55 protein-coding genes and 3 pseudogenes (2 of these 58 cut by a window edge) are annotated in these 55,529 nt (G+C 73.5%); 26 read left to right on the top strand and 32 right to left on the bottom strand.

Annotated features, from left to right (window positions below):
* On the bottom strand, positions 1-945 hold the 5' portion of the coding sequence (locus GEV43_RS34785) for a histidine kinase (RefSeq protein WP_309240093.1). Its footprint begins 291 nt before the window's first position; 945 of the gene's 1,236 nt are visible here — the first part of the coding sequence; it begins with the start codon at positions 943-945; its stop codon lies beyond the left edge, outside the window.
* A 258-nt stretch (positions 946-1,203) separates the two neighbouring features.
* Complete coding sequence (locus GEV43_RS34780; RefSeq protein WP_160825046.1) at positions 1,204-1,920, bottom strand: DedA family protein; 717 nt, start codon at positions 1,918-1,920, stop codon at positions 1,204-1,206.
* A gap of 199 nt (positions 1,921-2,119) precedes the next feature.
* Here GEV43_RS34780 and GEV43_RS34775 point away from each other — a divergent pair, with 199 nt between their 5' ends.
* Complete coding sequence (locus tag GEV43_RS34775; protein WP_160825045.1) at positions 2,120-2,935, top strand: SAM-dependent methyltransferase; 816 nt, start codon at positions 2,120-2,122, stop codon at positions 2,933-2,935.
* Positions 2,936-2,999: 64 nt separating this feature from the next.
* Here the strand turns inward: GEV43_RS34775 and GEV43_RS34770 are convergent, their stop codons facing one another.
* Positions 3,000-3,281 carry a hypothetical protein gene (locus tag GEV43_RS34770; protein WP_160825044.1) on the bottom strand — a complete coding sequence of 94 codons (282 nt, stop codon included), beginning with the start codon at positions 3,279-3,281 and terminating at the stop codon, positions 3,000-3,002.
* 370 nt (positions 3,282-3,651) lie between these two features.
* Here GEV43_RS34770 and GEV43_RS47060 point away from each other — a divergent pair, with 370 nt between their 5' ends.
* Both GEV43_RS47060 and GEV43_RS34765 read left to right on the top strand, forming a co-directional pair.
* Positions 3,652-4,224 (top strand): hypothetical protein, encoded by a 573-nt coding sequence (locus tag GEV43_RS47060; protein WP_164717250.1) that lies wholly within the window; start codon positions 3,652-3,654, stop codon positions 4,222-4,224.
* 127 nt (positions 4,225-4,351) lie between these two features.
* On the top strand, positions 4,352-4,558 hold the full coding sequence (locus tag GEV43_RS34765; protein WP_160825043.1) for a DUF5999 family protein: 207 nt from the start codon (positions 4,352-4,354) through the stop codon (positions 4,556-4,558).
* Between the two features lie 542 nt (positions 4,559-5,100).
* On the opposite strand, the gene GEV43_RS34760 is transcribed toward GEV43_RS34765, so the two are convergent.
* The 3 genes from GEV43_RS34760 to GEV43_RS34755 form a co-directional block, all read right to left on the bottom strand.
* On the bottom strand, positions 5,101-6,066 hold the full coding sequence (locus GEV43_RS34760) for a hypothetical protein (protein WP_160825042.1): 966 nt from the start codon (positions 6,064-6,066) through the stop codon (positions 5,101-5,103).
* 153 nt (positions 6,067-6,219) lie between these two features.
* The gene (locus GEV43_RS51930) at positions 6,220-6,696 is read right to left on the bottom strand and encodes a molybdopterin dinucleotide binding domain-containing protein (protein WP_309240092.1); all 477 of its coding nucleotides are present in this window, start codon (positions 6,694-6,696) and stop codon (positions 6,220-6,222) included.
* The gene (locus GEV43_RS34755) at positions 6,609-8,387 is read right to left on the bottom strand and encodes a molybdopterin-dependent oxidoreductase (protein ID WP_241684142.1); all 1,779 of its coding nucleotides are present in this window, start codon (positions 8,385-8,387) and stop codon (positions 6,609-6,611) included. Before GEV43_RS34755 ends, GEV43_RS51930 begins: the two co-directional genes overlap by 88 nt.
* Positions 8,388-8,505: 118 nt before the next feature.
* Here GEV43_RS34755 and GEV43_RS34750 point away from each other — a divergent pair, with 118 nt between their 5' ends.
* Complete coding sequence (locus GEV43_RS34750) at positions 8,506-8,703, top strand: hypothetical protein (RefSeq protein ID WP_160825041.1); 198 nt, start codon at positions 8,506-8,508, stop codon at positions 8,701-8,703.
* A 171-nt stretch (positions 8,704-8,874) separates the two neighbouring features.
* On the opposite strand, the gene GEV43_RS34745 is transcribed toward GEV43_RS34750, so the two are convergent.
* Complete coding sequence (locus GEV43_RS34745) at positions 8,875-9,321, bottom strand: hypothetical protein (RefSeq protein ID WP_160825040.1); 447 nt, start codon at positions 9,319-9,321, stop codon at positions 8,875-8,877.
* 31 nt (positions 9,322-9,352) lie between these two features.
* Entirely contained in the window at positions 9,353-10,024 is a 672-nt protein-coding gene (locus tag GEV43_RS34740; RefSeq protein ID WP_160825039.1) for a YdcF family protein, read from the bottom strand.
* Between the two features lie 166 nt (positions 10,025-10,190).
* Between GEV43_RS34740 and GEV43_RS34735 the strand changes: the two genes are divergently transcribed.
* Positions 10,191-10,481, top strand: a complete 291-nt coding sequence (locus GEV43_RS34735; RefSeq protein WP_160825038.1) for a hypothetical protein — start codon at positions 10,191-10,193, stop codon at positions 10,479-10,481.
* Positions 10,482-11,119: 638 nt separating this feature from the next.
* Here GEV43_RS34735 and GEV43_RS34730 read toward each other — a convergent pair.
* Both GEV43_RS34730 and GEV43_RS34725 read right to left on the bottom strand, forming a co-directional pair.
* Positions 11,120-11,839, bottom strand: coding sequence for an SGNH/GDSL hydrolase family protein (locus tag GEV43_RS34730; RefSeq protein ID WP_309240091.1), 720 nt, complete (start codon positions 11,837-11,839; stop codon positions 11,120-11,122).
* Between the two features lie 909 nt (positions 11,840-12,748).
* Complete coding sequence (locus GEV43_RS34725) at positions 12,749-13,666, bottom strand: PRC and DUF2382 domain-containing protein (protein WP_309240090.1); 918 nt, start codon at positions 13,664-13,666, stop codon at positions 12,749-12,751.
* A 583-nt stretch (positions 13,667-14,249) separates the two neighbouring features.
* Between GEV43_RS34725 and GEV43_RS34720 the strand changes: the two genes are divergently transcribed.
* From GEV43_RS34720 to GEV43_RS34710, 3 genes are read left to right on the top strand one after another with little or no spacing between them, the layout of a single operon-like run.
* Positions 14,250-14,519 (top strand): hypothetical protein, encoded by a 270-nt coding sequence (locus GEV43_RS34720; protein WP_160825036.1) that lies wholly within the window; start codon positions 14,250-14,252, stop codon positions 14,517-14,519.
* Entirely contained in the window at positions 14,512-15,117 is a 606-nt protein-coding gene (locus GEV43_RS34715) for a DUF6879 family protein (protein ID WP_160825035.1), read from the top strand. Before GEV43_RS34720 ends, GEV43_RS34715 begins: the two co-directional genes overlap by 8 nt.
* 14 nt (positions 15,118-15,131) lie before the next feature.
* Entirely contained in the window at positions 15,132-15,779 is a 648-nt protein-coding gene (locus tag GEV43_RS34710) for a DUF6082 family protein (protein ID WP_160825034.1), read from the top strand.
* 51 nt (positions 15,780-15,830) lie between these two features.
* Here the strand turns inward: GEV43_RS34710 and GEV43_RS34705 are convergent, their stop codons facing one another.
* Positions 15,831-16,385: a nuclease-related domain-containing protein gene (locus GEV43_RS34705; protein ID WP_160826000.1), complete on the bottom strand. Its 555-nt coding sequence runs from the start codon at positions 16,383-16,385 to the stop codon at positions 15,831-15,833.
* A 535-nt stretch (positions 16,386-16,920) separates the two neighbouring features.
* Here GEV43_RS34705 and GEV43_RS34700 point away from each other — a divergent pair.
* From GEV43_RS34700 to GEV43_RS34680, 6 genes and pseudogenes are all read left to right on the top strand, one after another.
* Positions 16,921-19,290 (top strand): AAA family ATPase, encoded by a 2,370-nt coding sequence (locus GEV43_RS34700; RefSeq protein ID WP_160825033.1) that lies wholly within the window; start codon positions 16,921-16,923, stop codon positions 19,288-19,290.
* A complete protein-coding gene (locus tag GEV43_RS34695; RefSeq protein ID WP_160825032.1) occupies positions 19,280-19,663 on the top strand; it encodes a hypothetical protein in 384 nt (127 codons plus the stop codon). The genes GEV43_RS34700 and GEV43_RS34695 overlap by 11 nt, the downstream gene beginning before the upstream one ends.
* 218 nt (positions 19,664-19,881) lie before the next feature.
* Positions 19,882-20,046, top strand: a pseudogene (locus GEV43_RS55425) (hypothetical protein); the annotation flags it as partial.
* A 97-nt stretch (positions 20,047-20,143) separates the two neighbouring features.
* A complete protein-coding gene (locus GEV43_RS34690) occupies positions 20,144-20,353 on the top strand; it encodes a DUF397 domain-containing protein (RefSeq protein ID WP_160825031.1) in 210 nt (69 codons plus the stop codon).
* Positions 20,346-20,702 (top strand): nucleotide pyrophosphohydrolase, encoded by a 357-nt coding sequence (locus tag GEV43_RS34685; protein WP_160825030.1) that lies wholly within the window; start codon positions 20,346-20,348, stop codon positions 20,700-20,702. Before GEV43_RS34690 ends, GEV43_RS34685 begins: the two co-directional genes overlap by 8 nt.
* A 171-nt stretch (positions 20,703-20,873) precedes the next feature.
* Entirely contained in the window at positions 20,874-22,700 is a 1,827-nt protein-coding gene (locus tag GEV43_RS34680) for a DUF2075 domain-containing protein (protein WP_160825029.1), read from the top strand.
* A gap of 111 nt (positions 22,701-22,811) precedes the next feature.
* On the opposite strand, the gene GEV43_RS55420 is transcribed toward GEV43_RS34680, so the two are convergent.
* The 7 genes from GEV43_RS55420 to GEV43_RS34645 form a co-directional block, all read right to left on the bottom strand.
* Positions 22,812-23,999: a cytochrome P450 gene (locus GEV43_RS55420; protein WP_160825028.1), complete on the bottom strand. Its 1,188-nt coding sequence runs from the start codon at positions 23,997-23,999 to the stop codon at positions 22,812-22,814.
* A gap of 10 nt (positions 24,000-24,009) precedes the next feature.
* Complete coding sequence (locus GEV43_RS34670) at positions 24,010-25,215, bottom strand: cytochrome P450 (RefSeq protein ID WP_206681546.1); 1,206 nt, start codon at positions 25,213-25,215, stop codon at positions 24,010-24,012.
* A gap of 46 nt (positions 25,216-25,261) precedes the next feature.
* Complete coding sequence (locus GEV43_RS34665) at positions 25,262-25,969, bottom strand: ATP/GTP-binding protein (RefSeq protein WP_160825027.1); 708 nt, start codon at positions 25,967-25,969, stop codon at positions 25,262-25,264.
* Positions 25,950-26,312 (bottom strand): DUF742 domain-containing protein, encoded by a 363-nt coding sequence (locus GEV43_RS34660; protein WP_160825026.1) that lies wholly within the window; start codon positions 26,310-26,312, stop codon positions 25,950-25,952. The genes GEV43_RS34665 and GEV43_RS34660 overlap by 20 nt, the downstream gene beginning before the upstream one ends.
* Positions 26,313-26,351: 39 nt before the next feature.
* A complete protein-coding gene (locus GEV43_RS34655; protein ID WP_160825025.1) occupies positions 26,352-26,750 on the bottom strand; it encodes a roadblock/LC7 domain-containing protein in 399 nt (132 codons plus the stop codon).
* A gap of 20 nt (positions 26,751-26,770) precedes the next feature.
* The gene (locus GEV43_RS34650; protein WP_160825024.1) at positions 26,771-28,573 is read right to left on the bottom strand and encodes a sensor histidine kinase KdpD; all 1,803 of its coding nucleotides are present in this window, start codon (positions 28,571-28,573) and stop codon (positions 26,771-26,773) included.
* Positions 28,574-28,804: 231 nt separating this feature from the next.
* Complete coding sequence (locus tag GEV43_RS34645) at positions 28,805-29,245, bottom strand: limonene-1,2-epoxide hydrolase family protein (RefSeq protein WP_160825023.1); 441 nt, start codon at positions 29,243-29,245, stop codon at positions 28,805-28,807.
* A 102-nt stretch (positions 29,246-29,347) separates the two neighbouring features.
* On the opposite strand from GEV43_RS34645, the gene GEV43_RS34640 reads away from it, so the two are divergent.
* The 7 genes from GEV43_RS34640 (at position 29,348) to GEV43_RS34615 (ending at position 36,738) form a co-directional block, all read left to right on the top strand.
* Complete coding sequence (locus GEV43_RS34640; RefSeq protein WP_241684140.1) at positions 29,348-31,447, top strand: BTAD domain-containing putative transcriptional regulator; 2,100 nt, start codon at positions 29,348-29,350, stop codon at positions 31,445-31,447.
* 206 nt (positions 31,448-31,653) lie between these two features.
* Positions 31,654-32,481 carry a tetratricopeptide repeat protein gene (locus tag GEV43_RS51915; RefSeq protein ID WP_241684262.1) on the top strand — a complete coding sequence of 276 codons (828 nt, stop codon included), beginning with the start codon at positions 31,654-31,656 and terminating at the stop codon, positions 32,479-32,481.
* A gap of 88 nt (positions 32,482-32,569) precedes the next feature.
* Positions 32,570-34,129: an MFS transporter gene (locus GEV43_RS34635; protein ID WP_160825022.1), complete on the top strand. Its 1,560-nt coding sequence runs from the start codon at positions 32,570-32,572 to the stop codon at positions 34,127-34,129.
* 122 nt (positions 34,130-34,251) lie between these two features.
* A complete protein-coding gene (locus tag GEV43_RS34630; RefSeq protein ID WP_160825021.1) occupies positions 34,252-35,160 on the top strand; it encodes an SPFH domain-containing protein in 909 nt (302 codons plus the stop codon).
* A gap of 4 nt (positions 35,161-35,164) precedes the next feature.
* Entirely contained in the window at positions 35,165-35,398 is a 234-nt protein-coding gene (locus GEV43_RS34625; protein ID WP_160825020.1) for a hypothetical protein, read from the top strand.
* A 3-nt stretch (positions 35,399-35,401) separates the two neighbouring features.
* Entirely contained in the window at positions 35,402-36,025 is a 624-nt protein-coding gene (locus GEV43_RS34620) for a GPP34 family phosphoprotein (RefSeq protein ID WP_160825019.1), read from the top strand.
* Positions 36,026-36,189: 164 nt separating this feature from the next.
* Positions 36,190-36,738, top strand: a complete 549-nt coding sequence (locus GEV43_RS34615; RefSeq protein WP_160825018.1) for an ATP-binding protein — start codon at positions 36,190-36,192, stop codon at positions 36,736-36,738.
* Positions 36,739-36,779: 41 nt separating this feature from the next.
* On the opposite strand, the gene GEV43_RS34610 is transcribed toward GEV43_RS34615, so the two are convergent.
* On the bottom strand, positions 36,780-37,838 hold the full coding sequence (locus GEV43_RS34610; protein ID WP_160825017.1) for a mechanosensitive ion channel family protein: 1,059 nt from the start codon (positions 37,836-37,838) through the stop codon (positions 36,780-36,782).
* A gap of 223 nt (positions 37,839-38,061) precedes the next feature.
* Here GEV43_RS34610 and GEV43_RS34605 point away from each other — a divergent pair.
* Positions 38,062-39,672 (top strand): annotated as a pseudogene (locus tag GEV43_RS34605) (CocE/NonD family hydrolase); the annotation flags it as partial.
* Between the two features lie 92 nt (positions 39,673-39,764).
* Here GEV43_RS34605 and GEV43_RS34600 read toward each other — a convergent pair.
* The 3 genes from GEV43_RS34600 to GEV43_RS34590 form a co-directional block, all read right to left on the bottom strand.
* Positions 39,765-40,223, bottom strand: a complete 459-nt coding sequence (locus GEV43_RS34600; RefSeq protein ID WP_160825998.1) for a peroxiredoxin — start codon at positions 40,221-40,223, stop codon at positions 39,765-39,767.
* Positions 40,224-40,286: 63 nt separating this feature from the next.
* Complete coding sequence (locus GEV43_RS34595; RefSeq protein ID WP_309240089.1) at positions 40,287-40,955, bottom strand: histone deacetylase; 669 nt, start codon at positions 40,953-40,955, stop codon at positions 40,287-40,289.
* Between the two features lie 22 nt (positions 40,956-40,977).
* On the bottom strand, positions 40,978-42,300 hold the full coding sequence (locus tag GEV43_RS34590; RefSeq protein WP_309240088.1) for a serpin family protein: 1,323 nt from the start codon (positions 42,298-42,300) through the stop codon (positions 40,978-40,980).
* Positions 42,301-42,551: 251 nt separating this feature from the next.
* On the opposite strand from GEV43_RS34590, the pseudogene GEV43_RS53425 reads away from it, so the two are divergent.
* From GEV43_RS53425 to GEV43_RS54235, 3 genes and pseudogenes are all read left to right on the top strand, one after another.
* A pseudogene (locus GEV43_RS53425) lies at positions 42,552-43,391 on the top strand (glycosyltransferase); the annotation flags it as partial.
* 95 nt (positions 43,392-43,486) lie between these two features.
* Positions 43,487-43,888, top strand: a complete 402-nt coding sequence (locus GEV43_RS53420; protein ID WP_254715906.1) for a glycosyltransferase — start codon at positions 43,487-43,489, stop codon at positions 43,886-43,888.
* 157 nt (positions 43,889-44,045) lie between these two features.
* Positions 44,046-47,039: a helix-turn-helix transcriptional regulator gene (locus tag GEV43_RS54235; RefSeq protein ID WP_160825015.1), complete on the top strand. Its 2,994-nt coding sequence runs from the start codon at positions 44,046-44,048 to the stop codon at positions 47,037-47,039.
* Positions 47,040-47,067: 28 nt separating this feature from the next.
* Here GEV43_RS54235 and GEV43_RS34575 read toward each other — a convergent pair whose 3' ends face one another.
* The 6 genes from GEV43_RS34575 to GEV43_RS56565 form a co-directional block, all read right to left on the bottom strand.
* Positions 47,068-48,141 (bottom strand): diacylglycerol kinase, encoded by a 1,074-nt coding sequence (locus GEV43_RS34575; RefSeq protein WP_160825014.1) that lies wholly within the window; start codon positions 48,139-48,141, stop codon positions 47,068-47,070.
* The gene (locus tag GEV43_RS34570) at positions 48,138-48,923 is read right to left on the bottom strand and encodes an SDR family oxidoreductase (RefSeq protein ID WP_160825013.1); all 786 of its coding nucleotides are present in this window, start codon (positions 48,921-48,923) and stop codon (positions 48,138-48,140) included. The genes GEV43_RS34575 and GEV43_RS34570 overlap by 4 nt, the downstream gene beginning before the upstream one ends.
* A 102-nt stretch (positions 48,924-49,025) precedes the next feature.
* Positions 49,026-49,979, bottom strand: a complete 954-nt coding sequence (locus GEV43_RS34565) for an ornithine cyclodeaminase family protein (RefSeq protein ID WP_160825012.1) — start codon at positions 49,977-49,979, stop codon at positions 49,026-49,028.
* Between the two features lie 47 nt (positions 49,980-50,026).
* Positions 50,027-51,211, bottom strand: a complete 1,185-nt coding sequence (gene chrA, locus GEV43_RS34560) for a chromate efflux transporter (RefSeq protein WP_160825011.1) — start codon at positions 51,209-51,211, stop codon at positions 50,027-50,029.
* A 9-nt stretch (positions 51,212-51,220) separates the two neighbouring features.
* The gene (locus GEV43_RS56570) at positions 51,221-51,781 is read right to left on the bottom strand and encodes a hypothetical protein (protein WP_375539117.1); all 561 of its coding nucleotides are present in this window, start codon (positions 51,779-51,781) and stop codon (positions 51,221-51,223) included.
* On the bottom strand, positions 51,778-52,212 hold the full coding sequence (locus GEV43_RS56565; protein WP_375539116.1) for an ABC transporter ATP-binding protein: 435 nt from the start codon (positions 52,210-52,212) through the stop codon (positions 51,778-51,780). Before GEV43_RS56565 ends, GEV43_RS56570 begins: the two co-directional genes overlap by 4 nt.
* 476 nt (positions 52,213-52,688) lie before the next feature.
* Between GEV43_RS56565 and GEV43_RS34550 the strand changes: the two genes are divergently transcribed.
* On the top strand, positions 52,689-53,621 hold the full coding sequence (locus tag GEV43_RS34550) for a S1 family peptidase (protein ID WP_160825010.1): 933 nt from the start codon (positions 52,689-52,691) through the stop codon (positions 53,619-53,621).
* Between the two features lie 93 nt (positions 53,622-53,714).
* Here GEV43_RS34550 and GEV43_RS34545 read toward each other — a convergent pair whose 3' ends face one another.
* The 4 genes in view from GEV43_RS34545 to GEV43_RS34530 are tightly spaced (each overlapping or abutting the next) and all read right to left on the bottom strand, a layout consistent with a single transcriptional unit that may run on beyond the window.
* Positions 53,715-54,452 (bottom strand): thioesterase II family protein, encoded by a 738-nt coding sequence (locus tag GEV43_RS34545; RefSeq protein WP_160825009.1) that lies wholly within the window; start codon positions 54,450-54,452, stop codon positions 53,715-53,717.
* Positions 54,449-55,084 (bottom strand): GNAT family N-acetyltransferase, encoded by a 636-nt coding sequence (locus GEV43_RS51900; protein WP_309240087.1) that lies wholly within the window; start codon positions 55,082-55,084, stop codon positions 54,449-54,451. Before GEV43_RS51900 ends, GEV43_RS34545 begins: the two co-directional genes overlap by 4 nt.
* On the bottom strand, positions 55,077-55,286 hold the full coding sequence (locus tag GEV43_RS34535) for an MbtH family protein (protein WP_160825008.1): 210 nt from the start codon (positions 55,284-55,286) through the stop codon (positions 55,077-55,079). Before GEV43_RS34535 ends, GEV43_RS51900 begins: the two co-directional genes overlap by 8 nt.
* Positions 55,283-55,529 carry the final stretch of an amino acid adenylation domain-containing protein gene (locus GEV43_RS34530; RefSeq protein WP_309240086.1) on the bottom strand. It continues 3,809 nt past the right edge of the window, so the window shows 247 of its 4,056 coding nt (coding positions 3,810-4,056); its start codon lies beyond the right edge, outside the window; the stop codon is at positions 55,283-55,285. Before GEV43_RS34530 ends, GEV43_RS34535 begins: the two co-directional genes overlap by 4 nt.

Here is a 55,529-nt window from a genome sequence, read left to right as displayed (position 1 = left end):
GCGGGTCGCGCCGGAGTGCTTGGCGGCGTTCGTGACCGCCTCGCAGACCACGAAGTACGCGGCGATCTCCAGGGCGTGCGGCGGGCGCGCGTCGAGGCCGTACTCGATCGTGACCGGCAGCGGGGACCGTTCGGCGACGGTCTCCAGCGCCGCGCGCAGGCCCTCCCCGTCGAGCGCCGCCGGGTAGACCCGCCAGGTCACCTCCCGCAGGTCCTCCAGGACGTTCCGCGACTCCTCGTGCGCCTGCCGCAGGAGGTCGCGGGCCCGTTCCCCGTCCCCCGCGCGGCGGGCGCGGCCGATCAGCATGCCGAGGGCGACCAGCCGCTGCTGGACGCCGTCGTGCAGGTCGCGTTCGATGCGGCGGCGCTCGTCGTCCACGGCGTCCACCACCTCCGCGCGCGACACCGCGAGCTGCGCGATCCGCCGCTCGTACTCGGCGAGGGGGCTCGGGCCGAGGCAGCGCCGCGCCACCCGGCGTTCGAGGGCGACGACGCCGACCAGGCCCTGGACCGCGACGAACGCCAGGACCGTCCCGGCGACGGCGGTGTAGAGGACGATCCACCAGGCGGGCGGGATGCCGTCCATGTAGTCGCGGGTGATCCACCAGCTCACCGCGAGCCGGACGCCCGTCGCCGCGCCGTACAGGATCAGCAGCATGATCAGGCCGCCGAGCAGCCCCACCGGGACCCTCAGCACGAGGTAGGCGAGCGCGCGCAGCGGACCGTACTCCGCCTCGGCCCGTTCGCCGAGGAAGCGGGCGAGGCGGCGGCGTTCCAGCTCGGTCAGCGCACGCGCGCCCGCCGCGACGATCTCCGGCATGGCCCGCTGCCCCCGCGAGAACGCGAGCGCGTACGCCATGAGCAGCGCCGCCAGGGCCAGCAGCACCAGCTCGACGGCCGCCGTGACCGTGCCGCCCGCCAGCCCCAGCCCCGCCCGCCACACCACCCGAACCACCCACCGCCCGCGCTCGGCGGGTGCGGCGGGCGCGGGGGCGCCAGGGGTGGGGGGTGCGGGGGCGGCGGGCGCGGGGACGCCGAGTGCGGGGGCGCGGGGTCGCCGGGTGCGGCGGGCGTGGGAGCGCCGGGCGCGGCGGGCGTGGGGACCCCGGGCGCGGGGACGCCGGTCGCGGGGGCTGCGGGAGCAGGGGCGTCGGGTGCGGCGGGGGCGCGGCGGGGACGGTCGCGGGGCGGGTGGGCGGTGGTGTCAGCCGAATCGGTCACGTTCGAAGTCTCGGGTCGGTGGCGTCGCGCGGTGGGTCCCGGCGGACGGGGCGCGCCGTGCCTTCACGATACGTACGGCCACGAAGGCGACGGCCACGACGGCCGCCACCGCGAGGACACCCTTGGAGTAGACGCCGACGTACTCCTCGACCGTGCGCCAGTTGTCGCCGAGGCCGTACCCGGCGAGGACGAACGCGGAGTTCCACAGCAGGCTGCCCAGGGTCGTGAACAGCAGGAACGTCGTCATCCGCATCCGTTCCAGCCCCGCCGGGACGGAGATCAGGCTGCGGAAGATCGGGATCATGCGGCCGAAGAACACGGCCTTGGCGCCGTGCCGGTCGAACCACGCCTCCGTACGGTCCAGGTCGGCGATCTTGACCAGCGGCAGCCGCGCCACCAGCGCGCGGACTCGGTCGCGGCCGATCGCGGCGCCGACGCCGTACAGCGCGAGGGCGCCGACGACCGAGCCGAGCGTGGTCCAGACGAGCGCGGCGACCAGGCTCATCCGCCCCTGCGCGGCGGTGAACCCGGCCAGCGGGAGGATCACCTCGCTCGGCAGAGGGGGGAAGAGGTTCTCCAGCGCGATCGCCAGGCCGGCGCCGGGCGCGCCCATGCTCTCCATGAGGTCGGTGGCCCAGCCGGCGATGCCGCCGATCGGCTCGGTCCCACCGGTCGTCGTCGTGAAGGTCGTCGGGATCATGGAAGGAACGCTACGAACGGCGCGTCCGCGCCACCATGGAGCGCACCGCCGACCCGTCCGGCCGCGCACCGCACCCCGAACCTGCGGAAAACCACACCCCCTTCCGAAAAGCCCCACCAAACAGGCCGGACCGCCCTAGCCTTGGGTCCCCCGACGCTGTCCGACGCTCCGCGTCGGCGACACCCAAGGAGCGGCGCACGTGGCCCACGACGTTCCGGACAACGCCCCACCAGGCATCGACGCCTCGACGCCGAGCTTCGCACGCGTGTACGACTATTTCCTCGGCGGCAAGGACAACTTCGCGGTCGACCGCGAGGTCGCCGACATGGTGATGGGCCTGGTCCCGGAGGCGCCGGTCGTCGCGCGCGGCAACCGCGCGGCGATCGAGCGCGCGGTGACGTGGCTGGCGGGCGAGGCCGGCGTCACGCAGTTCGTGGACATCGGCTCGGGGCTGCCCACGTCGAGCAACGTGCACCAGTTCGCCAGGTCCGCCGACCCGTCGTCCAAGGTCGTCTACGTCGACAACGACCCGATCGTCCTCGCCCACGGCCGCGCCCTGCTGACCGAGACGGGCGTCGCCACGTTCATCCAGGGCGACCTGTACGAACCGGAGAAGATCTTCAGCGACCCCGCGCTCACCGGGCTGCTCGACCTCGACCGCCCGATCGGGGTCGTCCTCGCCGCGATCGTCCACCACGTCCCGGACGAGCGCGACCCGGCCGCCGTGGTGCGCGGGCTCCTGCCGTTCCTGCCGCCGGGAAGCCACGTCATGCTCACCCACCTGCACGACTCGGGCGACGACCCGCGCGTGGAGGAGGCCAAGCGCATCCTCCAGACGGGCCTCGGCGGCTCGTACTTCCGGCACTCCTCGGTGGTCGAGTCGTTCATGGACGGCCTGACGATCCTCGAACCGGGCGTGGCGCACGTCACCGAATGGCGCCCGAACGCCCCGGCCGGCCCCCTCGAACACCCCCTCCACACCCAGATGGTCGCCGTACTCGGCCGCAAGGACTGACCTCGGCGGGTTCCGTTCCGCGCGGGCGGGGCTCCGCGGGCGGGCGGACGGGGCTCGGAGCGGGTCAGGCCCGTTCGAGCGCGGGCGCGAACGGCGGGACCGGGGCGCCTCCGGACCGGCGGCGGGCGCGCTCGGCGAGGTGCGCCGCGCGTTCGCGTTCGTCGGTGAACGCGATGACGGTGACGGCGGGCTGCTCCCGCGACGCGGCCCTGACGATGAGGTACGGGACGCCGGCGCGTTCGGCGAGGTAGGCGGTCCCGTCCTCGTCGTCCCCGTAGAGGCGGGCCCCGCGGAAGCGGGCGGGCACCTCCTCGTGCGGGCCGATCTGCTCGCGCTCCTCGCGCATGGGGCCTCCAGTGCGGCGGGTCACCGGCCTTCATTCCGCCAGCCCCACATGTCGCCCCTGTTTCGTACGGGTGAAACGCCGCCCAACATCCAGCGTCCCCGTTCCACCGCTCCCCCGTCCGGCCGCCGCCATAGCCCGGAGGGGCGTCCGGCGCGGGAGTTCAGCGGAGAGTGAAACCCGGTGGGGGCGCGGCCGGGCCGCCGCGCGGGGCCGCGGACGCCGATTGCGCAGGACAGAGGTCGTTCGGGATCAAAGGTCACCGGGTTTCGGTCACCCCGCGCGACGTATCGAACGCGGAGATTCTTTTCTGATCGACTTTTCCGTTAAGAGCCTTTCTTGTAGCGTTCGCAGCGTTTTGTGAAGTGAATTCATGATCGGACATCCTCGCAGCAAGATCATGAAAGGACCCCGCGATGCCCACGGCGACAGGCTTGGCCGCGGCCGTGCTCGTCGGCCTGCTGGCGCTGCTGGCCACCGCGCGGCGGCGCGGACGCGGCGCCCCCGCGCGAAGGCGGCGCCCGCGGGGCCCGCGGCCTCGCCGGCCGAGCACCCCGAGTCCCTGACCGCCGTCCTCGAACCGGGCGCCGAGGAGTACCTGGCGTGGCTCGCCGACCATCACTGGCCGGGCGACGAGTACCTCGACCTCGAAGAAGAGTGGCGCAACGAGCTGGACCCCGCCTGGCTCCCCGATCCGGCCGACTCGCCGCTGTGCCCCCAGTGCCGGACGCGCTGCGAGGACGTCTGGCCGTGCCCGCAGTGCGGCCGCCTGCTGCACTCGTCCTGCGGTCACGGGATGCGCCGCCGCAGGGTCGCCCAGCCCTACCGGACGCACGGAACGGACCCCGAAGCCGTCATCGCGGAGTGGCTCTGCACCGGCTGCACATCGGTCGTCGGACTGGACGTCGACCACGGCGACGAGACCGGCGGCGGCCTCCTGCACTGAGGCGTCCGGACGCGAATCAGCGATCTTTCCCGGCCGAGAAAAGTAAAGAAATCCCCATCTACTTGCATATTTCGGCCGACCGGATGCACTCTTCACTATGTCCTGAATCACAGGGCGTGGAGGTACCATGATCAACCAGCGTGTCCCGGCCTGCGTCCACCAGCCGTCCTGCCCCTCCTCGGAGGACCACGACCGGGAGGCCGCCCGCACCGTGGCGAGCCACCCGGAACAGGGCTGGAGCCTGCTCTGCAACGGCATCGTCGTCTTCGACGACACCGGCGAACTCCTCCCCGACGGCCGCGCGGTAGCCCCCCACCGCCCCACCACCGTCTAACCCGCCCACCCGGACGCCCCCGCCGGGCCGCTGGGCCAGGCCGCCGCCCCGCCCCGCCGCGCCGCCCCGGCTGGGCCCCGCCTCCCGCCGGGTCCGCCCACGCCTTCGCCGCGCCCTCTCTCCGGCTCCTCTCCGGTGTTCTCCGGCCAAGCCCCCTCCCCCGGAGCCGTCTCCCAGAGCCTGCCCCGCCGGACGCCCACCACAAGCCCCACCCCCGTGGGTCCGTCCCCCTCCTCCAGGCCCGTCCCGCCGGACTCCTCCCGCCGGACGCAACCGACAGGGCGCTCGCCGCCGCCCTGGTGGGTCAACACGCGGCAGATCGTCGGGCACGTCCCCCTAGGCGCTCGCCCCCGCCGGGACGCCGCTCCGAGGCTCCCTCCATTGGCCCGCAGCCGCCGCCGAACTCGCCGCCATGCGGCCCCGGGCGCCGCGCCGTCCCAGCGCTCCAGGTCCGCCCGGCGCGCAGACCAGCATCCGCACCGCAGCCCGGAAACCGAGCCCGTCCCCCAGGACGTGCCCGTACGGCCCGGCGGGGACAACTTTCAGCCCGTTCTCGTTACGGGGATCGGGACGCCGTCGCTGAGTTCCAGGAGAACGCGTTCGCCGAGGGGCTTTTCCAGGTGGACGGTCAGTTGGCGCTCTGTGTGTGCGGGCGAGCACTGGACGGGCTCGCGCGGTCCGCGCCACGGTAGGGACTGCACGATCACGGCTACCGCGGAACGGTTCTCGACTGCCGTGGCACGGTATTCCGACTGGCACGGGCCCGTTCCGGGAGCGCTTCCGTAGAAGTGCACAGTCAGCGTTCGCGAGGGCGCTCCGGATTCCTCGACCAACGGTGGCGTGGGCGGCGCCGTCCCGTTGGCCACGTGCGTGTAGCCGCCGCCGAGCTGGAACCGAGGACTGAGCGGCTCCGGGTCCAATGCCGGAACGGGGGCGACCCGGGAAACCCTGACAGGCGTCCCGGCCAAGCGGAACGTCCACGCGGGAACGGCCGCCCGCCCGTGCGCGGTCTGTACGGGCACCCATTCCAGCCGTCCGCCGACGATCCTCTCTTCCGGCGCGTCACAGCGGGCTGTCGGGCAGTTGCGGTCCAGCACGGCGTTCAGCGCGTCGGCCTCCGAGACCACCGGCACGTCCGCGATGCCACCGTCCTCCCACCGGACCGGCTGCGGGCGCGGACGCGCCGCACTCGGCCGGAACGCCGCCTTCAGTCGTCCCCCGTCCAATGCGCGCTCGATCTCAGCGTCACGCCGCGGATCCGGGTCGTGCCCGAACCGGATCGTCCAGGGATCCTCAGGCGCGGAACGCGGGACGACCGGCACGAACACACGCCGAGGAACCGGACTGCGCGCCTGCCACGCGTTTAGAACAGCCCGCGCCCGCGCGTTGAGCGTCGCCGTCTCCTCAGCGGGCGGCGTCCCGTAACCCCCGCGTTCGTCGCCGCCTCCCCTCGCCAGCAACGCGACGACGGCGACAAGGGCCACCGTCACAGGCACGAGAACGAGCACCTGCGGCCATCGACTCGCCATCCCCATCCGACGCCCCCACCCGCCCCTCCGTTCCAGCCCCATTTCCGGTCTGCTGCCGATATGCGCTGCGCGGGGTTGGGTTCGGCGGTCGATCGGGCGGCGGGGGCGGGGAGCGGGGCGGCCGGGGCCGGGTCAGTGGCGGGCCGGCGGGAGGGGTGCGAGGGTGATGGGGACGGCGTTGAGGTGGGCCATTCCGGCCAGGGGTTCGAGGTCGTCGGGGTCGGGTGAGGCGAGCAGGTTGACGTTGGCGCCGCCTGCGGCGTTGGCGCCGCGCCAGCCGCCGCCCTGGTGGCCCCAGCCGTGCGGGACGGCGACCGTGCCCGGCGTCATCTCGTCGGTGACCGTGACGGGCAGGTCGATCGAGCCGTGCGCGGACGAGATCCGGCAGAGCGCGCCGTCCTGGAGGCCGTGCTCCGCCGCGTCCTCAGGGTTGACGCGGGCGGTGTGCCGGCGCTTTCCGCGCATGAGGGCGGGCGCGTTGTGCATCCAGGAATTGTGCGAACGCAGCTCGCGCATCCCGATCAGGCGCAGCGGGAACTCGGCCGGCGGGGCGGGCGCGGCGGCGAGCCGTTCGACCTCGGCGACGATCTCCGGCGGGGCGAGGTGCACGCGCCGGTCCTTGTGCAGGATCCGGCGCCGCAGCGTCCCGGTGCGGTGGTGGTCGGCGAGGACGACGCCGTGCGGGCGTTCGCGGAGTTCGCGCAGGCTGAGGCCGCCGCGCCGCAGCCCGTACCAGTCGCCGTACGGTCCGGTGCGCAGCAGCGCGTCGACCATGCGGCGCGGCGACGGGCGGACGCCGAGGCGGTGCGCGAGCCGTTGCGGACCGAACGCGCCGATGCCGAGCCGCATCCGCCGCGCGAGGTCGTCGATGATCTCCCATTCCTGGCGGGCCTCGCCGCGCGGCGGGACGACGGGCTCGGTCCACGTGACGTACGGGTGAGGTGGTTCTGGAGGAACGGGAGCGGGAAGTCCTCGCGTTCGAGGAACGTGGTGGCGGGCAGCACGTAGTCGGCCTTGCGCCCGGTGTCGGTCACGTACAGGTCGATGCACACGAGGAGGTCCAGTTCGTCCAGCGCCGCGTCGACGGCCGCGCTTCCCGGGAGGGACGACACGGGGTTCCCCGCCGACACCAGCAGTGCCCGCAGCCGACCGGGCCCGGGAGTCGTGATCTCCTCGGCCATCACGCCGGCCGGGAACGTGCCGAGCACGTCGGGGTAGCCGCCGACGCGCGAACGGGTCCTGCCGTACGTCGCGAGGCCCGACAGGCGGAGGATTTCGTCCACCCGGATCGGTGAGCCGCCGAAGATCCCGCCGCCGGGGCGGTCGAGGTTGCCGGTCACGAGCGTCACCGCGTCGATGAGGAACGCGGTGAGCGTCCCGTACCGTCCCAGGCAGGTGCCCGTGCGTCCGTAGACGACGGCTCGTTCGGCGGCGGCGAGGTCGCGCGCGAGGGCCCGCGCGGTCGGCGCCGGGACGCCGCTGCGCGAGGCGGTCTCCTCGGGTGGGAAGGCCGCCGCGAGCCGTCTCAGCGTCCGTACGCCGGTGGCCTGCCGGGCGCATGCGTCCCGGTCCTCCAGTTCCTCGTCGAACAGGACGTTCAGCAGCGACAGCAGCAGCCAGGCGTCGCCGTCGGGCAGCACCGGGAGGTGCTCGTACGCCCGCGCGGTCTCGGTCCGCCGCGGATCGCCGACGATCACGCGTCCGCCGCGCCGGACGATCGCCGCCAGGTCGTCCTTGACGCGCGGCGCGGTGATGAGGCTGCCGTGCGAGACGTGCGGGTTGGCGCCGAGCATCAGGAGCAGGTCGGTGCGCTTCAGGTCGGGGATCGGGACGAGCACCGGCGACCCGTACAGCAGCGCGCTCGCCGCGAACCGGTTGTTGGTGTCCTGCGAGCCCGCCGAGTAGAAGTGCGGCGACCCCAGCGCGGCCATGAATCCGTTCATCCACAGCGGGTGGCTGTAGGAGAACGTGGCGGGATTGCCGAAGTACCAGCCGATCGCCTCCCCTCCGTGCCGCCGCCTGATCGCGTTGAGGCGCCCGGCGATGTCGTCCAGCGCCTCGTCCCAGCTCACCCGGTCGAACCCGGATCCGTCCGCCCGCCGCCGCAGCGGGTGAACGACCCGGTCGGGGTCGTTCTGGACCTCGGTCATCGCGATGCCCTTCGGGCACGCGAACCCCTTGGACAGCGGGTGCCGCCGATCGGGCCTGATCTGGAGGAGCCCGCCGTCGCGGACGGTGGCCTCCAGGCCGCAGAGCGGTTCGCAGATCCGGCAGTAAGTGAACGCTTGCGTCGTTCCCATGGGCCGATTGTGCCCCATCCCGCCGCGCGTAGGAGGGCCGCCTCAGGGAAACCTGCCGGTACGTCCCATGCGGCGGTCGCCCCGTCCGCACACCCCCGACGGACGCAGGAGGCCGCCCATGCGCATCGGAACCTTGGTCCTCATCATCTGGCTCGCCCTCGGCACGCTCGCCGCCGGGCAGCGCCACTACTTCGACGACGACAAGCCGGGCTGCGCCAAGGTCTCGACCACGGCGGTCACCATCGTCGCCGGCCCCCTCAACTACATGGGCGCCAACCCGAAGGTCAAGTGCAAGACCCCCGAACCCAGCAAGTGACGCCCCCTCCCGCCCCGGCTTCCCCTCCCGGCGCTGGATACGGCCTCGCGCTCCCTTCCGCGCGCCGAGATCACTCCGGCCCGCAGGTCCGTCCACCGCCGCGCGGGCCGCGCCCACTTCCGCGCGCCGAGATCACTCCCGACCTCGGGCCCTCGCTCGTCCCGTCCCCGATCAGGTGGTCGCCTGGGGAGCCGTCGCGGCCCGGACCTGCCCCCGCTGGGAGGCCCGGGACCGCGTCCGACAGTGCGCCCCACGCTTGCGGGCGGGTCTTCGGTCCGCGTGCGGCTCGGCGGCCTGCGTGCCGAGCGGCGTCGGCCGGACCCCTGGCCGGCGGGTGGCCTCCTGAACCGAGGCAGGGGCGGGATCAGGGGCCGCAGGGAGGGCGTAGGCGCGGGAGACCGCGTTGAGGGCCCAGCGCATGCGTGCGGCGTACGCCTCGGGGTGGTCGCCCGCCTCCTGGGCGACGCGGGCGGCGAACGCGGTGAACGTGGCGGGGTGGTGGCGGCGGCATCTGAGCCGTTCGGCGATGGCGGCCCGGATCCGCCCGGGAGACGGGTGGTCGGACTCCTGGAGGCGCGTGGTGAACAGGACCTGCGCCAGCTCGCTCGTCGCGATCATGGTGCCCTCCTCTGAGGCGTGTTCCCCCACGCTACGATCCGCCTCCGACATTTCCGGGACGCCCGATGACGTGCCCGTCGAACCCGAGCCGGACGAGTTGCTCGTACGCCGCCCAGGCCGCGTCCGGAACGGGGTCGGGCGCCTGGAAGCCCCGCTCGGCGTACACCCGCATGCGCTGGAGGTCGCCCACCATGAGCTCGATGAACCGGCGCTCGTCCTCCTCGCCGGCGTACGAGTCGTAGCCGATCTCCGGAGCCGACACCAGCCAGTCCACGCCCGGCCACTGGCGGCGCGCCGTCGCCAGGGAGCGGCGGGTCATGTACGGCTTGGCGACGAGGACGCCCCTGGCCACGGCGACGCCGCGTTCGCCGAGGAGCCGCCGCGTCGCGGTGATGTTCTCGCCGGTGTTGGCCGCGGTCTCCTCCAGCAGCAGCGCGTCCGGCGGAACGCCGTGCTCCCGCGCGACCCGCGCGAACACGCGGGCCTCCGTCTCCGCCCACCCCGAGGTGATCTTGCCGCGCCCGCCGGTGACGACCAGCAGCGGCGCCCGGCCCTCGTGCCAGATCCGCGCCGCGTGCACCGCGACGCGCGGGTCGTGGCAGCCGAGCGCGATGATCGCGTCGGCGGGGCCGAGCGGGGTCGTCAGAACGAGGTGATCCCAGACGATCCGGGCGAGCGCCCGCACGCGATCGTCCACCGGCACCGGCCCCGGCGTACGCCAAGGATGGCGAAAGTCCACGGAATCACTCTCCCCGGCATGCGGCATGTCGCCCTCCCATCGGATCGTTCCATCTAGTAGCGTTCAACTGTTTTGCTCCTTACGTAGGGATCACGTACGCCAGAACACGATCGCGGAAGGACGGCGTGGTGTGATCGCAGCCCTGATCCTGGTCTCACTGGTGGCGCTGTTCGGCCTCAGCCTGCCGCGCCTGCTGCGCCCCATGGCGCCCGCCCCGCCCGACCGCTCGCCGGGCGCGCCCGATGGCGCCGAGCCGCCGTCTTGCAGCGCCTATCCGGAGTCGATGACCGCGGAGCTCGACCCGTGGGACGAGGAGTACCTGGCCTGGCTCGCGGACGACCTCTGGCCGGACGACGAGTACGCCGAATTCGACCACTCCACCGACGGCGAGGAAGGGACCGGCGGCAACAAACGCCGCTGACCCCGCCCCGCCCCTGCCCGCACGCCACACAACCCCGCACGTACAACACGCACGTACGACACGCACGCACAGCCCCGCACGTACGACGTGCACGCACAGCCCGCACGTACGCCCAGTCCGCACGTACGCGCACGCGCACGTGCAAGACCCGCCGTCCGCCGCCCTACGCCCGTGTCGGAGGGCGTACGGCCTCGCACGCACGCGCCCTTCCCTGGCCGGACGGCCGCACGCTGGTGATGACACACGGCATCGCGCGCACGCGTACAGAAGGGCAAGAGGCGAGCGACAGGCCAGAGCCAACGGGCCGACGGGCAGCACACCGCCCTAGAGCGCCCCGTCCCCGACGGCTCCTTATCCCGCGCAGCACGAAATCCACAGCCCTGGCCGCCGCCATCTCCCTTGCAACTACCCGCGTCGTTCAGAACACTGCGCCAAAAGAACGTCCCCCGGGGCGCAACGAACGGCAGAGCGGAACGGCCAACGGCATTGGCCTAAGCGTCACCTAATCAAAGGCGGCCAAGGGCGACGAAGCCACCGCTAGAGCCACCACCACCGCCGCAGCGAAGCGCGCCCTGTTCCGCATCGCCCAACTCACCACGGCACGCGAGAGCAGCGGCAACGCCCAGGGGCGGGCCCGCTCACATGGCGAGTGAGCGGACGTCCAAGGCGTTCATCGCGGGCAGGTATCCGCGGGCGTGTCCGATCGCGGTCGGGTGGTAGGAGGAACCGAGGGGGATCGTCACCGAATGCAGCCAGCCGTCGCCCGAGCACAATTCGTGCCCGGCGAACTCGTCGCGGACATCGGAGAAGGTGAGGCCCGCATTGGCGACCGACTTCTCGATGGTGGTGTCGAGGGCGTCGGCGGCCTTGTTGAGGGCGGCGCGTTTGGTCTGGTTGAGCCCGACGCAGCCGTCCACCATCTTGTAGAGCCGCGGATAGCCGAGCACGATCACCTGCGCGGACGGGGACTTGGCTCGAATGTCGCGGTAAAGCGAGTCGAGCTTGCCCGGCAGGGTGGTGCTGATGTATTTCTCCGCGGTCGTGACGGCGGTCTGGCACGACGAGGTCGACCTCAGGACGCACGTCTGCATGACCGTGCCGAATCCCGCGTCGTTCCCGCCGACGGTGATGCTGACCAGCGTCGTCGTTCCGCTGAGCGCGCTCAGTTGCCCGCTGCGCACGGTCGCCGTGGTCGCTCCCGAGCACGCCACGAACTTGACCGACGCCGCGGAATGCTTGGCCGCCCACAGCCGCGGATAGGCGTTGGCGCTGCGATTGCAGCTACCGCTGTCAGGCTCGTAGTCGCCCGCGCCGGTGCCGGACGAGTAGGAATCGCCGAGGGCGACGTAGTTGGTCACGTCCGCCGAAGCGGAGCCGGAACAGGCGAACGTTCCCGCGGTGATTAGGAGGGCGCCGAAGGAGACCAGGCAGGGGCGGTAGGGGCGCATCTGCACTCCGGGGTGGTGAGGCGGTGAATTGCGTCGAACCGCTTATACCCCCATGGTGCGCACGGGAAGCCTATCCCTTTTCTCCCCTTAACACCCTACTCCGGCACTGATCATCTGCAATAACCATTCGATCTCGCCGGAAGATCACAACTCCTAACACTTCTCCCCCACCCGCCTCCAGAGCCGGACGCTTCCCCCGCATCTCCCACGCGTTTGCCCCAAAAGCGGCGAGGACGACCGCGAGCAGACGGCCCCTGACCTCCAGAGACCCGGCACGACTCGGCGACCGCCGCCTCCTCGCGAGGCTGAGCGTCCTGATCGGCCCGAACGGCCCTCATGTCGTTGATTTCGGCGTCGCGCGCTCGATCGACGCAACGACGACGGCCTCCGGTTCCGTTCTAGAGGCTCCGTCCTACATGGCCCCGGAACGGCTCGCCGGACAGGTCGTCAGACCGCCCGCCGACGTCCTCGCCTGGGCAGCCACGATCCCGTACGCAGCGAACGGACGGCCGCCGTACGGGCCGGACAGCATTCCCGCCGTCATGAACCGCATCATCACCCGCAAGCCAGATCTGGGTCCGTCAGGGAGCGTGCTGCTCGGCGGAACGGTCTTCGTCACGCGTTCCTCCGCACTGAGCCTCGACCGCCCTCCAGGCATCCCCATGTCCGCGGCACGCAGAGGCCGCGGAGCCCAGGGCAGGCTGCACTTCCGCCCCCAACCAGAGCAGCAGCGGGGCCTTCACGCGCGCGTACTAGGAATCCATGGTCGGTCACCCTGCGATGACCGACCATGCAGTCGAACGGAGGAGCGGCCGGGCGTCACTTCCGTCCGGTCGGCGGAGCGCCTTCGTCGTCGTGGAGGACCTCAACGCGCTCCTTGCGGAGTTCGTCGCGGACGGTCTGCTCGCCTTCGACCCGTTCGGCGCGGATGCGGATCCGTTCGACGGGGACGGCCTCCTTGGCGACCACGGCCCGCTCCTCGTGCAGGACGATGACCTGCTCGTCCTCGCCGATGGCCATGTCCCCGGCCTCGCCGTCGACGATCGGCTCGCGCTCGATCCGGAGCTCCTCGTGCATGATCGGGACCTTGTGCTCGACGGCCTCGGTCTCGATCCACTTGCGCACGTGCGCGCGCCCCAGCTCGTGCTGCTCGGTGCCGATGCGCAGCCGCTCCTCCGACCGCGTGACCTCCAGCATGTCCGTGCCGGGCTCCATCGCGGCCCGGTCCGGGGCCCGCTCGCCGGACATCTGGTCGGCGGCCATCTGCTCGCCGGGCATCCCGGGCATCCCGGCCATGCCGTCGCCCGGGGCACGCTCGCGCGCGGCCTCCCCGCTCCGCGGCGCCTGGCCGGGAACGGCCTGCCCCATCGGACGCTGCGCCGTCTGCTCCGCCGTCCGCTCGTCGCTCTGCCGCCGTCCCGCCGGGGGCCGGATGCCGTAGTGCCGGTAGAGCTCGACGATCTGGTCCTGCGACAGGTGCTCGTCGGCGTTGACGTTCGGCGCGTTCTTGATCGTGTCCTTGTCGTACGGGACGGTGAGCCGGCCGGATTCGCTGTGGGCGCTCGTCAGCGGAACGAAGCTCTCCCGCGAGCCGAACCAGCCCGTGTGGACGGTGACCCATTCCGGGGCGCCCGTCCTGTCGTTGAGATAGACCTGCTTGACCGTGCCGACCTTGGAGCCGTCGTTGTCGACAACGTCGCACCCCATGAGTTCCTGAACGTTCGTCTGCGTCTGCACGCGAAACACCCCTGCTCTGCTGTTTCATCCTGGGTTGGCTGGCGCCCGGCCGCGCATGGGCCGCCCAGGCCCGGCAGCCTCACTGGCTCACCGCAGGGCTGGTCCGGTGTCGTCACCGAGCCCCCGATCCGTCAGAACGCCCCGTTCACCCCCCGATTCACTGGGGCACCCTGAACTACTCCTGGTATTTCCTCAAGCAACACCCGCAAACACCCAACCCGTCCGTACGCTGCGAAAACACCGTCCCTCCAGCCTCGCGAGACCCCGTTGCACGCGCACCCACCACGTCGGCGCACGGCCTCGCGGGACGCCCGTTTCACGCGTTCACAAGGATGTCCATAAAGATCTCGGTGTCCTTGACCGCAATATTCATCTAACGGGAGTTTCTCCTGGAACGGTGCGCGCCGAGTCGCACGCCCTTTCGACACCGCGCCGATCCGGAGGCCGAGTCCGGCCACCCGCCGCCGTCATTAAGCAGGCCATGCCGCTTTCCTCGGCACAGCCGACACCGTTCGTCTTGCCCGTCATATCTTCGGATGGGAAAATTTCCCGCACGTAGCCGATGACGGAAGCGAGCGGCCTCATGCCGAGACCATGGGAAGCCGATCACGACGCGGGATTCCAGCGCCGCCTGGGCAGGACCGCCGAGGAACTCGGGGAGAGCCGCACCACCCAGGACTGCCCGGAGATCTGGGAGCTCGACAACGGCGACATCGCCGTCATCGGCCGCGACGCCACCGCCGCCTACGCCGAACGCCTCCCGCCCGGAGTCCGCATCGGCGCCGACGAGCGCCTTGTGATCATCTCCGGCCGGATGCTGTCCGCCGCGAAACCGGACATCCGAGATGCTTGACGGAATCGTCGACGTCCCCGGCGACCTTCTCGACCACGGGGCCTACCACAAGGACTTCGCCGAGCACGCCGAAGACCTCCGGGGCGTGATCTGGAAACTCGAACGCTCCCAGACGTTCCGTGAACCGGGCGACACGAGCTGGGAGGCGTTCAGGTCCGGGGATTGGGACCGCGCCTTGACCCTCCTCGAAGCCGACCGCGAGGCGGTCCGCGCGGAGGCCCGCGACAACGAGCGGAAGGGCCTGCGGGTCCAGCGCGTCCGCGTGGTCGAGCAGCCGGTCACGCCCTACCTGCAATGGGAGCTGAACGCCCTCAGGATGCTCGCCGAGGAAGGCTTCGGACTGCGCATCGTCAAGGCCGCACGATGCCGCTTCCTCGAAACGCGGGGCCGCCTGCCGGAAATCGTCGTGCTCGGCGACCGCGTCCTTTACGAGGTCCGCTACCTCCCGGACTGGACGCCGTGCGGAGCCCGCCGCATCGACCGCCCGGACGTGATCAGCGCCGCGGCCGCGGAGATCGCCGGACTGTACGAGGCGGGCGAGCCGCTGCTCAGTTTCTTCGACCGGGAGATAGCGCGCCTCCCCGCGCCGGCCGCCTGAACTATCGTTCGTAGATGCCATCCGTTCGCAGGCGCCGCGGCACCTCCAGAACGCTCGTCCTCGTTCTCGCCACCATCGCGGTGGTCGCCCTGATCGGCGCTTCTCCCTTGGCGCTGCGCGCGTTCACGGGCCCGACGTCCCGCTGGGAACGGCCCAGCTTCATCGGCCAGACCTACGGCGCCGCGTCCGCCCTCCTGGCCGTCCTCGCCCTCATCGGGATCACGGCCACCCTGGCTCTCCAGGCCCGCGAAACGCGCATCGCCCGCGAGGAGGCCCGGCGTTCCGCCATAGCCGACCTGCTCAAAATGGCCATGGACGACCCGGATCTCGACGCGGCCTGGGGCCCCGTCCCTCCGGACGAGGACCGCACTGCCCGGCGGCAGTTCGTGTACATCAACATGATTCTCTCCGAATGGCAGATGTCGTTCGAGACGAAGGCCCTCGGAGAAACACGCCTGCGCGCCATCTCCCGCGAGATGTTCAGCGGCCACCCGGGCCGCGCGTTCTGGCGCGAGGCCCGCGAGGTGCGCATCAAGACCTCCGAGAACCGCCGCGCGCAGCGCTTCCACGAGATCCTCGACGAGGAATACCGGCGAGCGCCCGAACCCAGCCCGTCCGGCAGTCTCGGTGCCTCTGGCGCCCCTGGCCCTTTCTCGCCGTAACCGCCGCCCTCGCCCTCATCCCTCTCGCCCGCCACGCCCTGCGCCGTTGACTCACGTCCGCCACGTCTGCGGGAGTCGTGCGACCTCGTAGACCCCAGCGACATCCTCCGGCGGCAGTACTCTGCCGCGCCTCCGGAGCCACCGGCGCAACGCCTTGACGTCGGGGAGGACCGCGACGTCCTTCGGTCCCCCGCCCTTCAAGGTGAATCCTTGGACGCCGACGAAAACGATGGCCCCCCGCACAGGCACGTGCCTTCCGTACGCCGCGTCGAGAAGCTTCCGGGCCCGTGCCACCTCGTGCCGCGAATTGCGCAGGTAATCCGTCCTGACTCCGTTGACGAGCAGCGCCTGCTCCGCCGCCCACACCTTGCCGCGCGTCCTCTTCGTGTTGACCGTCACCACTCCGAACGGCCCGATCAGCACATGGTCGATGTCCGCCCCGTTGCGTCCGACCGGCACGGCGTGCAGCACATGCCACCCTTGAGCCCGAGCCCACTTGTCGAGCCTGCCGCCGATGGCCCGTTCCCCTTTGGCTCCGAACGCGAAGTCCCCCGCCTCCGTACGGACTCCGACGAGCCCCGCGACCCGCGTCCGCCAGTTCCGCAGTTCCTCCGCCCGAGCCTGAGCAGCGGCCCCGCCCGATTGACCGCAAGGTCCTCCGGGGCGCGTGGAGAAGGGACGTCAAAAGGAGCGGCGACCGGCACTTCTGCGGAATGCGTGGTGTCGGGCAGGGGCTCGCCCAGCTTCTCGCACTCCTGGCGCACGGCCGTCCAGAACGCGTCGGCCAGGTCGGGCGTCCCGATCTCGTACGTCCCCGCCCGGACGTCGTACCAGCCGACCTTGGCCTCGCCCTGCGCCACGTACAGCCGCAGATGCCCGAACTTCCGCCAGACCGTCACTTCGAGACCGTGCACGGCCGCCTCCCAACGCGATCGCCGATCCACTTCGGCAGCCTAAGTGTCGCCATCGGCTCGTTGGAAGGCATTGCGGGTGGCGGTCGACGCGCCATTACACCTCGGGACCCGGGTTACACCAGTTGATCGGCGGTTTTGTCAGATAGCGGTAAATCTCTTCGCAGGCATGGGATCACGTTCTAGCCTGTCGTCCGGTCTGGACTTGGAACGAGACTTACGGGGCGGCAATGGCGTTGCGTGACACCCTGGTCACACTTCTGGAGGAATCCGCACTGGCCGATGAGGCGCGGCGTCATGTGATGGCCGCGTTCGATGGTGGCGAGACTGAGGAGGCCGAGTCCCCGCGGGCCGCGACGGCGGGGCGTGTCTTCCTGAAATCGATCACGGCGTCGGGCTTCCGGGGAATCGGCCCCAAGGTCACGCTGCCGCTCGCGCCGGGCCCCGGGCTGACGCTCGTGATCGGGCGCAACGGTTCGGGCAAGTCCAGCTTCGCCGAGAGCGTCGAGATCGCGCTCACCGCCACGAACGCCCGCTGGCGCGAGCTGCCCGCCGCGTGGCGGGAGGGGTGGCGCAACCTGCACGTCGACGGGCCCCCGATGGTCAGCCTCGCCATGCAGGTCGAGGGCGAGCCGGGTACGACGACCGTCCGCCGCACCTGGACGGGCGCGAAGGTGGAGGAGTCGTCCTGCGAGGTGCACCGGCCCGGCGCGGGGACGTGCGAGCTGTCGGCGGTCGGCTGGAACGACGATCTGGTCACCTACCGGCCGTTCCTGTCGTACTCGGAGCTGGGCAAGATCCTCACCGGCGGCCCCAAGGAGCTGCACGACGCGATCGCCGGAATCCTCGGGCTTGAGCGGCTCACCGCGGCCGAGGCGCGGCTCGGCGCCGTCCGCAAGGACATGGAGGCGGCGGCCAAGGCCGTGAAGAACGAGCTGGCCGAGATCGCTTCCGAGCTGGAACGATCCGACGACCCGAGGGCGGCGGCCGCGCGTTCGGCGCTCTCCGGACGGCGCCCGGACCTCGACGCCCTGGCCGAACTGGCGGCCGTCGGCTCCGGCACGGACCCCGACCTCACCGCCCTGCGCCGTGCCGCGGAGTTGCACGGCCCGGACGCGGACCATGTCGCCGACGCCGCCCGGCGCCTCAGGGACGCGACCGCGAAGCTCCGGTCCGTCGAGGGCACCGCCTCTGAGGAGGCGCTCCGGCTCGCCGATCTGCTCGCTCGCGCCCTCGACCACGCCGGACGCCACGGCGCCGCGTCGCCGTGCCCCGTCTGCGGCGCCCCGGGCGCGCTCGACGACGAGTGGACGCGCACGACCCGCGCCGAGGTGGCGCGCCTCCGCGAGGAGGCCGCGAAGGCCGACGAAGCCCGCGCCGCGCTGGACCGTTCGGTCGAGCAGGCCCGCTCGCTCATCACGCCGGCGCCGGCGGGTCTCGACGAGGCGAGCGCGTCCGCCTGGGACGCCTGGTCGGCAGGCCGGGGCATCGGCGACCCGGGCGCCCTGGCGGACCATCTCGAGCGGGCCGGAAGGGACCTGCGGGAGGCGTGCGACAAGGCGCGTTCCCGCGCCGCGGCCCGGCTAGCCGAGGTCGAGGACCGCTGGCGTCCGCTGGCGCTGCGCCTCGCGGCCTGGATCCCCCGGGCCCGTTCGGCCGCCGAGTCGGACGGCACGCTCAGGTCCGTGAAGGCGGCCCGGACCTGGCTGACCGGCGCGGCCAACGCCCTGCGCAACGAGGAGCTCCGGCCGATGGCGGAGAGGTCCACCGCGATCTGGAACCTGCTGCGCCACGAGAGCAACGTGACGCTCGGGCCGATCACGCTCGCCGGGACGGGCAACATGAAGAAGGTGCTCCTGGACGTCCAGGTGGACGGGACGGACACGTCGGCGCTTGGCGTCATGAGCCAGGGCGAGCTGCACTCGCTGGCGCTCGCGCTGTTCCTGCCGCGCGTGCTCGAACCGCGCACGCCGTTCGGCTTCGTCGTGATCGACGACCCCGTCCAGTCGATGGACCCCGCCAAGGTCGACGGCCTCGCCCAGGTGCTCTCGGAGGCGGCGCGGCACCGGCAGGTGGTCGTCCTGACCCACGACACGCGGCTGCGGGAGGCGGTCGCGCGGCTGCAGCTCCCGGCGTCCGTCATCGAGGTCACCCGGCAGGAGCGGTCCGTCGTGTCCGTGCGGCGGGTCGAGGACGAGGTCACGCGCGCGCTCGCCGACGCCCGCGCGGTGGCGGCCAGCCTGGACCTGCCGTTCCAGGCCGCGGTCCCGGTCGTCGCCGGGCTGTGCCGGACGGCTCTCGAAGCCGCCTGCCTCGAAGTCCTCCGCCGCAAACGACTCGGCGCCGGCGCCCCGTACGCCGAGGTGGAGGCCCTGGCCCGTTCGGCGCGGACGCTCGCGGACATGATGTCGCTGGCCGCGTTCGAGGAGATCCGTCCGCGCGCCGCCGTCCGGGCACATCTCGGCAGGCATGGACAGTGGGCGCAGGACGCGTTCGACCTGTGCAACAGGGGCGTGCACGGCGGCGCGCTCAGCGGCGACCTCGGCTCGTCCGTGGACAAGGTCGACCGGCTCGTCAGGGCGGTGCGGAATGGCTGGTGACGACCTGATCGCCGTGGCCGACCGGATCATCCGGCGCGAGCTGCGCGTGGAGGAGGGCGCGTCGGCGCGCACCGCCGCCTTCCTGCTGCGCCTCGCGCTGGAACGCGAGATCGACGCGTACTGGGAGAGCATCGGCCTCGGCCCCGTGGCCGACAACCCGATGCGCCCGCAGCTCCTGTGCCTGGCCGAGTACGCGGACGCCGCCGTCGCCGCACGCGCGAGCAGCCTGTGGGGCCAGCTCAGCCAGGCATGCCACTACCACGCGTACGAGCTCGCGCCCACTTCCCGCGAGCTCCGCCGCTGGCACACGGAGGTGTCGCGGCTGTCCGCCCGTCTCCGCGAGCGGCGGGAAACGACGCCCGCCGAGGGCTGACGCCGGTCTCACAGGGCCTGCTGGGCGCAGAAGACGGCGGTGACGGTGCGTCCCTTCGCCGTTGCCGTGCCCCACAACTCGACGTCGTTAGCGAGACCGTGCGCAGGCCGCGGCCGCCTTCGTCCAGCTCGGCGGCGTGCACGGCGGCGGGCTCGCCGGGGCCGCCCTGATCAGCGACGGAGACGCCCACCCGGCCCTCGCACTGCACGATCTCCACCATGAACGACCCGCCGGCCTGCCCCGACTCGGTGTGCCGGAGCAAATCGTCCTTCTACCTCTACGCCTTTCCAGACCCCGCCGATCCGGAGATGGTCGTGGTCGACACCGCCACCACCGGCCTCGTTCTCACCCAGCGCAGCGAGGTCGCGCGGTACACCGGGATGTACGACCGCATCCGGGAGGCCGCGTTGTCCCCGGAGGGGAGCATCGCCTTCCTCAACAGGTGGCCGACCGGCTGGCGGACCCGGCAGGGTCAGGAACATGGCCAGGGACCACACAAGCTGGCGCAAGTCGCGCCCCAGCGAACCCAACGGCCACTGCGTCGAGGTGGCTCGTGCCGCCGACGGTGTCGGCGTCCGCGATTCCAAGGGCCCTGGCCCGTCCTCGCCGTCACCCGCCAAGCGTGGGCGGACCTGCTGGGAGCACTCCGGAAGGCACCCTGACCCGGCGCTAGCCTGGGCGCGTGCCTGAGATCCCTGACCTCGCCCAGCGCCTTCGCGACTTCGCCGCCGCCAGGGACTGGGAGCAGTTCCACACGCCCAAGAACCTCGCCATGGCCCTGGCGGGCGAGGCGGGCGAACTGCTCGCCGAGTTCCAGTGGCTCACGCCGGAGGAGTCGCGCGCCGTCATGTCCGACCCCGAGGCCGGCACCCGCGTGCGCCGGGAGATGGCCGACGTGTTCCTCTACCTGGTCCGCCTCTCGGATGTCCTGGGCGTCGACCTCGCCGAATCCGCGCTCGCCAAGCTCACCGAGAACGACCGCCGCTACGACGCCACCGCGTTCCACGGCTCAGCCCGCAAAGCCCCACCAATCACCTGACGTTGTCGGTGATCGCTTGTAAAGTGCCGTCCGCAAAGGATTGCGGCCCGACGGGCTTCCGCTGATCGGCTGATCGCGGACACGCCCCCACCCGCACGAGTTCTCGTGCTGCCTGGGGGTTGGTCTGTGACGGCTGTTCGCGTCTCCGCTGAGAGCTTCGTCGGGTCGCCCATGGAACGTCAGCTCGTCGGAATCATCAACGACCATCTTGAGGCGACGCGCGGCTACCGAGCGGGCTCCAGCGAGCAGAAGTCGTGGAAGCGCAGCCTGCCGGTGCTCGCCCGTGACCTCGTGGAGGCGGGGCTGGGCAAGCTGGAGATGCTCATCGAGTACCAGCTCCCCCGTACGAGCAAGCGGGCCGACGTCGTGCTCGCCGGGACCAACCGGCGGACGGGCGACGACCTCTACATGGTGGTCGAGCTGAAGCAGTGGAGCAGCGCCGAGCTGTACGAGGAGGACGAGACGATGGTCCTCGTCCCGGGCTACGCGCAGGCGGTGTCGCACCCTCTTCGGCAGGTGCAGGGCTACTGCGACACCATCGTGGACTTCGTCGGCGCGCTGGGAGGCGACGCCGACCTCGTGCGCGGCGTCGCGTACCTGCACAACGCCGCGGATCCAGACGTTGAAGACCTGTACGAGCTGGTGCAGAGCGAGCAGACGCGGCTGTTCACCAAGACCAGGCGCGGCGGCTTCCTGGAACACCTGCGCGGATCCTTCGCGCCGGACGCGGGCGCCGCGGCGGCCGACCGGCTTCTCGACAGCCACATCCGGCCGTCCAAGCAGCTCATGCGGCTGGCCGCTGCGGAGATCAAGGAACGCGAGCAGTTCGTCCTCCTCGACGAACAGCGCTTGGCGTTCGACATGGTGATGCACGCGGTGCGGAGAGCGCACGGAGCGAACTCCAAACGGGTCGTGATCGTCACCGGCGGCCCGGGAAGCGGCAAGAGCGTCATCGCGCTGTCGCTGCTGGGAGAGCTCAACCGGCAAGGGCGCACCGTCCTGCACGCGACGGGCTCCCGTTCGTTCACCCAGACGATGCGGAAAGTGGCGGGCAGCAGGAACCGGCGCGTACAGAACCTGTTCAAGTACTTCAACAGCTTCATGAACGCGGAGCGCAACGAGTGGGACGTTCTCATCTGCGACGAGGCGCATCGCATCCGCGAGACGTCCGTCAACCGGTACACCCGGGCGGAGCAGCGCACCGGGCGTCCGCAACTCGATGAACTGATGTCGGCGGCGCACGTGCCCGTCTTCCTTCTGGACGAGCACCAGGTCGTCAAGCCGGGTGAAACCGGAACCGTCGCCACCATCACCGGCTACGCCGAACGCCTGGGGCTGCGTGTCGAACGGGTTGACCTGACGGGGCAGTGGCGTTGTGGCGGCAGCGAGAAATACGAGGAATGGGTTCTCGGGCTCCTCGGATTGGCTGCCGAGGGGCCGGCACCCTGGACCGGCGACGACCATTTCGATGTCACGGTGGCCGAGACGCCCCAGGAAATGGAAGCGTTGCTGCGCGACAAGATGGCCGAGGGTTACACGGCGCGCATCTCCGCCGGATACTGCTGGCCCTGGAGCGATCCTCGCAAGGACGACTCGCTGGTTCCGGATGTGCGTATCGGCGACTGGGCCCGTCCCTGGAACGTCAAGGGCGACCGTTCGATCGGCACGGCGCCGCCGAGCGCCCTCTGGTCGACCAAGGACGGCGGCTTCGACCAGGTGGGCTGCGTCTATACGGCTCAGGGCTTCGAGTACGACTGGTCGGGCGTCATCATTGGTCCCGACTTGATCGCCGGGCCCGAGGGGCTGGTCACCGTGCGCGGCGAGAACAAGGACCCTGAACTGATCAAGAAAACTGTGTCCGACACCCAGGTCGACCGGCATATCCGTAACATTTACAAGGTGCTCCTTACCCGCGGCATGGCCGGGACCGTGCTGTACGCCGTGGATCCGGCGACGCGGGAGTTCCTTGCCGGATTGGTGGAGCGAAAGCACGGCTGACGACTCGCCATTCCATGTCGGCGGGACGGTGTATGCCGACGAAGCGTGCTGGGGTAAGGGATCGGCGGGAGAGCGGCTTGGCGGTGGGGTGGTTGGGGTTGGGGTTGGGGGTCAGGTGAGGTTGACGGGGAGGGTGGTTGCTGAGTTGGTGAAGAGGCTGGGGACTGGGGGGAGGGTGGCGGGGTCGGCGGCGAGGGTGAGGTGGGGGTGGCGGGTGAACAGGCGTTCCAGGGCTATGCGGGTTTCGAGGCGGGCCAGGTGGGGGCCCAGGCAGACGTGGGGGCCGTCGCCGAAGGCGAGGTGCTTGGTCCGGGGGGTACGGGTGATGTCGAACAGGTGGGCGTCGGGGCCGTGCTGTTCGGGGTCGCGGGCCACGGCCGTGTAGGGGGCCATGACGGCTTCGCCCGCGGGGATCGTCGTGCCGGCGAGTTCGATGTCCTCGGTGGGGTAGCGGGCCAGGAAGTTGCCGATCGGCGGGTCCCAGCGGAGGACCTCTTCGACCACGCGGCTCCAGTCGCCGTCCGCTCGGGCCAGGGCCAGCTGGTCGGGGTGGGTGAGGAGGGCCCTGACGGCGTTGGTGATCAGGCCGATGGTGGTCTCGTGGCCCGCGGTCAGCAGGACCCAGAGGGTGCCCGCCAGCTCGGCCGGGGAGAGGTCCTCGGTGGAGATCAGGGCGCTGGTCAGGTCGTCGCCGGGGTGGGCGGTGCGGTGCCGGATCAGGTCGGCGAGGAAGCGGGGGATGTCGGCCTGGACCTCGGTGACCTGTTCGGGGGTGGTGTCGGTGCGGAAGATGCTGTCGACCAGGTGGCGGAGGCGGGGCCGTTCGGCGTCGGGGACGCCGAGGAGTTCGCAGATGACCCGCATCGGGAGCGGGACCGAGAGGTGCTGCCGGAGGTCGACGGTGCCTTCGGGGAAGGCGTCCAGGAGCCCGTCGACGGTGGCCTCGATGGACGGGGCCAGCTTCTGGACGCGGCCGTTCGTGAAGGTGCGGGTGACGGGGCGGCGGAGGCGGTGGTGCTCGGCGCCGTCGGCGGTGACCATGTTGGTCACCTTGATCATGCCGACGATGGGGTTGTCGTCGGTGAGCGCGCCGGTCTTGACGGCGTTCCAGACGTGCCAGTCCTTGCTGACCTTGTCGTGGCGGACGAGTTCGGAGACGAGGGCGTGGGTGGTGACGGCCCAGGCGCGGAGGCCGCCCGGGAGGACCACCTGGACGACGGGGCCGGCCTCGCGGAGGCGGGCCGCCTCGCCCTGATGGTCGGCGCCGCTGGGGTCGAGGGTGATGACGGGGATCGTCACTGCGTGCTCCTCAGAGGGTGGCGGTGTGGGTGACCGGGAGGCGGGCCGGGCAGCGGGTCCACGGGGAGGGTTCGAAGTCGATGGTGTCGATCGTGAGGCGGACGTCGCGGAGGAGGTGCAGGGCCGTCGCGACGGCCGTCCGGGCGATGGTGCGGGCCGGGTCGCGGGCGGGGCAGGCGTGGGGGCCCGCGCTCCAGGCGAGGTGGGCGCGGTTGCCGCGCTGCCAGAAGGTGGCGCCCGCGTGCGCGCGGGGGTCGTGGGCCACGGCGGCGAGGCCGAGGACGAGGGCGTCGCCCTTGGCGATGGGACGGCCGCCGAGTTCGGTGTCGCGCAGGGCGTAGCGGGCGGGCATGTTGATCATCGGCGGCGCGACGGACAGGACCTCGTCCAGGGCGTCGTCGATGCCGAGGCGTCCGCCGCGCAGGCGGCTGTTGAAGCGGGGGTCGGTCAGCATCAGCCGGAGGGTCTGCGCGATCCAGCTGATGGTGGTGTGGTTGCCCGCCGAGACGAGCACGACGATGGACTGGAGGACCTCGGCGTCGGTGTGCAGGTCCTCGTGCGAGAGGAGGTGGCTCGTCAGGTCGGCGGACGGGGCGGCGCGGCGGGATTCGAGGAGGTCGGCCAGGAGGGCCTCGAAGCGGCGGTTCCCGTCCTGGGCGTCCTCGCCGGAACCGAACAGGGCGCGCATGGCGTCGAGGAGCTCCCGGCTCTGGCCCGGGTCGAGGCCGATCAGGTCGCCGATGGTGAGGAGCGGGACGGCGGCGGCGTACTCCGCCACGAGGTCGGCCTCGCCGCGGTGGACGAAGCCGCCGATCAGGCCGGCGCACAGGGCCTCGACCGTACGGCGCAGGCGGCGGTGGTCGATGGACCCGATCGCCGATTCGAGGGGCCTGCGCAGGCGGCGGTGCGTCTCGCCGTCGTACCCGATGACGTTGTCGCGGAAGAACATCATCGGGCCGAGCGGCGAGTCGGGCGGGACGGTCCCGTCCTGGAACGCCTTCCAGTCGCGGGCGTCGCGGGAGTAGAGGTCGGGCGTGCCGGTGATGGCCTTCAGCTCCTCGTACCCCATGACCAGCCACGCGTTCACGCCGGGTTCGAGCTCGACCGGCGCGACCGGGCCGTGGTCGCGCCAGAGGCGGTCGAAGACGGGGGCGGTGTCCGGGCACGTCGTCGTGGCGAGCAAGGGCAGCGGCGCCGGAGGCGAGGGAACGGTCATGAGCTGGTGCCTTTCGCGGCTGGCCCGTGCACGAGGGTTGTCGCGTTCATGTGGGGATGCCCTTCGCGGTGCGGAGGGCGATGGCGTGGTCGGCGACGGTGACCAGGGCGTTGATCGCGGACGTCCGGTCCAGGGCGTCGCAGTCGACGATCGGGACCTCGGGGAGCAGGTCGAGGGCCTCGCGCAGCCGGTCGGCGGTGTGCCGGGGCGTGTCGGGGAAGTGGTTGACCGCGACGGCGAACGGCGCGGGGACGTGCGTCTCGATCTGGTCGAGGACCTCGAAGCTGCCCGCGAGGCGCCGGGAGTCGACCAGGACGAGGACGCCGACGGCGCCCTCCGCGAGCCCCGCCCACATGCTCCAGAAGCGCCGCTGTCCGGGCGTGCCGAAGAGGTAGAGCGCGAGGCGCGGGTTGAGGGTGATGCGGCCGAAGTCCATGGCGACCGTGGTGGTCGTCTTCGTGTCGAGCCCTTCGAGGTCGTCCACGCCGACGCTGGCCTGCGTCATGGGCTCCTCGGTGCGCAGCGGGGTGATCTCGCTGGCCGAGCCGATGAAGGTCGTCTTGCCGACCCCGAAGTCGCCGACCACCAGGATCTTCGCGGTGCGGGTGACGCTCTCGGAGAGGTAGGGGACGCGTCGCCCGTCCCGCGCGGTGGAGGCGGACCGTTCGGCGCGGGCGGGTGGTGCGTCGCGGGCGGACGGCCGCCGGGGGGCGGGGGCTTCGCCCGACGGGTCGTCAGAGGTCGCGTAGGCCATCGAGCACCTCCTTCAGCAGTTCCATGCTCGGTTCGGAGAAGCTGCCGGCGTGCGCCTGGAGGTGGCCTGTGGCGACGAGGTCGCCGACCAGGATCCGTACGACGCTGACGGGCAGGACGAGATGGGCGGCGGCCTCGGCGACCGACAGCACGCCGCCGCCGCACAGCCGCAGCAGCGCGCGCGACTGCGGCGTCGCCGAGAGCGGCAGAGGCGTCGCGTGCGGCATCGCCTTCAGGAGGGTGTCGACGCCGAGGGCGGTGTCGGCGGGCCCCGCGCGTCCGCCGGTCAGCACGTAGGGCCGCAGCGGCGTGTCGCGGTACTCGCCCGCCGTGCCGTCAGTCATGCCGCTCCCCCGTGCGGGTCTGCGTCATGGCGGGCGCGGTCATGCCATGCCGCCGCCGCGGGCCGGGGTGGCGAGGGTCTGCTCGCCGAGCTTGAGGACCATCGCCTGCATCTCCTGGGCGATGAGCGCCGCGTTGATGACGGGCCCGGTGACCACGGCGAGGCAGGAACGGGCGGCGGCGCTGCGCACGAAGAGGTACCCGCCCTCGTGGCCGACCATGAGCTGGTACAGCGCCTTCTCCCCCGTTCCGAACTCCCCCGCCTGGTCGCGCGCGAGGGAGAGCAGGCCGCTGCACCGCGCGGAGAGCCGGTCGGCCTCCTCCGGACCGGTGCTCTCGGACCGGGCCTTCAGGAGACCGTCCACCGAGCACACGATGGCGTGCCGGACGCCCTGCACGCGTGCGAGCCGTCCAACTACCCAGTCATGATCTGCCGTCACGGCGCTTCTCTCCTGTCGGTTCAGTTGGAGTCGTCACGGTCGGGGAGGCCGGTCTCCCCCGCTGCCCCGGCCGCGTCGCCCGCCGGACGTTCGTGCTCTCCCCACGCGGCGGCGCCGGGAGCGGCGGCGGGAGGCGCGGGGGGTTCGAAGGCGACCGCTTGGGCGCTGCCTTCGAAGAGGGCTCCCATGAGGGCGCCCGCCTGTTCGGGGGTTTCGGGAGGCGGGGCGACGCCGGGCGGGGACGGCGTGGCGGTGGGTGCTGCCGACTGGGTGCGGCGAGGAGAGACGCGCTGCGGCAGAAGGCCGTCTTCGCCGGGTGGCGTCTCCACGGGCGCCGGATGGTCGGCGAGTGGTTCGTCCGAGCGGGGGTTCGGGGTGCCTTCCGGAACGGGCGGCGGCGCGGGGTCGGGAGGCGTCCGTTCGGGGGCCAGTGGTTGTGGTGAGGGGGGCGTCGCGTCGGGGTGGGACGGCTCGACCACGTAGGTGACCAGGTCCTTGGGGACGAGGACGATGGCCTGGAGGCCGCCGTACGGGGACTCGTCCAGCGTCACCTTGAGGCCGTGGCGCTGGACGTAGCGGGCGACCACGGGGAGGCCGAGGCGGGGGACCTCTCCCATGTCGGCGAGGGAGACCTCGCGGGTGCCGTTGAGGAGTTCGCGGGCCCGGGTGAGGCGGGGCTCCTCCAGCCCGGCGCCGTGGTCGTCGATGCGGAAGACGGCGCCCTGGGCGGCGGCGGAGACCTTGACGGGGACGGTCGTGGCGGTCGGGGAGGACTCGGTGGCGTTCGCGAGGAGTTCGGCGAGGACGTGGATGACCGCTTCGAGGGCGGCGGGGGCGATGGCGGTGCCGGGGTCGCCCTCGATGGTGACGCGCTGGTAGTCCTCGATGCGGGCCTGGGCTGCCTGGACGACCTCGGCGAGCCGCATGGGGGTGTCCCACTGCTGGCCCTCCCAGGTTCCGGCGGCGACGGCGAGGCCCTGGGCGAGGCGGGCGGCCTGGGCGGCGAGGTGGTCGATGACCTGGCAGGCGCCGTAGACCTCGGGGAGGTCGCGGTGGCGTTCGGCGGTGGTGGCGGCCTCGGCCTGGACGCGGTGCATCGCCGACTGGACGCGGCGGGAGAGCGCGACGAGCGCGAGCTGCTGGGATTCGAGGAGGTCGGCCTGGTCGGCGCGGAGGGCGTCGGCGGCGGCGTCGGCTTCGGCGCGGACGGCCTCGGCGTTCTTGGCGGCCTCCGCGCGGACCGTCTCGACGGTGCGTTCGGCCTCCGCGCGGACGTTATCGACCGTGCGTTCGGTCTCGGCGCGGGCGGCCTCGACGGTGCGTTCGGCTTCGGCGCGGGCGGCGCTCGCCGCGTCGAGCGCCTCGTCGCGGAGGGAGGCGAGGGCGGGGTCCGCGGTCTGCCGGCGTGGTGCGGGTACGGGACGTCCGGCGAGGGCGGCGGGGAGCTGCGCGGTGAGCAGGTGCTCGACAGTGCTGGTCATCGCGTCGTAGCGCGCGGCGAGGCCGTCGGCGTGGGTCCGCCACGCCTCCTCGCGGTCGGCGTGCTGCCGGCGGCGCTCGTGGAGTTCGGCGGCCTGCCGGGCGGACTGGGCCTCGTACCGGGAGACGGCGGCGAGGGCGGCGCCGTGCCGTTCGTACAGCCACCAGGTCGCGATCAGGGAGGCCAGCGCCAGGACGTCCACGAGGAGGGCCGCGAGCCATTCCGCGGGACCCATCGGGTACAGCAGCGGCGCGGCGGCGACGGCGAGGAAGGCGCACGCGGCGAGGGACGGCACCGCCCACCGGGGTGCCCGGTCTGCGGGCGGGGGCGCGGAGGAGGTCATGGTCGCTTTCATGGGATCGGCGGGGGGCGCGCGGGCGGCGGCCGGTCCGGGCGGGAGGAGGCACCGGCCCGGGACGGCCAGGGGTCACCGTGCGCGGTCCCGGGCTTCCTGTGGCTGAACGCGATGCGGACCACGCCAGCCAATCGCCGACGTGATCACCCGTCAAGCGAATGATCACAGTATGAGATTTTCGACCTTCCGGCCCCGGAATGCCGTGAAAAAGTTCCTGACTCAGGGTGTGTCGGCGGCTCCGCCGGGCTTGGAGCGCAGGCGGGTGAGGGCGGAGAGCAGGGCGGCGGGGAGGGACTTGGCACTGGCCACGAGGAGTGTCGTCCAGTCGAAATAGTCTCGCCACAGCGTGATGCGGCCGTCGTGGACCTCGAAGGTGCCGCAGACCCAGAAGCGGGCCTGCCAGGCGCCTGCCTTGAGGACGTCGGTGCGTTCGGTGAGGACTACGGGGCCGTTCGCGGCGATGCGGTGGACTCGGGCCTCGAAGCCTGTGCCGTACCGGGTCATGAGGCGGAGGGTCTTCTCTACGGCGGGCAGGCCGCGGGCGGGCGGCAGGGGGACGTTCTGGTAGACCATCTCCGGCGCGGCGAACGTCAGCGCGCGGTCGACGTCGAGGTCTTCGAGGGTGGAGAGGAACGCTTCGACGGTCTCGATCTCGTTCATGGCGGTCCTTCGTCAGTCGGGGACGGCGGCGAGCCGCAGGACGGTCCGAGGAAGGCCACGCTAGTAGAGATGGGTGCGGGGGCGATGGGCGACAATCGGGCCATGCGTTTCGGGATTCTCGGGCCGGTGGAGGTGCACTCCGGGACCCGGGTCGTCGCCGTGGGCGGCCCGCGCGTGCGCGCGTTGCTGGCCCTGCTGCTGCTCGACGCGGGGCGGGTGGTCACGACGGAGCGGCTGATCGACGGGCTGTACGGGGAGGAGCCGCCCGCCGGGGCCGCCAACGCGTTGCAGTCCCAGGTGTCCCGGCTGCGGCGGTCGCTCGGCGACGCGCGGCTGGTCGAGGGCGGTCCGGCGGGGTACCGGCTCGTTGTCGAACGCGACGACGTGGACGTGCACCGGTTCGAGCGGCTGGCGCGGGAGGGGCGGCGGGCGCTGCCGGACGATCCGGCGGGGGCGGCGGGCGTGCTGCGGGAGGCGCTCGGGCTGTGGCGGGGGCCGGCGCTCGCGGATCTGGCGGACGCGCCGTTCACCGAGGGGCAGGCGGCGCGGCTTGAGGAGCTGCGGGCGGCGGCGGCCGAGGACCGTGCCGAGGCCGAGATCTCTCTGGGCGAGTACGGGGCGCAGGTGCCCGCGCTGCGGGAGCTGGTCGCGGCGCATCCGCTGCGGGAGCGGGCGCGGGCGCTGCTGATGCGGGCGCTGTACGGGAGCGGGCGGCAGGCGGAGGCCCTCGCGGTGTACGAGGACGCGCGCCGTACCCTCGCCGAGGAGCTGGGCGCCGACCCGTCCGCCGAGCTGGCCGCGACGCACTTGGCGATCCTGCGCGGCGACGCCGCGCTGACGGCGGCCGGAGCGCCCGCCCCGGACGCCGTCCGCCTGCCCGCGCAGCTCACCAGCTTCGTCGGGCGGGAGGAGGAGCTGGAACGGGTCGGTGCGATGCTGGCCGCGGGACGGCTCGTCACGCTGCTCGGTCCCGGCGGCGCGGGCAAGACGCGGCTCGCGATCGAGGCGGCCGCGCGGGAGGACGGGGAGGTCCGGTTCGTCGATCTCGCGGCCGCCGCCACCGCGTCGGAGGTGCCGAAGGCGCTGCTCACCGCGCTCGGCGTCCGCGAGGGCGGGATGCTCCCGGCGGGGGCCGGGCAGGCGCCTCCCGAGCCCGACTCCGCCGAACGGCTCGTCACCGCGCTCGGCGGGCGGCGGATGCTGCTCGTCCTCGACAACTGCGAGCACCTGGTCGAGGCGGTCGCGCGGCTGGCGCACCGGCTGCTGAGCGCGTGCCCGGAGCTGCGCGTCCTCGCGACCAGCCGGGAGGCGCTGGCGATCACCGGCGAGGCGCTCCGGCCGCTGCCGCCGCTCGCGCTGCCGCCCGAGGGCGCGGCGCCGGAGGACGCCGCCGGCTACCCGGCCGTACGGCTGTTCGCCGACCGGGCCGCCGCCGTCCGCCCCGGCTTCGAGGTGGACGCGTCCAACGCCCCGGCCGTGCTGCGGATCTGCGGGGCGCTCGACGGGCTGCCGCTGGCGATCGAGCTGGCGGCGGCGCGGCTGCGGTCGCTGCCAGTGGACGAGGTCGCGGCGCGGCTGGACGACAGGTTCCGGCTGCTGTCGCGCGGCAACCGCACGGCCGCGCCCCGCCACCAGACGCTGCGCGCCGTCGTGGAGTGGAGCTGGGACCTGCTGGACGAGCGGGAGCAGACCCTCGCGCGGCGGCTGACGGTCTTCGCGGGCGGGGTCACGCTGCACGCCGCCGGGCGGGTGTGCGGGCTGCCGCCGGACGACGCCGAGGAGCTGCTGCTCGGGCTGGCCGACAAGTCGCTGCTCCAGACCGACGGCGCCCGCTACCGGATGCTCGAAACGGTCCGGGCGTTCTGCGCCGAACGGCTCGCCGACGCCGGGGAGGTCGACCGGTTCCGCCGCGAGCACGCCGCGTACTTCCTCGATCTCGCGCTGCGCGCCGACCCGCACTTGCGGGCCGCGACCAGATCGCCTGGCTCGAACGGCTCGCCGCCGACCACGGCAACCTGCACGCGGCGCTGCGCCGTTCGGTCCGCTCCGACAGCGCGCTCGCGCTGCGGATGGTCGCCGCGCTCACCTGGTACTGGTGGCTGCGCGGGCGCATCGAGGGCGCGGCGCTCGCCGCGGACCTGCTCGACGCGGTCGGCCTCGAACCCCCGGACGGCCTGGAGGAGGAGTACGCCCTCTGCGTGACCAACGCGGTGTCGGGCGGGCTCGCCGGGGCGCGGGCGACGGCGTGGCTCGACCGGGCGACCGAGCTGATCAGGGGCATCGACCGCACGTTCCGCTTCCCGACCACGCTGGTGCTGTGGGCGCTCACCGCCGGGCCAGCCCGCACCGATCCCGTCCTGCACCTGAAGCAGGTCGGGGACGATCCGTGGTCGGCCGCGCTGCTGGCGATGAGCGACGGGTTCCTCGCGCAGTTCGGCGGCTCGGTCGAGGAGGCGTACGCGGCGTTCACGCGGGGGCTGGACGGCTTCCGCGCGACCGGCGACCGCTGGGGCGCGGCCAACTGCCTGGACTCCCTCGCCCAGCTCGCCGACTGGCGCGGCGACGGCGAGCGCTCGCTCGCGCTGCTGGACGAGGCGCTGCGCCTCGCCGGGGAGCTCGGGGCGCTGGAGGACACCGCCGACCTGCTCGTCCGGCGCGGCGCCGTGCGCGTCCACGGCGGCGACCTCGACGCGGCGTGCGGCGACTTCGAGCGCGCCATCGGGTTCGCGCGCCGCGCGGGCGCGCCCGACAAGGTGGCGGGCGCGCGGCTCGGGCTCGGCGACGTGGCGCGCCACCGCGGCGACCCGGCCGGGGCGCGGCGGATGTACGAGGCGGCGCTGGAGGGCCTGGAGACCGAGCGGTTCATCGCCGCCGCCGTCCGGGCGGGCGCGTACGCCGGGCTCGGCTGGGTCGCGGTCGCCGAGGGCGACGCCGCGCGGGCGCGCGAGCTGTACCGCGAGTCGCTGAACGGCTCGTTGCACCATCCGGTGTTCATGCACCGGGCGGAGGCGCTCGCGGGCCTCGCGGCCGTGGCGCTCCTGGAGGGCGACGCGGAGACGGCCGCGATGCTCGTCGGCGCGTCCGACGCGGTGCGCGGCACCGAGATCCAGGGCGACCGCGACATCGCGGACATCGCCGTCCGGGCCCGCGCCGAGCTCGGCGACGACGGCTACGAGGCCGCCCGCGCCCGGGGCGCCGCCCTGCCCGCCGACACCTTCCTGACCACCGTCCTCTGACCCCCGCGGACGGCCCCGCGGAGTGCGCACCGCGGGTGGTCAGCGGGTGGTGCGCGGGCGGTCAGCGCGACCGCGGACGCTACGGGGCATGACGACGATCTCCAGTGCCCGCAAGTGGGCCACGTTCGCGATCTGCGCCCTCCTGGCGCTCGTGCCGAACATCGACCTGACCGCGCTGAACCAGGCCGTCCCCCACCTGAGCGCGGACCTGCACCCGTCGGCGACGCAGATCCTGTGGATCGCGGACGCCTACGGGTTCGCCCTCGCGGGGCTGCTGGTCACGATGGGCGGCGTCGGCGACCGGATCGGCCACAAGAGGCTGCTGCTGATCGGCACGGCGCTGTTCGCCGCCGCGTCCGGGGTGACGGCGTACGCGCCGAACGCCGAGTTGCTGATCGCCGCCCGCGCCGTCCTCGGCGTCGCGGGCGCCACGCTCATGCCGTCCGCGCTGTCGCTGATCCGCCGGGTCTTCGTCGAGCCGAAGGAGCGGACGGTGGCGGTCGGGATCTTCAGCGGGATCGGAGGGCTGGCGATCGGGCTCGGGCCGGTGCTCGGAGGCGCGCTGCTGAACCACTTCTGGTGGGGCTCGGTGTTCCTGATCAACGTCCCGGTGATGCTGGTGGTGCTGGTGGCCGGGCTGCTGGTGCTGCCCGAGTCGCGCAGGCCGGAGTCCGCCCGCCTCGACCTGGTGAGCGTCCCGCTGTCGATCGCCGGCGTGCTCGGCGTGGTGTACGCGATCAAGGAGGCCGCCGCGCACGGCTACGCCACGCGGGTGCCCGTCGCCGCCGCGGCCGGGGTCGTCTGCCTGGCGCTGTTCCTGGTCCGGCAGACCCGCGCGGCGCACCCGCTGATCGACGTGCGGCTGTTCCGGCGCGCGGCGTTCAGCGGGTCGATCAGCACCAACATGTTCGCGATGTTCGCCCTGGTGGCGCAGTCGCTGATCTTCTCGCTGTTCTTCCAGCTCGTGCTCGGCTGGTCGCCGCTGCGGGCGGGCCTCGCCGGGCTGCCCGGCGCGCTCGGCGCGATGGTCGGCGGCGCGGCGCTCGCGCCGCCGCTGATCGGGGCGCTCGGCCGCGCCCGCGTCGTCGCGCTCGGCCTCGTCGTCTCCGCCGGCGCGTTCGCCCTGTTCCTGATGGTCGGCACGGACACCTCCTACCTGCTGCTCGTGGGCCCGATGCTGCTGTCGGGGCTCGGCATGGGCATGGCGCTGACGGTCACCGCCGACACCGTGCTCGCCTCGGTCCCCCGGGACCGTTCGGGCGCCGCGTCCGCCATCTCCGAGACCGCGACCGAGCTCGGCGGCGCGCTCGGCATGGCCGTCCTCGGCAGCGTGCTGAACGCGGTGTACCGCGACTCGCTGGACCTGCCCGCGGGCCTGCCCGCCCCGGCCGGCGCCGCCGCCCGCGACTCCCTGGCCGCCGCGGTCGAGGCCGCCCGCTCCCTGCCGCCCGCCCTCGCCGGGCCGCTGGGCGACGCCGCGAGGTCGGCGTTCGTGGACGGCCTGCACGCCGCGCTGCTGTGCAGCGCCGCGTTCGCCGCCCTGGTGGCCGTCAGCGCCCTGTTCACGCTGCGGTCCGTTCCGAAGGTCATCCCCGACCTCGCCGACGAGGAGAGCCCCGCCGACCCGGCCCCGTCCCCCACCCGCTGACCCGCCCCTCCGCGTCCGAAGGCCCGCCCCGCGCCCCGGGGCGGGCTTCTCGCGTCGCCGCGGCCGCGACTTGGAAATGTGATATCACTTTGATAGTTTGCTGCCATATCGAGGAGGACGGGATGACGAACGCGAAGGTGGAGATGCCGCGACCGCAGATCTCCGAGCGGACCGGCCGGAACCTGAACGGCTGGCCGATGCTCGGGCTCGCGCTGCTGCTGGTCGCGGCCGGGGTCGCCGCGATCGTGGCCGGGATCGCGGCCGGCGAGGGCGCGGCGCTCGGGACGGGGATCGCGGCGGGGGCGGTGCTGGTCGTCGCCGGCGCGGCCGTGGCGGCGGGCCTCACGCCGATCGCGCCGAACGAGGCGCGGGTGCTCCAGGTGCTCGGGCGGTACGCGGGGACGGTCCGCACGGACGGGCTGCGGTGGGTGAACCCCATCACCGAGCGGCGGCGGGTCTCGACGCGGATCCGCAACCACGAGACCGGGCACGCCAAGGTGAACGACCTGGACGGCAACCCGATCGAGATCTCGGCCGTGGTGGTGTGGCAGGTGCGGGACACGGCGCGGGCGGTGTTCGAGGTCGACGACTTCGTGGAGTTCGTGGCGTTCCAGACCGAGGCGGCCGTGCGGCACATCGCGGGCAGCTTCCCCTACGACGCCGCCGACCGGACGTCGCTGCGCGACAACGCCGACGAGATCACCGCGATGATGTCGGAGGAGCTGTCGCAGCGGGTCGCGAGCGCGGGCGTGGCGATCATCGAGTCGCGGATCACGCGGCTGGCGTACGCTCCGGAGATCGCGCAGGCCATGCTGAGGCGGCAGCAGGCGGGCGCGGTGGTGGCGGCGCGGCAGCGGATCGTGGAGGGGGCGGTCGGGATGGTGCAGCTCGCGCTGGACCGGCTGGACCGGCAGAACGTGGTGGAGCTCGACGAGGAGCGCAAGGCGGCGATGGTCAGCAACCTGCTGGTGGTGCTCTGCGCCGATCGGGACGCGCAGCCGGTGGTGAACACCGGCACGCTGTACCAGTGACCCCGTGGCCTCGGAGCGCAAGAAGATCCTGCTGCGGCTCGACCCGGCCGTGCACGACGCGCTGGCCCGCTGGGCCGGGGACGAGCTGCGCAGCACCAACGCCCAGATCGAGTTCCTGCTGCGGCAGGCGCTGTCGGAGGCGGGGCGGATGCCCGGCTCGGCGGGCCGGATGCGGCGGCCCGGGCGCCCCTCCAGGAGTGGGACACCGCCGGAGGGCGGGGAGAAGAGCGAGGATTAGGTCATGGTCGATGTTCCCGAATCGCTGCCGGCGCGGATGTTCCTGCTGGCGTACGACCTGAGGAAGCAGCGGATGGGCGGCTCCGGAGGCCGGCTCGGGTACGTGCTGCGGGCGGCGGCGCTGACCGAGCTGTACCTGGACGGCCGGCTCGTGGAGGAGCGCAGGCGCCCGGCGCCGGGCACGCCGGGCGACGACCCGTACGGCGTCGTCGGGCAGATCGCCTCGTCGCGGCCGCGGTCCTGGCAGTACTGGGTGCGCAAGGGCAACCGGCGCATGGTCGCGACGGTCCGCGAGGAGCTGGAGCGGGACGGCTGGATCCGGGTCCGCAGGACGCGCGTGCTCGGCCTGTTCCCGGTGCACCGGGTCACCGTGCGCGACCCGCGGGTGGTGAAGGCGCTGTGGGGCGGCGCGTCGTCGGCGCTGCGCGGCAAGCCGGTCGCGCACGTGAACAGCTACGACGCGGCGGCGGTCGCGCTCGCGGCGGCGGGCGAGCTGAAGACGGTGCTGCCGAGCGGCGACCGCCGCAGGCACAAGCGCCGGATCGCGGAGCTGACGGCCCGTTCGGGGCCCGCCGCCCCGGCGATGCGCAAGGTCATCCAGGCGCAGTACGTCGCCGCCAGCGCCTGACCGCTCCGGTCCGGGGCGTGGGCGAACGTCGCCGCAGGTGGCGCCGGTGCGCGGGCGGGCGCCTCTCCGACGGAGATCGACCGGCCGGGGGCGCCGGATGTTTCGTCCGCTTCGCTGGGGCAGACCAGAAGGTGACCGGGAGGCCATCGTTCGACGGAGATGATGTGGAGCTCAACCTCGACATACGGCTTCCACGGGACAGCGTGAGCGTCCCGGCGGTGCGCGGGCTGCTGGAGGCGTCGCTGCGGTCGCTCGGCGTCCTCGCGCCCATCCGCGAGGACATCGAGTTGATGCTCACCGAGGCGTGCACCAACGTGATCAAGCACGCGCAGGACGGCGACGACTACACCGTGCGCGTGACCATCATGAACGCGCGCTGCATCCTCAAGGTCATCGACACCGGGACGGGGTTCGACGCCGACGAGGTCCCCGAGCCCTCGCCGCACGCCGAGCACGGCCGCGGCCTGATGATCATCCAGGCGCTGGCGGACGACGTGCGGTTCCGCTCGTTCCCCCACAACGGCGCGCTGGTCGCGCTGGAGAAGCGCCTGCGGTACTGGGAGGGAAGCCTGGGCCACAGGTACGCCCACGCCGGACCGGACGGCCCGCCGGACGCCTCCGGCGGCACCCCGCTGGACGCGTCGCTGGACGGCCCGCTGGACGGTTCGCCGCACGGTTCGCCGGACGGCCGGGAGCCGGGCCAGCGAGCCTGACCCGGACCCGCGCGGCACGCGGCCCACGGCACACGGCCCGGTCAGTCCAGGGAGGTCAGGTCGAGGGGCTTCGCACCGTCGGGGAGCATCACCCTGCGCCGCGGATACGGGATCTCCATGCCCTCCTCCCGGAAGCGGCGGTGCAGGCGCTTGAAGAACTCGTGCTTGATGCGGAACTGGTCGCCGAACTCGCTGGTGCGCAGGATGACGGTGAAGTTGATGGCCGACTCCGCGAAGGTGTGGAAGCGGACGAGGATCTCGGCCTCCTTCACGCCGCCCTCGACCTCGGCCATGACCTCCTCGCCGACCTCGGTCGCGATGCGCTCGACCTCGTCCAGGTCGTTCTCGTACGCGACGCTCGCCTGGAGCAGCAGGGACATGTCCTGCGCGGGGCGGTGGTAGTTGGTGAGGATCGTGTCGGAGAACCGCGCGTTCGGGATCACCTCGATGTTGTCCGACAGGGTGCGGATCGAGGTGTTGCGCCAGTTGATGTCGACGACGTAGCCCTCCTGGCCGCTGCTCAGCCGGATGTAGTCGCCGGGCTCGATCGTCTTCGAGGCGAGCACGTGCACGCCCGCGAACAGGTTGGCGAGGGTGTCCTGGAGGGCGAGCGCGACCGCGAGGCCGCCGACGCCGAGGGCGCCGAGCAGCGGCGTGATCGACACCCCGAGGCTCTGGAGCATGATCAGCACACCGACGCCGAGGACGATGACGCGCGTGATGTTGGCGAAGATCGTGACGTTGCCCGCGACGCCCTGGCGGCCGAGCGCGACGGAGGTGACCACGCCGGCGATCAGCCGGGCGAGGGCCAGCGACACCGCGAAGATGGTCAGCGCGGTCAGCACCTTGGCGGTGACGTCGAGGGTGCCGCGCCGCAGGTCCAGGACGTTCGCGGCGGCCCACGCACCGGTCAGCACCGCGACCGGCACGGCGAGGTCGCGGATCAGGCGCGCGGCCAGGTCGTCCCAGGCCCAGCGGGTGTCCCCGGCGCGCTTGAACAGCCGGGAGGTCAGCAGCCGCAGCACGACCGCGATGGCGAGCGCGACCACCATGATGACGGCCGCCGCGATGACGTCCCTCCACTGCAGATGATCAGGCATGACGCACCTCGCGCCCACGCGCCGGCGACTCGGGCATGGTGTGGATCTCTCCCTCCGGGCGCCCGCGGGCGCCCGTGATACTGGCGTACGCCGCGATTGTTCGCTTTGCCAGGCTGGTCCGGATATCGCCCGATCGTAGTGAACCCCGTGGCGTCCCCGGGCACGGTCGCCGTCTCCGCCGCGGGCGGCGCCGTCTACGATCGATCGGGTGGTAGGCGTGGGAATGATGCGCCGTCTGGGGGTCGCGGCGCTGGGACTGCGGAACGGCCCCCACCGGGTGACCGTCGAACGGGACCTGGAGGTGCCGACCGGCGACGGGGTCGTGCTGCTCGCCGACCGGCACGCGCCCGTCGGCGTCGAGCGCCCGCCGACCGTGCTCGTCCGCTCGCCGTACGGGCGGCGCGGGCCGTTCGGGCTGATGTGCGGGCAGGCGTTCGCCTCGCACGGGTTCCAGGCCGTGGTGCAGAGCGTGCGCGGCGGCTTCGGGTCGGGCGGGGTCTTCGAGCCGCTCGACGAGCGCGAGGACGGCCTCGCCACCATCGCGTGGCTGAGGGAGCAGCCGTGGTTCGGCGGCACGTTCGCCATGCACGGGCCGAGCTACCTCGGGTACGTGCAGTGGGCCGTCGCCGCCGAGGCCGGGCCCGAGCTGAAGGCGCTGTCGATGCAGGTGACGGCCTCGACGTTCCGCGACGCGGTCAACGTCGGCGGCACGTTCGCGCTGGAGTCGGCGCTGATCTGGGTCGACCTCACGGCCCGGATGAAGCACCCGCTGTCGGGCATCACCACCGGGATCATGTCGCCGCGCCGCGCCCGCCGCGCCGCGCTGTCGGGCCGCCCGCTCGCCGAGCTCGACCGCCTCGCGACCGGCGAGCAGCAGCGCTTCTTCCAGGACCTGCTGGTGAACGGCCCCGACACCCCGTTCTGGGACCGGCGCGACTTCAGCCCGACCGTCTCCGAGGTGCGCGCGCCGGTCAACATGACCGGCGGCTGGTACGACATCTTCCTGCCCTGGCAGCTCAAGGACTACGCGGCGCTGCGCGCGGCCGGGCACCGCCCGTACCTAACGATCGGCCCGTGGTTCCACGCCGACCAGCGCATGATGCGCGGCTCGGTCGGCGAGTCGCTGAGCTGGTTCCGCGCGCACCTGCTGGACGACCCGTCCGAGCTTCGCGAGCTGCCTGTGCGGCTGCACATCACCGGCGCGGGCGAGTGGCGGGAGTTCCCCGACTGGCCGGTGCCCGGGATGCGCGAGGAGCGCTGGCGCCTCCAGCCGGGCGGGGCGCTCGCGCCCGCCGAGCCGCCCGAGTCGCCGCCCGGCACGTACCGGTACGACCCCGAGCACCCGACGCCGTTCCTCGGCGGGCCCACCCTGCTCGGCGACAACCACCCGGTCGCCGACCAGCGCCGCCTCGAACGCCGCCGCGACGTGCTCACCTACACCTCCGCGGTGCTGGCGGACGACCTGGAGATCATCGGACCGGTCACCGCCGACCTGTTCATCCGGTCCGACCGCGAGCACACCGACTTCGTCGTGCGGCTCTGCGACGTGGCGCCGGACGGCGCGTCGCTCAACCTGTGCGAGGGGATGCGGCGGCTCGTCCCCGGCACGCCGGAGGCCGACGGCGACGGGGTGCGGCGCGTGGCGGTGGAGCTGTGGCCCGCCGGGCACCGCTTCCGCAGCGGCCACCGGATCCGCGTCCAGATCGCCAGCGGCGCGTACCCGCGCGTCGCCCGCAACCCCGGCACGGGCGAGCCGATCGGCACCGCCACCGCGATGCTCACCGCCTCCCAGGAGATCTTCCACTCCCCCGGCCGCGCCTCGTCGATCACCCTCCCGGTCGTGCCCGCCGACGCCCCGGCGCCCCGTCGGCCACCCCGGCCTGACGCCCCCGCGCGCCAGCGCCGCGGGTCCGGGCCGGGGCCCGGTCAGGTCCTCCGGCGGGCGCGGAGGGCGGCGAGGGCGCGGTCGGCGTGCACGTTCATGCGGACCTCGCTCTTGACGACCTCCAGGACCCGCCGGTCGGTGTCGATGACGAACGTCTGGCGGCGGGTCGGCAGCAGCGCGATGCCGCGCTTCACGCCGAACCGGGCGCGGACCTCGCCGTCCGGGTCGGACAGCAGCGGGTAGCCGAACCCGTGCTTGTCGGCGAACTCCTTCTGCTTGCCGACCGGGTCGGCGCTCACGCCGACCGGGTGCGCGCCGGCCTCGGCCAGCTCGGCCGCGAGGTCGCGGAAGTGGCACGCCTCGGACGTGCAGCCCGGCGTCATCGCGGCGGGGTAGAAGAACAGGACCACGGGCCCCTTCTCCAGCAGCCCGCTCAGCGTCCGCCGCTCGCCCGTCTCGTCCGGCAGCTCGAAGTCATCGACCACGTCACCGACGTTCATCGCCATGGCCCGACGCTACCGGCCGCCCGCCGGCGTGCCCAGGGCCGGCGGAGGAGACGGCCGTCACGGGAGCGCGGGACCGCCCGCGCCGTCCGCCGCGGCCGGGCTCGCGGCGGCGGTCAGGAGCGCGGAGATGGCGGGCGGGTCCCACGCGCCCGCGGCGCCGGGGCGGGCGCCGAGGTAGGCGGCGGCGCGGTCGGCGGTCCAGCCGTGCGCCTCGCGCAGGCCGTTGCCGAGCATGGTGAGGTACGGGGCGGTGGGCGCGTTCAGCTCGGCCCGCTCCGCGCCGTCGGGCGAGGTGAACGTGAGCATCGGGTGGCCGTCGCGCTGCCCGACCTTGAGGACGGTCTCGTACCGGCCGGGCCCGAGGCGCTGGCGGCCCGCGGCGAGGACCTCCGACAGGTCCGGGTCCGCGCCGACCTCGCGGCGCATCTCCTGCGCCATGACGTCGCAGAACTGCTGCGCGGACAGCAGGTACGCGCGGGCGGGGGCGCGCCCGGGGAGCGCGGGATCGTAGAACGCCATCCCGCCGCCCCACGTCAGCGACGTGAGAGCGAAGAAGATCCCGCCGGGCAGTGTGACGGCCCGTACGGCGCGGGCGGGGCGCGGGTCGCGGCAGCCGGTGTAGTGGCGCGCGCCGCCCTCGGGACGCCCTCCGGCGAGATAGCAGGCGAAACGGCTCGTGTAGAGGTTGGAGCCGTACGCCACGTACCACACACGTTCCTCGTCCACGGGCGCGATTATCCCGGCCGCGTCAACTCCTGGAGGGGTCCGCCACCCGCGCCAGGAAGAGCGGCTCGCCGGTGCGGACGTCCCTGACCAGCAGCAGGTAGGGGCGGTCGAACGTCACCTCGCGCGGGGCGGGCGCGGGCGCGGACCCGGCCTGCACGCCGCTGCCCGTCGCGGCGGCGGCCTCGGTGCCCTTCTCGTCCACCAGCAGGGTCGCGGCGTGGACGACGAATGACAGGCGAGTGGCCTTGGGCGAGAGGCCCGTCAGGTCGGGGGCGGTGAACAGGCTTCCCATCCCGAGCCCGGTGAGGATCGGTCTCAGGTCGGCCTTGGCGCGCAGCTCGACCTTGGGGATCTCCAGCTCCACCCGTTCGGGCGCGAGCGCGGCGGTGATCTCGCCGATCGCGCGGGCGTCGATCGCGGGGCATGCGGGCCGCGCCTGCGCCTGCGGCTTCGCGGTACGGGGCGCGTCCGGCAGCAGGGCGGTCATGCTGAGGCGTCCGCCGACGTACGGGAGGTCCACGGCCGTCCAACCCCTGGCGCGGGCGTACCCGTACGTGCCGCCCCGGCTCATCATCGGGGTCCGGATCGTCCGGCCCGCCGCGGTGGTGAACCGTTCGGGAGCGGTTTCCGAGCGCTTGAACTCCCCCGCCCAGCGGGCCTTGAGGTAGGTCGCGTCGGTGAGCACCCAGCCGGTGTCGTCGTCCACAGCGCCGGACGGGAGGAGATCGGAGATCTTGCCCTGCGTGGCCCGCTCGACCCCGTCGTTGATCGTACGGCGCGCGCCCTCGGGATCGGCCCGGATGTCGAGCTGCTTCAGGACGGCGCCGTAGCCGGTCGCGACGCGGGAGAGGTACGCGTCGTCCGGCTTCAGCGCCTTGTCGGACCACACCTGGTCGGTGGTGCTGACGGTGACGTTCTTGCCGTTCAGGCCCCTGAGCGCCTGGTCGCGGGCGCGGAGCGCGGGGAGCGCGCCCGCGGGGTCCGCGGACCCGGCGCCGCCGCCGGGCAGGTGCAGGGCGCGGGCCATCGTCCGGGCGGTCTCGCCCTTCGCGCCCAGGTAGACCATGCCGAGGCCGCTCGCGACACTGCTGGGTGACAGCACCACGTTGGCCGATGGGTCCTTACGGCACCAGGCGTCCAGCACGTCCAGCCCGAACGCCGTGTCGCCCCGCGCGGCGGCCCTCGGATCGCCCGCCGGAACGTTCAGCGGGGCCGCCCGCAGGACCTCGGCCTCCTGCGCCGGGGCTCCGCACGCCGCCGCCAGCCCCGCGGCGGTGAGGGCGGACGCCGCCGCGGCCCCGCGCAGCGCCCTCCGGGAACGTCGGTCTCCTGTGAGTCCCGTCACTCTGATCGGCGGGGCGTCCGACCGTCCCGCGGGCGGGACAGAGCAGGGCTTTTCGGGGCTAGAGCGCGGAAAACGCATGATTCTGGGACGTGGCGGCGGAGGCCACGGTTCCCTTGCGTCCGCGCCCGTTCGGCGTGCGGATCGGGGCCGGAAGGTTTCGTCCGGTACCCCGGCGGATAGACAATGAGGCGAGCGGTGTCTAAGACGCAGATACCTCCAGGCCACCCCTGTGCCAAGCCGGAGGACTCGTCATGCAGCACCAGCCTCTCAACATCGCCCTCGTGTCCGCCTCCGACCTCGACGGCGAGCACGCGAGCACGATCCACGTCCGTGAACTCGCCCGGGCACTGGCACGCCCCTCGCGGGACTACGAACAGGGCAACCACGTCACGGTCTTCGCGCGGCGGCAGGACGGCGCCGCGCGCACCCGCACCAGGCTCGGGCCCGGCGCCGCGCTCCAGTACATCGACGCGGGCCCCGCGCGGCCGCTGCGCGACGCCGAGGCGCTCGACCACGTCCGCGACTTCGCCGACGGGCTGCGCAGGCGCTGGAGCGGCGCCGGGCGGCCCGACGTCGTGCACGCGCACGGCTGGGTCGCGGGCCTCGCGGCCTGCGCCGTCGCCCGCGAGCTCGACATCCCGTTCGTGCAGAGCAACCACGGCCTCGCGCTGAGCGAGCGGCGCGCCGGACGCCCGGTGCACCCCGCGCGGGCCCGGCTGGAGAAGGCGATCGGGCGCGGCTCGGACGCCGTGCTCGCCGGGCACTCCGACGAGGCCGACGAGGCGGTGCGGATGGGCGTGCCGCGCAAGAAGATCGCCGTCGTGCCGTACGGGGTGGACGCCGAGCAGTTCGCCCAGAACGGGCCCGCCATGCCGCGCGGCGACCGCGAGCGCCTGGTGATGGTCTGCCGCGACCTGGAGGCCGGCGACGTCGCCACCGCCGTCCGCGCGCTGGCCCACGTCCCGGACGCCGAGCTGGCGGTCGCGGGCGGCCCGGCCCGCGAGGACCTGGAGAACGACCCGGTCGTGCACCGGCTGCGGCTGCTGGCCAAGGAGCTGCACGTCGCCGACCGCGTGATCTTCCTCGGCCGGCTGCCCCGCAGGTCGGTGCCGAAGCTCCTGCGCACGGCCCGGCTGGCGCTGTGCCTGTCCCCCACCAGCCCTCCCCCACCGCGCCGCTGGAGGCCATGGCCTGCGGCGTCCCGGTCGTCGCGACGCCCGCGGGCGGCAGCGCCGACGAGGTCCTCGACAAGATCACCGGGCTGCACGTCCCGGCCGGGCGGCCCGTGGCGATCGCCCGCGAGATCCGCCGCCTGCTCGCCGAGGAGACCACGCTGCACGGCTACTCCATCGCCGCCGGCGACCGCGCCCGGTCCCGCTACTCCTGGGACCGCGTCGCCGCCGAGACCCTGCGGCAGTACGCCAGGCTCCTGCCCGAGCCGGTCGTCGAGGAGGACCCGGCCGAGGCCGCCGCGGACGAGGCCGACGCCGACGCCGAGTCCGCCTCCGACACCGCCTCGGGCGAGGAGTTCGGCGAGGACGCCGCCGCGGCCGACCGCTCCGGACTCGCCGGCGCGCTGATGAGCTGACGAGCCGATGAGCTGACGAGCCGACCGGCCCGCACGCTCCGGGCCCCCGGCCCCCAGGTCCGACCCCGCCTGGGCCCGGGGGCCCGTCCATGTCCTCACCAGGTGGGATACTGTGCGACATGGCCCTGACACCTCCCCCCGTCCACGCGGCGGCCCCGTGCTGATCGGCAGGGCGGACGAGCTGCGCGAGCTGACCGCGGCGCTCGACCGCGCCGCCGCCGGGAGCGCCGGGGTCGTCCTCGTCAGCGGCGACGCGGGGGTCGGCAAGTCCTACCTGGTCGGCGCCCTCACCCGGGCGGCCCGGGAGCGGGGCTGCGCCGTCCTCGTCGGGCAGTGCGCCGAGCTCGGCGAGAGCATGCCGTACCTGCCGCTCACCGACGCGCTCTGGACGGCCGCGCGCGCCGGGTCCGAGGAGTCCGCCGCCGTGCGGGCCGCGCTCGACGCCCGGCCGGTGCTCGCGCGGCTCCTGCCGGACGGCGAGGGCGGCCCCGACAGCGCGGCCGAGCTCGGCCAGCAGCAGCTCTTCGGGGCCGCGCTCGGGCTGCTCGGCGTGCTCGGCCAGGAACGGCCCGTCCTGCTCGTCCTGGAGGACCTGCACTGGGCCGACCGGTCGACCCGGCACCTGCTGACCTTCCTCAGCCGGGTCCTCCAGCGCGAGCGGGTCTGCCTGATCGGCACGTACCGGTCGGACGACCTGCACCGGCGGCATCCGCTGCGGTCCGTGGTCGCCGAGCTGCTGCGGCTGCCGAACGTCGCGTCCGTCGATCTGAAGCCGTTCGGGCCCGGCGAGACCGCCGAGTTCCTCACCGCCCTCGCGCACGGGAGCGGGGCCCCGGGCCCCGCAGGCGGGCCGGGCTCCGCGCCGGCGCCGTCCGCCGAGGTCGTCGAGCGCGTCCACCAGCGGTCGGAGGGCAACCCGTTCTACGCGGGCGAGCTGTTCGCGGCCACCAGCACCGGGGAGGAGCTGCCGTCCGGGCTCGCCGACCTGCTGCTCGCGCGGGTCGAGAGGCTGTCGGAGGACGCGCAGCGGGTCGTGCGGGTCGCGGCGGTGGCCGGGCGGCGGATCGACGACGAGCTCGTACGGCAGGTGTCCGGGCTGGACGAGGCCGCGGTCGGGGAGGCGCTTCGCGAGGTGGTCTCGCACCAGATCCTCGTCCCGCAGGGCACCGCGGGCTACACGTTCCGGCACGCGCTGCTCCGCGAGGCGGTGGACACCGACCTGCTGCCGGGCGAGCGGACCCGCCTGCACGCCGACTTCGCGCGCAGGCTCGCCGACATGCCGCCGGGCCGCCGCGGCTCCGCCGCCGAGCTGGCCCACCACAGCCTCGCCGCGCACGACCTGCCCGCCGCGTTCGCCGCGTCGGTGCGGGCGGGGCACGAGGCCGACCGGCTGGGCGCGCCCGCCGAGGCGTACGAGCACTACGACCAGGCGCTGTCCCTGTGGGACGCGGTGCCCGACCCGGAGAAGACCGCCGGCGCCGACCGGATCCGCTTCTCGCTCTACGCCGTCCGCGCGTACGGGCGCGCCGGGGAGCTGCGCCGCGGGGTGTCGCGGCTGCGGCGGCTGCTGGAGGCGGTCGACCCGGCCGACGTGCGGCTCGGCGTGACGATCCGCGAGCACCTCGCGAGCTACCTCGGCGAGGCCGACGAGGACGAGGAGGCGAGGGAGATCGCGCGGACGGCGGTCGGGATGCTGCCCCCCGACCCGCCGACGAGCGAGCGGGCCGCCGCGATGGCCACGTACGCGCGGTGCCTGATGCACCGCGACCGCGAGGGCCTGCTGCCCGGGTTCGCGGAGGAGAGCATCGCGGCGGCGCGCGCCGCCGGGGCCCGCGACGCGGAGGCGAGCGCGCTGGTCACGCTCGGGCTGTTCCGGGAGTCGCGCGAGGCGGACGACAGCGTCGCCGAGATCTTCGCGCGGGGCCGCGACCTCGCGCTCGCCGACGACAACCATCCGGTGGCGCTGCGCGCGATGTACCACTACGCGCGGACGAAGTTCGACCGCGGCGACCTGGTGGGGGCCGCGGCGGCGGTCGAGGACGGCATCCGGGTGACGATGGCGAACGGGCTCGGCTGGAGCACGTTCGGCACGACGCTGCGGTGCCTGCACTACCTGATCGCCTACACGAAGGGCGACTGGCAGCGGGCCGAGCGGCTCGCCGAGGACTTCGGGGTCCAGGTCGTCCGGCCGCCGGAGGCGCAGGTCTCCGCGTACGCGCTGTTCCACGAGGTCGCGCGCGGCGACGCCAGCGTGGACGAGCGGCTGCGGTGGATCGAGCCGCTGTGGTCATCCGACGCGTTCCTGACCTACATCGCGCGGGGGCTCGCCGCCGAGCACTTCCTGTGGCGCGGCGACCCCGGCACGGCGCTGGCGCACGTCGAGGCCGTTCTGGAGTGGGCCGACCTGCACGAGACGGGCAACATCCGGATCGCGACCACCGGGCTGTGGGCGCACGCGGAGATCGCCGCGCGGGCCAGGGCGGCCGGGGACGGCGAGGCGGCGCGCCGGTCCGAGGCCGCCGCCGACCGGCTGCTGGAGCTGGCGCGCCGGACCGTGGCGGCGACGTACGACGGCGTGCCGCGGGCCTGGCTCGGGTTCGAGGGGCACGCGTGGGCGGCCCGCGCCGAGGCCGAGCACCGCCGCGTGCACGGCGTGCACGACGTGGACCTGTGGCGCACGAGCGTCGAGTCGTTCGTCTACGGCGGCGGCGAGGGGTTCGTCTACGAGGTGGCGAGGTCGCGGTGGCGGCTCGCGGAGGCGCTGGCCGAGAACGGCGAGCGCGGCGAGGCGGCCGCCGAGTGGGCCGCGTCCCTCGCGGCGGCCGAACGGCTCGGGGCCGCGCCGCTGGCGTCCGCGCTGAAGGATCTCGGCAGGCGGGCGCGCCTCCCGGCCGGCGCGCGTCCGCCCGCGGAGGCGGCGCGGCCCGGCGGGACGGGCGGACGGGCCGCGCCGGGCGCGGTCGCCGTCCTCACCGTGCGCGAGCGGGAGGTGCTGAAGCTCGTCGCCGAGGGCCGCAACAACAAGGAGATCGCCGCGACGCTGTTCATCTCGCCGAAGACCGCGAGCGTGCACGTCTCCAACATCCTCGCGAAGCTGGGCGTCACCAGCCGCACCCAGGCCGCGGCCGTCGCCCACCGCGAGGGGCTCTGATCCACTGGGCCCGTCCGCCCGGCGCGGGTCAGCGGGGCGGGGCGGGCCAGCGGCCGGGGATCAGCGGCAAGTCCAGGGCGGTCAGCAGGCCGGAAGGGGCCCGCACCACGGCGGGGACGGCGTTGACCAGGCGCATCGCGGTCGCCTTGAGCCCGGCGGTGTTGTGGTCGCCGTCGCTTCCGAGGAGCCGGAGGTCCAGGGTGTAGTTCGGCTCGCCCTTCACCTCGACGCGGTAGCACCCGGCCCCGGAGGGCTGCGGCCAGTCGGGGCCGAGGTCGCCGCGGAGCCTGGTCACGTGTTCGAGGACGATGGCGGGGCGGCCGCCGACGACGCCCCTGACCTCGAAGCGGAGCGCGGCGGCGGTGCCCTTCTCGATCGTCCCGCTGGAGACCTCGAACGTCTCGGGCGCGGGGAGGCGGGTGTGCCACTCGGTCACCTCGTCCAGCGCGACGCCGAGTCCCGCGGCGATCTGCCGGACGACGCTGCCCCACGCCATCGTGAGCACGCCGGGCTGGAGCAGCATGGGCGTCTCGTCCAGGGAGCGGCCGAAGCCCATGATGTCGAACAGGACGGTGCCCTGGTCGTAGGTGGCGTAGTCGAGGATCTCCAGGCAGCGGACCTCGTCCACGCGCTCGCTGATGCCGGTGAGGGCGAGCGGGAGGACGTCGTTGGCGAAGCCCGGGTCGATGCCGTTGACGAAGATGGACGCGTCGCCGTCGGCGGCGGCCCGGCGCACCGGGTCGGCCATCTCGGGCGGGACGACGCCGTCGGGGAACTGGAGGAACACCGGGCTGCTGGAGACGACGTTCGCGCCGGAGCGCAGGATGCGGCACAGGTCGTCCAGCGCCTCGAAGATGCGCACGTCCGCCATGGCGGTGTAGACGACGCAGTCGGCGCCGAGCGCGAGGACCTCCGCCTCGTCGGTGGTGGCCGCGACGCCGGTCGGGGGCAGGCCGCCCGCGAGGTCGCCGGCGTCCCGGCCCGCCTTCGCGGGGTTGGAGACCCAGACGCCGGCGAGTTCCAGCTCGGGGTGGGCGATGATCCCGGCGAGGCTGTTGCGGCCGACGTTGCCGGTGCTCCATTGGACGACGCGGTAGGTCACAGATCCTCCAGGCCGAGGTCGAGGTTGGGGGCGTCGATCCCGCCGTCCACGCGCAGCACGGAGCCGGTCACGTAGGCGGAGGCGGGGGACGCGAGGTAGAGGACGGCCGCCGCCACGTCCTCCGGGTCGCCGACGCGGCGCAGGGGCGTGCCCGCCTCCATCCGGCCGCGCAGCTCGTCGCTGGAGGTGACGATGTCGAGCGCGGACGTCGCGACCGAGCCCACGGCGATCGCGTTGACCCGCACCTTCGGCGCCAGGTCGTACGCGGCGAGGCGGGTGTAGTGGGCGAGGGCGGCCTTGGCGCTGCCGTACGCGAGGTAGCCGCGGCCCGCGATCCGGCCCATGGCCGAGGAGATGTTGACGACCGCGCCCCGGGTCCGCAGGAGGTGCGGGACGGCGGCGCGGGTCAGGGCGTGCGCGGTGCTCACGTTGAACTGGAACGCGTTCTCAAGATGCCGCGGCGCGGTGTCCAGGAACGGCCGCGGCATCGTGCCGCCCATGTTGTTGACCACGATGTCCAGGCGGCCGAACACGTCCGCCGCGCGGGCGGCGAGGGCGGCCGTCTCCTCCGGGTCGCTCAGGTCGGCGGGCACGACGAGCGCCCGGCGGCCCGCCGCCTCGATCTCCGCCGCGACCTTGCGGAGCTGGTCCTCGGTGCGGGAGGAGACGACGACGTCCGCGCCCGCCTGGGCGAGCGCCACGGCACTGGCCGCACCGATGCCGCGCCCCGCCCCGGTGACGACCGCCGCCTTGCCCTCGACACGGAACCGTTCCAGGATCACGCCGCCTCCTCCGGCCGGGTGCCGCCAGCGTAGGCCGAACTAGAACACGTTTCAATGGAACGGCCGGGACGGCGTTCCCCGGGCGGGGATCTTGGCCGGGGGTCAGGCCAGGAAGTCGTACTCGGCGCCCGCGCCCGCCCGCTTCGCGGCGCGGTACGCGGTCCACGCGACGGCGAGGTCCTGCCACGGCAGCCCGACCGGCGCGTACACGGTGATCTCGCCGTCCTTGACGCGGCCGGGGACCTGGCCGCACAGCACGTCGCGGAGCGTGCCCGCGGCGTGCTTGACGTCGAGCCCGGCCCCGGCGAGCACGCCGATCTCGACCGCGAGCGCGACGTCGTCCACGACGACGCGGGAGCCGAGGAGCAGGCCGGCGCCGAGCTCGGCCTTGCCGGGCTCGTCCGCGCCGAGCGAGGTGACGTGCGTGCCGGGCGCGACGTCGGCCGCGTCGAGGATCGGGCGGCGCGCCCAGGTGGCGAGCACGGCGATCTCCGCGCCCCGGACGGCGGCGCGGGGGTCGGCGGCGACGGACGCGGTGAGGCCGAGGCGGGCGCCGTGCCGTTCGGCGAAACCGGCGGCGCGGTCCGCGTCGAGGTCGCAGACGGTGAGGCCGCGGACGCCGCGCAGCTCGGACAGGCCCCGCATCACCAGCTCGGCCTGCGCGCCCGCGCCGACCACCGCGACCGTCGCGGCGTCGCGGCGGGCGAGCGCGTCGGTGCCGAGGGCGGCGGCGAGGCCGGTGCGCCAGGCGGTGACGGTCGCCGAGTCGAGCAGCGCGAGGGGCTCGCCGGTGTCGAGGTCGTAGAGGCCGACGACGCCGCGCAGCGCCGGCCGCCGTCCGGGGAACTTGGCGTTGACCTTCACGGTGTAGGCCGGGACGTCCTCCATCAGCCCGGGCAGCAGCGCGGTCGCGGTGCCCTGGCCGGGCAGCGGCGTGATCACACGGCGCGGCCCGACCTCGCCCTCCTTCGCCGCGAAGCCCCGGCGGAGCGCGGCCAGGCAGCGTTCGGCGTCGAGCAGCGACTCCAGATCGGAACGGTTCAGCAGCAGCGTCACCGGCCTATCTTCGCGTCCCGCCCCACCTGGCGTCGAGTTGGGATATTTCACCCGGCGGGCAGGCCGGCGAGGGCGGCGGCGGCGCCGAGCGCCCCGGCGGCGAGCAGCGCGCCGACGACGCCGCGCCGCAGGACGGCCAGCCAGAGCGCGGCGGCGGCGAGGACGCCGTACTGCCACGCGTGGCCGAGGGCGAGCGCGAGCGGCAGCGCGGAGCCGGCGATGGCGCCGACCACGGCGGGCCCGGCGCCGTCCAGGAACGCCTGCACGGCCGGGCTGGCCCGCAGCCGGTCGAAGCGCGGCCCGCCGAGCAGCACGAACGCGAAGGACGGGGCGAACGCGACGGCCGAGGCGAGCAGGCCGCCGCCGATCCCGGCCGCCGCGTACCCGACGACGGCGACCGTCTGCACGACCGGGCCCGGCGTGATCTGCCCGAGCGCGACGGCGGTGGTGAACTCGCCCGCCGTCATCCACCGGTGGTTCCCGACGGCCTCCGACTGCATCAGCGGGATGATCACGAACCCGCCGCCGTACGACAGCGCGCCGACCTTGAACGCCACCCACGCGAGCGCGCCGGTGCCGGAGAGCGCGGGCAGGGCGGCGGCGCCGAACGGCAGCGCGCGGGCGGCGCCGTCCGGCCGGCGGCGGATCCCGGTCTCGGCCAGACCGCAGGCGAGCAGCACGAGCACGAGGTACGGGCCGACGGCCACGGCGGCGACGGCCCCGAACGCCAGGTACGCCGTCCACCGCGCCCGGGAGCGCGCGCGTTCGCGGCTGGCGGGGAGCAGGTCGAGGGCGGCGCGCACCGCGACGGCGGCGACCGCCGCGCCCGCGCCCGCCGCCGCGCCCCGGACCGGGCCGGGCGCCCGCCCGGACAGCAGCAGCGCCGCGAGGGCGAGGATCAGCAGCAGCCCGGGGACGATGAAGCACAGCCCGCCGACGACCGCCCCGGCCGCGCCGCGCAGCCGCCACGCGCAGAAGATCGCGAGCTGGGTGGAGGCGGGGCCGGGCAGCAGGTTCGTCGCGGCGATCCCGTCCTCGAACTCGGCGGCGGACAGCCAGCGGCGGTCGCGGACGACCAGCGCGCGCAGCAGCGTGATGTGGGCGGGCGGGCCGCCGAAGCCGACGCAGCCGATCCGCCCCCACTCGCGGGCGATCACCGCGAGGCCCGGCGGTCCGGGCCCGGGCGCCGCCGGCTCCGGTTCCGGCGCGTCCCGTCCGGGTGTCCCGCCCACCCCGCGATGCTATTGCGGCCGCTGGCGGGCGGAGGTGAGCGACTCCCACTCAGTCATCCAGTCGCGCCCCTCGTCGTCGATGAACGATCCGGGCGGCGCCTCGACGTGGTGCTCCCTCAGCCACGCGCCGGGGCGGCGCATCGCGGGCCGCGGGCCGCCGTCGCTCGGCATGAGCTGCGGCGGGATCGGCGCGGGCATCGACGCGGGCGCGGCGCCCTCGCTCTCGATCTCGGCGAGGTCCTTCTCCTCGGCCATCCCGATCGGGCCCTGGCGGCGCGCGTTGAAGAACTGGTTGACCGCCGGGTGGGTGCTGGACAGGATCATCTCCCTCGGCCCGAACATCACCAGGCCGCGCCGGAACAGCAGGCCGAGGTTGTCGGGCAGCACGCGGGCCGTGCCGATGTCGTGGGTGACGATGAGGAACGTCGCGCCCATCTCGGCGTTCAGGTCGACGAAGAGCTGGTTCAGGTAGGCGGTGCGGACGGGGTCGAGGCCCGAGTCGGGCTCGTCGGCGAGGATCACCTCGGGGTCGAGGACGAGCGCGCGGGCGAGCCCGGCGCGCTTCTTCATCCCGCCGGAGATCTCGCCGGGCAGTTTCCCCTCGGCCCCGAGAGGCCGACCATCTCCATCTTCTCCAGGACGATGCGCCGGATTTCGGCCTCGCCCTTTCTCGTGTGCTCGCGCAGCGGGAAAGCGATGTTGTCGTAGATGTTCATGGAGCCGAACAGGGCGCCGTCCTGGAAGAGCACGCCGAACTTGCGGCGCAGCTCGTACAGGTCGTTCTCGCGCAGCCGCGGCACGTCGCCGCCGCCGACGAAGACGTGGCCGCGGTCGGGGCGCAGGAGCCCGACGAGGTTCTTGAGGAAGACCGACTTTCCCGTCCCGGACGGTCCCAGCAGGGCGGAGATCTCACCGGCGGGGATCGTGAACGTCACGTCCTCCCAGATCACCTGCCGCCCGAACGACTTCCTGAGCCCTTCCACACGGATCTCGACACCCATGGCGACTCCCAGGCGGGGAACCCGGGGGCGGGTGGTCCGCGTCTTACGTCCGGCCCCCGCCGCCTCGACTGTACGACGCGGCGGGCCGCGCGGGGAGGCCCAGCGCGGCGGCGGCGGTCACGCTTTGTCACCGGATGATAAACGGGGGCAAAGGTGTCATCCTCCCGGAATCGTTCGCCCCTCCCCCACCCAATGTGACAACTTTTTGTGGTGGGTTGAGCACTTTTCCGCCTATCCCCGTACTTCCTGATCTTCCACCATGTGCGTGACCTCCGGTGCGCCACAAGGGCACACCCGCTCCCCTCTGGAGGCTCAGTGAAGAACCGCCATGCCCGCATCCGCGGCGGCGCCGCCATCGGCGCGGCGACCGGCCTGATGGCGACCACCCTCATCGCCGCCGGGTCCGCGTATGCGACCACCGGGGCGCCCGCCGGACCGGCGGGGCCCTCCCCAGCCCCCAGGCCGACCAGGCCAGGGTGGCGAGCACGCTGGCCGGGAAGCTCGGCTCCCGCACCGCCGGCGCCTACATCGACCAGGCCACCCGCAAGCTCGTGGTCACGGTCACCGACGCCGGGGCCGCGAGCAGTGTGCGCTCCGCCGGCGCCGAGCCGAGGACGGTCGCGCGCAGCGGCGCCGACCTGAAGAAGGTCATGGCCGCGCTCAAGCGCGACGCGACCGTGCCCGGCACCGCCTGGGCCGTGGACCCGGCCTCCAACCAGGTGGTCCTGTCCATGGACAGCACGGTCAAGGGCGCGAAGCTGGCCAAGGTGAACAAGGCCGCGGCGGCCCACGGGCAGGCCGTCAGGACCGCGAGGGTCGCGGGCGAGTTCCGCCCGTTCACCAAGGGCGGCGAGGCCATCTGGACCAACGGCGGGCGCTGCTCGCTCGGGTTCAACGTGAAGAAGGGCAGTGAGTACTACTTCCTCACGGCGGGCCACTGCACCGAGATCGGGACGACCTGGTGGTCCGACCAGGGGCACACCCAGAAGCTCGGCGACACGGAGGAGAGCAGCTTCCCCGGCAACGACTACGGGGTGGTGAAGTACTCCTCGGCGCCCGAGGACACGCAGGGCGTCGTCAGCCTGTACGGCGCGGGCGACCGGGACATCACCGGCGCCGCCGAGGCGACGGTCGGCATGTCCGTCCAGCGCAGCGGCAGCACCACGCAGGTGCACGGCGGCCAGGTCACGGCGCTCAACCAGACCGTGAACTACGCCGAGGGCACGGTGACCGGGCTGATCCGGACCACGGTCTGCGCCGAGCCGGGCGACAGCGGCGGCTCGCTGTTCTCCGGGTCCAGCGCGATCGGGCTCACCTCGGGCGGCAGCGGCAACTGCAGCTCCGGCGGGACGACCTTCTTCCAGCCGGTGACCGAGCCGCTCAACCAGTTCGGTCTCCAGGTCTACTGACGGACGGTCGCTCGGCAGCCCCCCGCCACTGAAAGCGGCGAGCCTTCGCCATGAGGCGCCTCATGGCGAAGGCTCGCCGCTCTCGCGTCCGCGTCAGGGGGTCGCGGGGACGTCCAGGGCCCGCTGCACCTCGGCGAGCACCTCCGCCTGCCGTTCGACCAGGTAGAAGTGGTCGCCCGGGAGCTCCTTCAGCGCGAACGGCCCGGTGGTCAGCTCGGCCCAGCGGGCGGCCCGCGCCCGGTCCACGTGCGGGTCGGCGTCCCCGATGATCGCGGTGATCGGCACGTCGAAGCCGGGGGCGGGCCGGTGCGCGTAGTCCTCGATCAGGGCGAAGTCGTTGCGGACGTACGGCAGCACCAGCTCGCGCAGCTCGGGGTTGCGCAGCGCGTCGGCGTCGGTGCCGCCGAGCTCGATCATCTCGGCGACCACGCCGTCGTCGTCGCGGTCGGACACCCGGTCGGCGCCCCGGTCGTGCGGCGGGCGCGCGCCGGAGGCGAACACGTGCACCGGGGCGGCGCCCCGCTCCCGCAGCAGCCGCGCGACCTCGTACGCGAGGACGGCGCCCATGCTGTGCCCGAACAGCGCGGCGGGCCGGTCCATCAGCGGCGCCAGCGCCCCGGCGATGAGCCGGACGAGCCGGTCGGCGTCGGCGACGAGCGGCTCGGCCAGCCGGTCGGCGCGGCCCGGGTACTGGACGGCGTGCAGCTCGACCGCCGGGCTGATCTCCTTCGCCCACGGCCGGTAGAACACGGCGGAGCCGCCCGCGTGCGGCAGGCAGAACAGCCGCGTCGCCGCCCACGGCCGGGGCTCGACGCACCGCAACCATGTCACTGGATCAGCTCCTCCTCGGTCGGGCGGGCCGCCGTCCTCGGGTCGCGCGGGAGCGGCCACGGGGCGGCGCGCGGGTCGGGGACGGTCTTGGCGAAGGTGCGCTCGGCCGCCACCTTGAACCCGCGCCGCCGGTAGTTCGCCATCGCGTTCGGATGGTCGAGGGTACTGGTGCGCAGCCACACGCGGGTCGCCGGGCCGGTGTCCCGCGCCCACGCCCGCCCGCGCCGCCAGGCCCGGCGGACGCACTGCTCGACCAGGTGGCCGCCGTAGCCGCGGCCGACGAACGCGGGCGTGAGGCCGACGAGGTGGATCTCGGTGTCGCCGCCGGGCTGGGCCTCGATCTCGAAGAAGCCCGCGACCGTGCCCTCCGCCATCGCGATCCAGGTGGCCAGCTCGGGCCGTCCGACCCAGGCGCGCCAGTCGGCGTGCGTCCAGGGGAACCGGTCGGTCCAGCACACCGGGGCGCCGACCGCCGCGTACAGGGCGCGGCTCACGTCGGCGGACGGCACCCGGGCGCGGCTGAACTCCATCGGGGCGCCGGGCGGCGGCGCGGGCCGCAGGTCGGCCGCGTCGAGCATCTCCATCGTCCACTCGGTGACCGACGGGACCTCCACGGACGCGGCGTCACTCACCCATGGCCTCGATGAGGCTCTTCGGCCGCATGTCGGTCCAGTTGGCCTCGATGTGGTCCAGGCACGCCTGCCGGGTGTCCTCCGCCTTGGCGACCGTCCATCCGGCCGGCACCTCGGCGAACGACGGCCAGAGCGAGTGCTGGCCCTCGTCGTTGACGAGCACGACGTAGGTGCCGTCGGGGTCCTCGAAGGGGTTGGTCATCGGGAGGTTCCTTCCGTGCGGGGCCCTCGCTCGGCGGGGCCGGTCGGGTGGAGCGCGCCGAGCCTGGCGGCCAGGACGGCGCCCATCTCGGCGGCGGGGGCGGGCTCCATGAGCAGGTGGTGGTCGGCGTCCAGGGGGTGCTCCTCGATCTCGCCGCCGACGAGCGCGCCCCAGTTGGAGCGCCCGGTCGGGGAGCCGGGGCCGCGGCCCCGCGTCGCGGTGAAGAACACCACGTCGCCCTTG

Origin of the sequence: Actinomadura sp. J1-007, from assembly GCF_009793335.1 — a bacterium.
Taxonomy (GTDB): Bacteria; Actinomycetota; Actinomycetes; order Streptosporangiales; family Streptosporangiaceae; genus Spirillospora; species Spirillospora yumaensis.
The sequence above is the reverse complement of the archived record's forward strand: the minus strand, read 5'-3'. Positions and strand labels throughout refer to the sequence as shown.

What these genes read in the sequence shown, in the direction of transcription:
- GEV43_RS34715 (WP_160825035.1), top strand. Translation starts at nt 14,512, where the DNA reads ATGCTTGACGGAATCGTCGACGTCCCCGGCGACCTTCTCGACCACGGG.
- GEV43_RS34695 (WP_160825032.1), top strand. Translation starts at nt 19,280, where the DNA reads ATGGCTGGTGACGACCTGATCGCCGTGGCCGACCGGATCATCCGGCGC.
- GEV43_RS34680 (WP_160825029.1), top strand. Translation starts at nt 20,874, where the DNA reads ATGGAACGTCAGCTCGTCGGAATCATCAACGACCATCTTGAGGCGACG.
- GEV43_RS34780 (WP_160825046.1), bottom strand. Translation starts at nt 1,920, where the DNA reads ATGATCCCGACGACCTTCACGACGACGACCGGTGGGACCGAGCCGATC.
- GEV43_RS34750 (WP_160825041.1), top strand. Translation starts at nt 8,506, where the DNA reads ATGCGCATCGGAACCTTGGTCCTCATCATCTGGCTCGCCCTCGGCACG.
- GEV43_RS34620 (WP_160825019.1), top strand. Translation starts at nt 35,402, where the DNA reads ATGGTCGATGTTCCCGAATCGCTGCCGGCGCGGATGTTCCTGCTGGCG.
- GEV43_RS34650 (WP_160825024.1), bottom strand. Translation starts at nt 28,573, where the DNA reads ATGACCTCCTCCGCGCCCCCGCCCGCAGACCGGGCACCCCGGTGGGCG.
- GEV43_RS56565 (WP_375539116.1), bottom strand. Translation starts at nt 52,212, where the DNA reads ATGGGTGTCGAGATCCGTGTGGAAGGGCTCAGGAAGTCGTTCGGGCGG.
- GEV43_RS47060 (WP_164717250.1), top strand. Translation starts at nt 3,652, where the DNA reads ATGATCGGACATCCTCGCAGCAAGATCATGAAAGGACCCCGCGATGCC.
- GEV43_RS34710 (WP_160825034.1), top strand. Translation starts at nt 15,132, where the DNA reads ATGCCATCCGTTCGCAGGCGCCGCGGCACCTCCAGAACGCTCGTCCTC.
- GEV43_RS51915 (WP_241684262.1), top strand. Translation starts at nt 31,654, where the DNA reads ATGAGCGACGGGTTCCTCGCGCAGTTCGGCGGCTCGGTCGAGGAGGCG.
- GEV43_RS34610 (WP_160825017.1), bottom strand. Translation starts at nt 37,838, where the DNA reads ATGCCTGATCATCTGCAGTGGAGGGACGTCATCGCGGCGGCCGTCATC.
- GEV43_RS34765 (WP_160825043.1), top strand. Translation starts at nt 4,352, where the DNA reads ATGATCAACCAGCGTGTCCCGGCCTGCGTCCACCAGCCGTCCTGCCCC.
- GEV43_RS34690 (WP_160825031.1), top strand. Translation starts at nt 20,144, where the DNA reads ATGGCCAGGGACCACACAAGCTGGCGCAAGTCGCGCCCCAGCGAACCC.
- GEV43_RS34745 (WP_160825040.1), bottom strand. Translation starts at nt 9,321, where the DNA reads ATGATCGCGACGAGCGAGCTGGCGCAGGTCCTGTTCACCACGCGCCTC.
- GEV43_RS34600 (WP_160825998.1), bottom strand. Translation starts at nt 40,223, where the DNA reads ATGAACGTCGGTGACGTGGTCGATGACTTCGAGCTGCCGGACGAGACG.
- GEV43_RS56570 (WP_375539117.1), bottom strand. Translation starts at nt 51,781, where the DNA reads ATGAAGAAGCGCGCCGGGCTCGCCCGCGCGCTCGTCCTCGACCCCGAG.
- GEV43_RS34645 (WP_160825023.1), bottom strand. Translation starts at nt 29,245, where the DNA reads ATGAACGAGATCGAGACCGTCGAAGCGTTCCTCTCCACCCTCGAAGAC.
- GEV43_RS34535 (WP_160825008.1), bottom strand. Translation starts at nt 55,286, where the DNA reads ATGACCAACCCCTTCGAGGACCCCGACGGCACCTACGTCGTGCTCGTC.
- GEV43_RS34720 (WP_160825036.1), top strand. Translation starts at nt 14,250, where the DNA reads ATGCCGAGACCATGGGAAGCCGATCACGACGCGGGATTCCAGCGCCGC.
- GEV43_RS34670 (WP_206681546.1), bottom strand. Translation starts at nt 25,215, where the DNA reads ATGACCGTTCCCTCGCCTCCGGCGCCGCTGCCCTTGCTCGCCACGACG.
- GEV43_RS34665 (WP_160825027.1), bottom strand. Translation starts at nt 25,969, where the DNA reads ATGGCCTACGCGACCTCTGACGACCCGTCGGGCGAAGCCCCCGCCCCC.
- GEV43_RS34755 (WP_241684142.1), bottom strand. Translation starts at nt 8,387, where the DNA reads ATGGGAACGACGCAAGCGTTCACTTACTGCCGGATCTGCGAACCGCTC.
- GEV43_RS34640 (WP_241684140.1), top strand. Translation starts at nt 29,348, where the DNA reads ATGCGTTTCGGGATTCTCGGGCCGGTGGAGGTGCACTCCGGGACCCGG.
- GEV43_RS34770 (WP_160825044.1), bottom strand. Translation starts at nt 3,281, where the DNA reads ATGCGCGAGGAGCGCGAGCAGATCGGCCCGCACGAGGAGGTGCCCGCC.
- GEV43_RS34630 (WP_160825021.1), top strand. Translation starts at nt 34,252, where the DNA reads ATGACGAACGCGAAGGTGGAGATGCCGCGACCGCAGATCTCCGAGCGG.
- GEV43_RS34660 (WP_160825026.1), bottom strand. Translation starts at nt 26,312, where the DNA reads ATGACTGACGGCACGGCGGGCGAGTACCGCGACACGCCGCTGCGGCCC.
- GEV43_RS34635 (WP_160825022.1), top strand. Translation starts at nt 32,570, where the DNA reads ATGACGACGATCTCCAGTGCCCGCAAGTGGGCCACGTTCGCGATCTGC.
- GEV43_RS53420 (WP_254715906.1), top strand. Translation starts at nt 43,487, where the DNA reads ATGGCCTGCGGCGTCCCGGTCGTCGCGACGCCCGCGGGCGGCAGCGCC.
- GEV43_RS34700 (WP_160825033.1), top strand. Translation starts at nt 16,921, where the DNA reads ATGGCGTTGCGTGACACCCTGGTCACACTTCTGGAGGAATCCGCACTG.